Origin of the sequence: Auritidibacter sp. NML100628 (assembly GCF_003185985.1) — a bacterium.
GTDB lineage: Bacteria > Actinomycetota > Actinomycetes > Actinomycetales > Micrococcaceae > Auritidibacter > Auritidibacter ignavus.
Genome location: NZ_QHLP01000004.1, coordinates 114,147 through 155,236, shown reverse-complemented (window position 1 = coordinate 155,236; position 41,090 = coordinate 114,147). Strand labels below are relative to the sequence as shown.

The 41,090-nt window shown below is 59.2% G+C and carries 38 protein-coding genes and 1 tRNA gene (1 of these 39 only partly in view); 20 read left to right on the top strand and 19 right to left on the bottom strand.

The features are described 5' to 3' along the window. Nucleotides 1-119 precede the first annotated feature (119 nt). Both DCC24_RS05015 and DCC24_RS05010 read right to left on the bottom strand, forming a co-directional pair. Nucleotides 120-563, bottom strand: coding sequence for a hypothetical protein (locus DCC24_RS05015; RefSeq protein ID WP_110098819.1), 444 nt, complete (start codon nucleotides 561-563; stop codon nucleotides 120-122). Continuing rightward, nucleotides 536-1,543 carry a recombinase family protein gene (locus DCC24_RS05010; RefSeq protein ID WP_110098818.1) on the bottom strand — a complete coding sequence of 336 codons (1,008 nt, stop codon included), beginning with the start codon at nucleotides 1,541-1,543 and terminating at the stop codon, nucleotides 536-538. The genes DCC24_RS05015 and DCC24_RS05010 overlap by 28 nt, the downstream gene beginning before the upstream one ends. Nucleotides 1,544-1,631: 88 nt before the next feature. Here DCC24_RS05010 and DCC24_RS05005 point away from each other — a divergent pair, with 88 nt between their 5' ends. Continuing rightward, nucleotides 1,632-2,168: an ABC transporter C-terminal domain-containing protein gene (locus DCC24_RS05005; protein WP_158524599.1), complete on the top strand. Its 537-nt coding sequence runs from the start codon at nucleotides 1,632-1,634 to the stop codon at nucleotides 2,166-2,168. A gap of 7 nt (nucleotides 2,169-2,175) precedes the next feature. On the opposite strand, the gene DCC24_RS05000 is transcribed toward DCC24_RS05005, so the two are convergent. Both DCC24_RS05000 and DCC24_RS04995 read right to left on the bottom strand, forming a co-directional pair. After that, on the bottom strand, nucleotides 2,176-3,096 hold the full coding sequence (locus DCC24_RS05000; protein ID WP_233491984.1) for a LysR family transcriptional regulator: 921 nt from the start codon (nucleotides 3,094-3,096) through the stop codon (nucleotides 2,176-2,178). 69 nt (nucleotides 3,097-3,165) lie between these two features. Beyond that, entirely contained in the window at nucleotides 3,166-3,942 is a 777-nt protein-coding gene (locus DCC24_RS04995) for an alpha/beta fold hydrolase (protein ID WP_110098815.1), read from the bottom strand. Nucleotides 3,943-4,097: 155 nt separating this feature from the next. On the opposite strand from DCC24_RS04995, the gene DCC24_RS04990 reads away from it, so the two are divergent. Further along, nucleotides 4,098-4,757 (top strand): DNA-3-methyladenine glycosylase I, encoded by a 660-nt coding sequence (locus DCC24_RS04990; protein ID WP_110098814.1) that lies wholly within the window; start codon nucleotides 4,098-4,100, stop codon nucleotides 4,755-4,757. A gap of 18 nt (nucleotides 4,758-4,775) precedes the next feature. On the opposite strand, the gene purF is transcribed toward DCC24_RS04990, so the two are convergent. Then, nucleotides 4,776-6,236 (bottom strand): amidophosphoribosyltransferase, encoded by a 1,461-nt coding sequence (gene purF, locus DCC24_RS04985; protein WP_110098813.1) that lies wholly within the window; start codon nucleotides 6,234-6,236, stop codon nucleotides 4,776-4,778. A 34-nt stretch (nucleotides 6,237-6,270) separates the two neighbouring features. Between purF and DCC24_RS04980 the strand changes: the two genes are divergently transcribed. The 12 genes from DCC24_RS04980 to DCC24_RS04925 all read left to right on the top strand — a co-directional run bounded on the left by DCC24_RS04980 (nucleotide 6,271) and on the right by DCC24_RS04925 (nucleotide 17,758). Then, nucleotides 6,271-6,726, top strand: a complete 456-nt coding sequence (locus tag DCC24_RS04980; RefSeq protein WP_110101131.1) for a hypothetical protein — start codon at nucleotides 6,271-6,273, stop codon at nucleotides 6,724-6,726. 278 nt (nucleotides 6,727-7,004) lie between these two features. Continuing rightward, on the top strand, nucleotides 7,005-7,700 hold the full coding sequence (locus DCC24_RS04975; RefSeq protein ID WP_110098811.1) for a metal-dependent transcriptional regulator: 696 nt from the start codon (nucleotides 7,005-7,007) through the stop codon (nucleotides 7,698-7,700). 48 nt (nucleotides 7,701-7,748) lie between these two features. Next, nucleotides 7,749-7,820: transfer RNA gene (locus DCC24_RS04970), tRNA-Gln, on the top strand. Nucleotides 7,821-7,879: 59 nt separating this feature from the next. After that, nucleotides 7,880-9,370, top strand: coding sequence for a bifunctional UDP-N-acetylglucosamine diphosphorylase/glucosamine-1-phosphate N-acetyltransferase GlmU (gene glmU, locus DCC24_RS04965; protein ID WP_199446218.1), 1,491 nt, complete (start codon nucleotides 7,880-7,882; stop codon nucleotides 9,368-9,370). Nucleotides 9,371-9,525: 155 nt separating this feature from the next. Further along, nucleotides 9,526-10,506 (top strand): ribose-phosphate diphosphokinase, encoded by a 981-nt coding sequence (locus tag DCC24_RS04960; protein ID WP_110098809.1) that lies wholly within the window; start codon nucleotides 9,526-9,528, stop codon nucleotides 10,504-10,506. 68 nt (nucleotides 10,507-10,574) lie between these two features. Then, a complete protein-coding gene (locus DCC24_RS04955) occupies nucleotides 10,575-11,483 on the top strand; it encodes a MurR/RpiR family transcriptional regulator (RefSeq protein ID WP_158524598.1) in 909 nt (302 codons plus the stop codon). Nucleotides 11,484-11,666: 183 nt separating this feature from the next. Then, nucleotides 11,667-12,401 carry a tyrosine-protein phosphatase gene (locus DCC24_RS04950; RefSeq protein WP_110098807.1) on the top strand — a complete coding sequence of 245 codons (735 nt, stop codon included), beginning with the start codon at nucleotides 11,667-11,669 and terminating at the stop codon, nucleotides 12,399-12,401. A 1-nt stretch (nucleotide 12,402) separates the two neighbouring features. Beyond that, nucleotides 12,403-13,257, top strand: coding sequence for a metallophosphoesterase (locus tag DCC24_RS04945; RefSeq protein ID WP_158524597.1), 855 nt, complete (start codon nucleotides 12,403-12,405; stop codon nucleotides 13,255-13,257). A 52-nt stretch (nucleotides 13,258-13,309) separates the two neighbouring features. Then, nucleotides 13,310-14,335 (top strand): ABC transporter substrate-binding protein, encoded by a 1,026-nt coding sequence (locus DCC24_RS04940; RefSeq protein WP_110098805.1) that lies wholly within the window; start codon nucleotides 13,310-13,312, stop codon nucleotides 14,333-14,335. Between the two features lie 76 nt (nucleotides 14,336-14,411). Then, nucleotides 14,412-16,004 (top strand): iron ABC transporter permease, encoded by a 1,593-nt coding sequence (locus tag DCC24_RS04935; protein WP_110098833.1) that lies wholly within the window; start codon nucleotides 14,412-14,414, stop codon nucleotides 16,002-16,004. A 65-nt stretch (nucleotides 16,005-16,069) separates the two neighbouring features. Further along, nucleotides 16,070-17,185 carry an ABC transporter ATP-binding protein gene (locus DCC24_RS04930; protein ID WP_110098804.1) on the top strand — a complete coding sequence of 372 codons (1,116 nt, stop codon included), beginning with the start codon at nucleotides 16,070-16,072 and terminating at the stop codon, nucleotides 17,183-17,185. Between the two features lie 27 nt (nucleotides 17,186-17,212). After that, nucleotides 17,213-17,758, top strand: coding sequence for a histidine phosphatase family protein (locus tag DCC24_RS04925; protein ID WP_110098803.1), 546 nt, complete (start codon nucleotides 17,213-17,215; stop codon nucleotides 17,756-17,758). On the opposite strand, the gene DCC24_RS04920 is transcribed toward DCC24_RS04925, so the two are convergent. Both DCC24_RS04920 and DCC24_RS04915 read right to left on the bottom strand, forming a co-directional pair. Continuing rightward, nucleotides 17,730-18,959, bottom strand: coding sequence for a beta-ketoacyl synthase (locus DCC24_RS04920; RefSeq protein WP_110098802.1), 1,230 nt, complete (start codon nucleotides 18,957-18,959; stop codon nucleotides 17,730-17,732). The two genes, DCC24_RS04925 and DCC24_RS04920, sit on opposite strands and share 29 nt — an antisense overlap. Further along, the gene (locus tag DCC24_RS04915; protein ID WP_110098801.1) at nucleotides 18,956-20,470 is read right to left on the bottom strand and encodes a class I adenylate-forming enzyme family protein; all 1,515 of its coding nucleotides are present in this window, start codon (nucleotides 20,468-20,470) and stop codon (nucleotides 18,956-18,958) included. Before DCC24_RS04915 ends, DCC24_RS04920 begins: the two co-directional genes overlap by 4 nt. A 295-nt stretch (nucleotides 20,471-20,765) precedes the next feature. Between DCC24_RS04915 and DCC24_RS04910 the strand changes: the two genes are divergently transcribed. From DCC24_RS04910 to DCC24_RS04895, 4 genes are all read left to right on the top strand, one after another. Continuing rightward, nucleotides 20,766-21,389: a 50S ribosomal protein L25/general stress protein Ctc gene (locus tag DCC24_RS04910; protein WP_110098800.1), complete on the top strand. Its 624-nt coding sequence runs from the start codon at nucleotides 20,766-20,768 to the stop codon at nucleotides 21,387-21,389. A 29-nt stretch (nucleotides 21,390-21,418) separates the two neighbouring features. Next, nucleotides 21,419-22,018 (top strand): aminoacyl-tRNA hydrolase, encoded by a 600-nt coding sequence (gene pth, locus DCC24_RS04905; RefSeq protein WP_110098799.1) that lies wholly within the window; start codon nucleotides 21,419-21,421, stop codon nucleotides 22,016-22,018. A gap of 109 nt (nucleotides 22,019-22,127) precedes the next feature. Beyond that, complete coding sequence (locus tag DCC24_RS04900) at nucleotides 22,128-23,603, top strand: MFS transporter (RefSeq protein WP_110098798.1); 1,476 nt, start codon at nucleotides 22,128-22,130, stop codon at nucleotides 23,601-23,603. Then, the gene (locus DCC24_RS04895) at nucleotides 23,590-24,156 is read left to right on the top strand and encodes a TetR/AcrR family transcriptional regulator (protein WP_110098797.1); all 567 of its coding nucleotides are present in this window, start codon (nucleotides 23,590-23,592) and stop codon (nucleotides 24,154-24,156) included. Before DCC24_RS04900 ends, DCC24_RS04895 begins: the two co-directional genes overlap by 14 nt. Before the next feature lies 1 nt (nucleotide 24,157). Here the strand turns inward: DCC24_RS04895 and DCC24_RS04890 are convergent, their stop codons facing one another. Beyond that, nucleotides 24,158-24,670 carry a DUF2505 domain-containing protein gene (locus tag DCC24_RS04890; RefSeq protein ID WP_110098796.1) on the bottom strand — a complete coding sequence of 171 codons (513 nt, stop codon included), beginning with the start codon at nucleotides 24,668-24,670 and terminating at the stop codon, nucleotides 24,158-24,160. Between the two features lie 135 nt (nucleotides 24,671-24,805). On the opposite strand from DCC24_RS04890, the gene mfd reads away from it, so the two are divergent. Next, nucleotides 24,806-28,522, top strand: coding sequence for a transcription-repair coupling factor (gene mfd / locus DCC24_RS04885; protein WP_233491983.1), 3,717 nt, complete (start codon nucleotides 24,806-24,808; stop codon nucleotides 28,520-28,522). Here the strand turns inward: mfd and DCC24_RS04880 are convergent. From DCC24_RS04880 to DCC24_RS04855, 6 genes are all read right to left on the bottom strand, one after another. Next, nucleotides 28,519-29,631 (bottom strand): acyltransferase family protein, encoded by a 1,113-nt coding sequence (locus DCC24_RS04880; protein WP_110098795.1) that lies wholly within the window; start codon nucleotides 29,629-29,631, stop codon nucleotides 28,519-28,521. The two genes, mfd and DCC24_RS04880, sit on opposite strands and share 4 nt — an antisense overlap. A 79-nt stretch (nucleotides 29,632-29,710) precedes the next feature. Further along, on the bottom strand, nucleotides 29,711-30,790 hold the full coding sequence (locus DCC24_RS04875) for an acyltransferase family protein (RefSeq protein WP_146206281.1): 1,080 nt from the start codon (nucleotides 30,788-30,790) through the stop codon (nucleotides 29,711-29,713). 105 nt (nucleotides 30,791-30,895) lie between these two features. Further along, complete coding sequence (locus tag DCC24_RS04870) at nucleotides 30,896-31,186, bottom strand: hypothetical protein (protein WP_110098793.1); 291 nt, start codon at nucleotides 31,184-31,186, stop codon at nucleotides 30,896-30,898. A 67-nt stretch (nucleotides 31,187-31,253) separates the two neighbouring features. Next, a complete protein-coding gene (gene deoC / locus DCC24_RS04865) occupies nucleotides 31,254-31,994 on the bottom strand; it encodes a deoxyribose-phosphate aldolase (protein ID WP_110098792.1) in 741 nt (246 codons plus the stop codon). 11 nt (nucleotides 31,995-32,005) lie between these two features. Next, nucleotides 32,006-33,847 (bottom strand): phospho-sugar mutase, encoded by a 1,842-nt coding sequence (locus DCC24_RS04860; RefSeq protein ID WP_110098791.1) that lies wholly within the window; start codon nucleotides 33,845-33,847, stop codon nucleotides 32,006-32,008. After that, nucleotides 33,844-34,719, bottom strand: a complete 876-nt coding sequence (locus DCC24_RS04855; protein ID WP_110098790.1) for a purine-nucleoside phosphorylase — start codon at nucleotides 34,717-34,719, stop codon at nucleotides 33,844-33,846. Before DCC24_RS04855 ends, DCC24_RS04860 begins: the two co-directional genes overlap by 4 nt. A gap of 91 nt (nucleotides 34,720-34,810) precedes the next feature. On the opposite strand from DCC24_RS04855, the gene DCC24_RS04850 reads away from it, so the two are divergent. Beyond that, nucleotides 34,811-36,250, top strand: a complete 1,440-nt coding sequence (locus DCC24_RS04850) for an NAD(P)H-quinone dehydrogenase (RefSeq protein ID WP_122548877.1) — start codon at nucleotides 34,811-34,813, stop codon at nucleotides 36,248-36,250. A gap of 96 nt (nucleotides 36,251-36,346) precedes the next feature. On the opposite strand, the gene DCC24_RS04845 is transcribed toward DCC24_RS04850, so the two are convergent. The 5 genes from DCC24_RS04845 to DCC24_RS04825 form a co-directional block, all read right to left on the bottom strand. Further along, a complete protein-coding gene (locus DCC24_RS04845) occupies nucleotides 36,347-37,783 on the bottom strand; it encodes an MFS transporter (RefSeq protein ID WP_233491982.1) in 1,437 nt (478 codons plus the stop codon). Nucleotides 37,784-37,960: 177 nt separating this feature from the next. Then, a complete protein-coding gene (locus DCC24_RS04840) occupies nucleotides 37,961-39,796 on the bottom strand; it encodes a biotin carboxylase N-terminal domain-containing protein (RefSeq protein ID WP_110098787.1) in 1,836 nt (611 codons plus the stop codon). 204 nt (nucleotides 39,797-40,000) lie between these two features. Beyond that, nucleotides 40,001-40,648, bottom strand: coding sequence for a nucleoside triphosphate pyrophosphatase (locus DCC24_RS04835; protein WP_110098786.1), 648 nt, complete (start codon nucleotides 40,646-40,648; stop codon nucleotides 40,001-40,003). Then, on the bottom strand, nucleotides 40,648-40,881 hold the full coding sequence (locus tag DCC24_RS04830) for an acyl-CoA carboxylase epsilon subunit (protein ID WP_158278482.1): 234 nt from the start codon (nucleotides 40,879-40,881) through the stop codon (nucleotides 40,648-40,650). The genes DCC24_RS04835 and DCC24_RS04830 overlap by 1 nt, the downstream gene beginning before the upstream one ends. A 39-nt stretch (nucleotides 40,882-40,920) precedes the next feature. Further along, nucleotides 40,921-41,090, bottom strand: the 3' portion of a protein-coding gene (locus tag DCC24_RS04825) for an acyl-CoA carboxylase subunit beta (protein ID WP_233242904.1). The gene runs 1,444 nt beyond the window's last position; the window shows 170 of its 1,614 coding nt (coding positions 1,445-1,614); the start codon falls outside the window, past its right edge — the gene reads right to left on this strand; the stop codon is at nucleotides 40,921-40,923.

The window sequence follows — 41,090 nt, the reverse complement described above, 5'->3', positions numbered from 1 at the left end:
CCGGCGTCGATCCGAGCGAAAAGCTCGTCCAAGGCGCCACTGGCCTTCAACTGCGCAACAACATCAGCCCCACCAGGCTGATCAACACGATCATCTGTCATGGTCATCATCATGTCCTCTCATCGATAACTCTGTACACAAACAATCTGACACCCTCTGATTCGGGTCGAATCGAACTTCCCGCCCATCTGGGTCGCCTTGCCGACACGGACCTCAAGCAGCATCTTGATCAACCTTCGTTGCTCAATTAGGTCCAAGCGCTCCCAAGCCTCTTCCACATCCTCGGCCTGGATCAGGGCTAGCACGCCCTCGTCGGAGACCGGAGGCGTTGCGGCCCGGGCGAGCTCTTCAATCTGCAGGTTCACGCGCTGTTCTATCGACGCGAGCATCGCCACGGTGATATTGCCCGCCGAATACTCCTCTGCCGCCTCATCGAGCCGCTTCCGCAGAGCGGCCATCTGTTCCTCGACCTGACGCACGGTCGCCATCCAGTCATTGCCCGGCTCACCGATCACCGCGAGGCTTTCCGGCTTCGTCAGCCACCCCAGTAATGCGCCGACCACATAAGCATCGGTGGGATCGATGCTAACGCTGACCTTTCGGCATCCGGGATGGGCGCAGGTGTAATTGTTGCGGCGGCTGCCATCAGCCCTCGGAGCCCCTGAGGGGATGCGCACCATCGGTCGCAGGCAGAAGGCGCACTTAACGATGTGGGACAGCAGCCACTTCGGGTGGCTAGGGTTCCAGAGTCGAAATGCTGATGGCGACGAGAGCGGTCCTCCAAGGCGCGGTTCACGCGCTCCCACTTCTCTCGTGCAAGGATCGCAGGCCAGTCGGCCTCACCGATAACCTCGCCCCGGTACACGCGTAGCCCAGCGATGGTGGGATTTCGCAGCACTTGCCGAAGCGTCATGTTCATCCATCCCCGGGAGTGCTCAGAGTATGGCTTCATCGGCGTTGGAACACCGGCGTGGTTCAGACGCGTCGTGATGGCATGGATGGGCACTCCTTTAAGGATGTCCTCGGCCGCGGAGACGATCACGGCCGAGTGCTCAGGGTGCACCTCCTGACGGATGAGCACCCCGGTGAACTCGTCGTAGACACGTCGGTAGCCATAAGGTAGGCGATCATGCGGGCGTCCCTTCTTGGCGTTCAGGCGAACCGTGCGCAGCTGGCGGTCGCGGATGATCGCGGCGTCCTTCTCGGCGGTGAGGAACTCCAGGCCCATCATGAAGCTATCGTCGTGACGGGAGAAGTCGTAGACCCGGCCCTTCGTGAGGTACAGGACGCCGGCCTCTTGGCACGCTGCACGCAACTGCACATACGCCAGCAGTGCGCGCCCTGCACGAGAAGGTTCCCACGTGACGAAGGCGTCGTACTCCTTCGAAGCGATTAGGGTGAGCGCTTCCTCGAAGCCCTCGCGCTCGCGGGTGCGCCACTTCGATGCGGATCGGTTCGCGTCGGTGATGACTTTGCCAACCGTCCATTCCTGCTGGTCGTACCAGGTGCGGCAGTCGGTCTCTTGGTCGCCGGTGGACCTCATCAGGTTCTATCGGTCCATAGATGCTCGGGTGTAGATCAGTGCGTTGGTTCCCATGGCGGGCAGGTGCTCCTCCGGATAATCCATGGGAATGCTCGGTGAACCGAGCAACGACGTGGACCACGAAATGCTGACGGCTATGGAAGATGTGCTGGACTCCTGGCCTGGCACTTTGTTGGTCGTCTCCCACGACCGATACCTGCTTGAGCGCGTCGCCGATCAGCAATATGCCATCATCAACGGGACCTTTCGGCATTTGCCCGGTGGCGTCGACCAGTATCTCCAGCTGGCCGAACAGGCTGAGAGTCAAGCTAAGACGACACCGTCGAGGAACCAGAAACAGCAACAACACAATTCCTCCGGCGCTGACAACGTCGCCGGTAACGAGCAGTCACGTGGCTTGTCTGGGGCTGAGAAACACGCTGCGCGGAAGGAAGCGTCCTCGATTGAGCGCAAACTGCAGAAGCTCAACACTGAACTCACTGAGCTAGAAGAAAAAATGGCCGCTCACGACCAGACAGATTTCGAAGGGCTTGCGGATCTGACTGCCCAAGTCTCCGGGCTCCGCGAAGAGATTGATACCAAGGAATCCCGTTGGCTGGAGTTGCTCGAAGCGGTAGAGAGCTAACTAGCTTTTAAGTCCCGTTCGGCTGGGTTGGTGGGCTGGGAAAGATCCGTTGGGCCAAATCTACGACTGCATGCAGGGCGGGGTTGTTATCGTGACGTTGCCAGATCATTCGCACCTCCAGCGGAGGTTGGGAGATGTCCTGAATTCTGGCGAAGCTCACGTTTTGGTGGGGCACATTGGTAGCCACGGAATCCAGGGTGATACCACACCCCATCCCCACGGCCACGAGGACCATCAAGGTCCAGGAATCAGGTGCGGTCTGTGTGACGCGAGGAACGAATCCGGCGGTATTGGCCAGAGCATTGAAGCGGTTGGGTAGGGCGGCCCCAAACCCGGAGGGCAGAGAAATCCAATTCTCGTGAGCGAGTTCTCTGAGATTGACCGCGGGCCGACCAGCCAAGCGGTGGGACGCTGGTAAGGCGACAATGACTTCTTCAAGCCCCATCAGGTGAGAACTAATTTCTGCCGGGAGGAAATCCCATCGCCCGATGGCCAGATCGACGCTGTGGTCCATCACTGATTGCAACGCCTGGTGAGAGAACTGAGCTGAGTTGTACTCTAGGCGCAACCCAGCGCGTTCTGTTCGCAAGGCTTTGGCTAACCGTGCAACCTGGGTATTGACTGATGCGCCGGCAAATCCGATCCGCACGTACCCGGCCGCTCCACTTATGGTGTTCTTTACCGTTTGACGAGCTTGATTCGAGGCGGCAATGAGATGCTGAGCGGGCTGTAGTAAGGCTTCACCGGCTGGAGTCAGAGACACCGTCCGTGTGGTGCGCTCAAAAAGAGTTGCACCGAGTTCACGTTCTAGCTGCTGAATCGCCCGCGAGAGAGGCGGCTGGGCCATGCGGAGGGATTTCGCAGCACGACCAAAGTGCAGTTCCCGGGCGACCGCCAGGAATTCTTTGGCCTGCTGGACTTCCATCATGCTCCCCCGCGAGATATTAGTACGGTCTGCGTATCAATATTTCCTCACCTAATATACGGGGGGAACGAGCTACACAGCGGGAACGGTGTGCTCCGGACGAAGCCCACCGGAGAGTAAATCCATCGTCCAGGTAACATAGTGTGGTGCCTGGGCAGGCAGATGGTGTCCGGTTGGGGCAACGATGACTCGCACATTCGGCGGCAGCGATGCCTGTTGCAAATTGTTCAGGTACTCCGCACGGTCGGAAGCGCCGGTGATGACCGTGGTGGGGACGGTGATCTGTTCCAGGTGGTGAATCCCTTTGCCTCGAAAAATCACCCGCCGCAGTGCGCCTTCCCGCGCTCGAGTGCTGTGACGTCCCCAGACACGGAAACCCAGTAAATGAGCCGCGCCCCAGCCGACGGAGCGGAAGCGCGAGGTCATCAGGAATTTATACAGCTTGTTGGTCTGTTCGATGCTGGCCTTGGCCTCATGGGAGTCTCGGAAAAGTGGCGCATTGAACATGACGAGTTCGGAAACGAGGCTGGGGTACTTGCGAGCTAACTTGAGAGCAATCAGGCCACCAAGGGAGTGTCCCACCAGAACGACAGGCTGGCCACCACTGATCGACAGCAACGCATTTTTCACGTGCTCAACGTGCTCGTTGTAATCGTAGCTTGCAGCTGGAACACGAGCTGCGCGTCCAAAGCCCAACAGATCAACAGTCGCCACACGGTAGCCGGCAGCGGTTAGTCGTCTGCGCGCCGGATTCCAGTACTTCGCGGAGGTGAGTAAACCGTGCAAGAGCACCACGGGGTGAGACTCTCCGGGGTACTGATGAATGAACTCATCAACTGTGGCAGTCATGGCAACTCTTCTTCGTTCTCGAGGGTTGGGCTATGCAAGATCCTTACAAAATGGACAGTCGATTTTCGGACCGGTGTACATACTGTAACACCAAGGTTTGAAGAAATTTACCTCATGTTTGCTTTTGGGGTGGTGTTTTCAGGCACACTGAACGTATGGATGACAGCACCTCTCTAGGACAGGGCAGAGGCGTCATCGCCGATGCTCACGGCACCGCCCGAAGCCCGTGGGCGATGAGTAGTCAGCTGATGCAGGATTACTACGACACCGAATGGGGTGTCCCCATCACGGATGAAGCTGGGCTTTTTGAGCGGATCAGCTTAGAAGTCTTCCAAACCGGCCTATCTTGGCGCACCATTTTGACTAAACGCCCCGCCTTTCGCAAAGCCTTCTGCCAGTTCGACCCCGATGAGGTCGCGACCTTCGACGAGGATACGGTGGAGCGTTTGGTACGCCTTGATGGGATTATTCGACACCGGGGGAAAATTCGGGCAACCATTGCCAATGCTGTGGCGACGCGTGCGCTGCGCGATAAAGGCGGGCTGGTGCAGTTGGTGTGGTCGTTTCATCCAGAGACGACGCCCATGCCACGCACCAGCGATGAGGTGCCCACACAGTCAGCTGAATCGGTAGCGCTGGCTCGCGCGCTGAAGAAATCCGGTTTCCGGTTTGTGGGGCCCACCAATATGTTCGCGATGATGGAGGCTATTGGGATGGTCGATACCCATCTGCTGGGTTCGTTCCGGCGCGGGGTCTCCGGTCTTTTTGATTCCCAAGGGAACCGGATGAAAAGGCCATGGGACGAAACCGGGTGACCTGGGGCAGGGATAGTGCTAAGACTCTCGGGTGGCCTCAATCCAGCTGAGGTATTCCTCGGTGACATCGCCGGTGGTGTAGTGGCCCGTAAAGCACGACAGCTCCAAATTGGTGACGTGAGATCCAGTAGTGATGGCCTCCACCATGGCATCCACTTCTTGGTAGACCAGCCGGTCAGCCCCAATGACTTGGGCTACTTCGTCTTCGGTGCGGTTTGCCGCAACCAATTCGCCTCGGGTGGGCATATTGATACCGTACACGTTGGCGTAGCGGATCGCCGGCGCCGCCGACGCGAAGATCACTTTGCGTGCCCCGGCATCCCGGGCCATCTGGACAATCTGTTTGGAGGTGGTTCCGCGCACGATGGAGTCATCGACCAGCAGTACCGATTTGCCCTGAAATTCTTCGGGTAGCGCATTGAGTTTCTGACGCACTGACTTCTTTCGAACCTTCTGGCCAGGCATGATGAAGGTACGACCCACATAGCGGTTCTTATAGAAACCTTCGCGGTAAGGCAGGTTAAGGGAACGGGCCAGTTCCATGGCGGTGGGACGCCCGGAATCTGGGATAGGCATCACCACATCAATATCGCCCAGATCCAAAGTGGCGCGAACCTTGGCGGCTAGGGTCTCGCCCATGCGCAACCGTGCTTGATAGACCGAGATCCCGTCCAGGGTCGAGTCCGGACGTGCTAAGTACACGTACTCGAAGGCATCCGGAACCAGACGTGGGTTCTCTGCGCACTGCCGGGTGAAGAGCTTTCCACTATCGGAAATGAAAATGGCCTCACCTGGAGCGACGTCTCGGACCAACTCATATCCACCGGAGGCCAAAACCAGAGACTCGGAGGCCACCACCCATTCGGGGTCCCCGTTGTCATCAAACCGACGGCCCAAGACCAGTGGGCGAATGCCGAAGGGGTCACGGAATGCCAGCAAGCCATAACCGGCTATCAAGGCAATCGCTGCATAGGTGCCGTTGACACGCTGATGGACGGTGGAGACAGCTTGGAACAGGTCATCTTCAGTGGGCTCTTTACCAACCAGCGAGTTTTGCAGAGCGTTAGCCAGAACATTCAGCAAAATTTCGGTGTCCGAGGAGGAGTTCAGATGCCGGCGGTCAACGTGGAAGAGCTCTTTGGTTAGTTCGCGTGTGTTGGTGATATTACCGTTGTGCACCAGGGTAATGCCGTACGGGGCATTGACGTAAAAAGGTTGCACCTCATCTTCATTGCTGGCCGAACCACTGGTGGCGTAGCGGACATGCCCCAACCCCACATTGCCCAGCAAAGTACGCATATCCCGGGTCCGGAAGGATTCGCGCACATGCCCGCGGTGTTTGACGGTGTGGAAAGTGGAGTGTTCATCGTAGGTTGAGATACCGGTGGAGTCTTGACCGCGATGTTGCAACAGCAACAATGAGTCATAGATACTCTGGTTAACCGGGCTGGTCGAAACGAGACCGACAATTCCACACACGACGGTGAGCTCCCTCTACATGGGTATACGGCAGATGACCGAACCATTAAATCACTATTCGGTACCGACGGTGTACTTGAAGACAGCGGGACTACCAGCACCAGCCGATGCACAGACAGCACAGCAGACAGAACGTGTCGCCCCGATGATTCACAACCACCACAAGGACCACCCGGCAGACCTGGCGGTCCGAACTGCCCAGCACCCCGATGTTCTTCCGGCGTTGCGGATGCGGAACCTAGCCAATCGCAAGGTAAAGGTATATGCCGGGTTGGGCGACGAGCGGTTCTTCACCCGGCTGGAAGAACGACTAGACCAGGACGTGGCCTGGTCTCAGCGTGGCTTGGCTGCCGAGGCCGATCTGGTCATTGCAGAGACCGGGCCCAAAGATTTTTCCGAGACCTCTGGGATTATAGCAGTGGCGGGAGCTACTCCGGTGTTACCTGAGGATGCCGAGACCGGGGTGGGGATTCAGATGGGTATGCTTTAGGTTCACCCCGTCTGGGAACAGCGTGAACGGCCGGACCAAGACACCGACAGCCCCCGGTTCAGGGTGCGATCCACCTTATGAGAAACGGTCTTAGCCGGACGTCCAGCGTTGGTGTGGGTCCTCGCTGAAGATCAGGACACCCGAGATGTCTATGCCCGCCACGGTTTTACAGCCGATGGACAAAGCGAAAAACTCACCGGCGACTGGAAGGGGCTGACCGAGAGGCGGATGATCCGGAGCCAGTCGGTGACCGGGGGAGCTTTGATAACCTAAAGGTTATGTCGGTCACCGATCTTACGGCCTCTACACAGAACTACCTCAAAGCCATCTGGACGTTGCAGGAATACTCTGAAGATCCCGTGACGGCCAAAGTTCTCGCGGAAAAAATCGGGGTGCGGTTATCCTCCGCATCGGATGCGGTCCGGAAGTTGGCTGACCAACAACTCGTGATCCACCAGCCCTATGGTTCAGTGGAACTCACAGCCGAAGGAACGGGCTATGCCATCGACATGGTGCGTCGCCACCGGCTGATCGAGGCCTTTCTGGTCGAAACACTGGGATACCGATGGGATGAGGTTCACGAAGAAGCCGACGCGCTCGAGCACGCGGTCTCGGACATGATGATCGATCGCATTGACCAACACCTCGGATTCCCGACCCGTGATCCGCACGGTGATCCCATCCCGCGCAGGGATGGCAGTATTGACGCCCCCGAGCTCGACTGCTTGTCCGTGTTACACATAGGAGACCGGGCCCGTATTGAGCGCATCTCAGATGCGGATCCGGCGATGCTACAGTTTTTCGCCCGCCAGGGACTACACCCCGGAGTGGAACTCACGATTGTGCCGTCGGCGCCTTATTCGGGCTCGATGGCCGTCTCAGTCGGCGAGGCATCTACCGAGCCGGTCTGGCTGGGAGTTGACGCCACGAATAGCATTTGGGTGTACCGTTTGTCCTCGCCTGAAACGTCCTGATTCCGACTCACGGCCGGAAGTATGGCACAATGTTTGGGGTGTTCGTGATCCGCCATGGTGTAACGGCAGCACGCCAGCCTTTGAAGCTGCGCGGTCTAGGTTCGAATCCTAGTGGCGGAACTGGAGAGCGATTTTAGCCTTCATCTCACTCTGTGCCGATGACCAAAGGAAGTGACCAGGTGACTCAGCCTCCCGCTCCAGTAGCCGTGATCGTTCTGGCGGCCGGCCAGGGCACTCGAATGAAATCTTCTACTCCGAAAATCCTGCATCAAATCGGCGGGCGCTCGCTCGTTGGCCACGCGCTTCACGCAGCTCAGAGCCTCAACCCTGAACATCTCGTGGCGGTAGTGCGTCACGAACGCGATCGTGTGGTGGCACACCTGCAAGAACTCGTGCCCGAGGTTGTTATCGCCGACCAGGACGAGATTCCGGGCACCGGTCGGGCCGTGGAACAAGGGCTCCAGGCGCTACCGGCCGACACAACCGGAACCGTGGTAGTCACCTACGGTGACGTCCCGCTGCTGACCCCGCAAACCCTGAGCACGCTGGTGGCCTGTCACCATGACCAGGGTAACGCCGTGACCGTGCTGACCGCAGAGGTCTCCGACCCCACCGGATACGGTCGTATCGTCCGCGATGACCAGGGCCTTGTGGAGCGCATCGTCGAGCACAAGGACGCGCTACGTCATGCCGAGGAAACCGGCGATGACTCGCTGGTGAACATCCTCGAGATCAACTCTGGGATCTATGCTTTCGACGCTCAAGTGCTGGCTCGTACGCTGGCCGAGGTCTCCACCGATAACGCTCAGGGTGAGAAGTACTTGACGGATGTGCTTAGCCTGGCCCGCGCCGAGGGCGGCCGGGTCGCCAGTTGGGTCACCACCGATGTGTGGGAGGTTGAAGGCGCGAACGACCGTCGTCAGCTGGCAGCCTTGGGCGCCGAACTGAATCGTCGGATCACTGATTTTTGGATGCGTCAGGGCGTGACCATCGTTGACCCGGCCACCACCTGGATTGACATCGAGGTTGAGCTGGCCGCCGACGTCACCATTAAGCCGGGAACCCAGCTCCACGGCTCTACTCGGATTGCTCCCGGCGCCACCATTGGCCCAGACACCACGCTGACCGATGTCCATGTCGGTCAGCACGCGACCGTCAAGCGTACCGATGGGACCGAGGCAATGATTGCTGCGGGAGCTAAAGTGGGACCATTCACCTATCTGCGCCCCGGTACCGTCCTGGGAGAAAACGGCAAAATCGGTGCCTTTTATGAAACCAAGAATGTCACCGTAGGCGCTGGGTCTAAACTCTCCCACCTGGGGTATGCCGGCGACGCCGAGATTGGAGAGAACACCAATATTGGATGTGGCAATATCACCGCAAACTATGACGGGGTCAATAAGCATCGCACCGTGATCGGTTCCGAGGTGCGCACTGGATCTAATACCGTCTTTACTGCTCCGGTAGAAATCGGCGATGGCGCCTACACGGGTGCGGGCGCTGTGGTACGAGACAATGTGCCCGCTGGGGCCCTGGCCATCAACCAGGTTTCTCAGCGCACCATTGAGAATTGGACCATCACCAAGCGTCCCGGTACGGCTGCCGCTCGAGCCGCAGAAGCCGCTGGAGAAGCATCTGAACACACCGATGGCGACCGGTCCGCGAACTAGTCACTAGCATCTCGCTGTGATGACGAGCCACAACACAACTTCCACAACGGCGACGGGAAGACAAGAACCTCTCAGGCCTGCCGTTGAGGACAAAAACTACATAGTGTAGTTTGCAAGAACTATCGCACGCACATTTCTGTCGAGGGAGTCGATCGTTGAGCGAGATTAGTCATCACGAAAATAAGAAGCTGGTCCTGGCTTCGGGCCGGGCGCATCCCCAGTTGGCCGATGAAATTGCCGAGGCCTTGGGTACTGAGCTTCTCTCGCTGTCAGCCTACGACTTTGCCAACGGGGAGATTTACGTTCGCCCCGGCGAATCGGTGCGTGGTAAAGACTGTTTCGTCATCCAGGCGCACCCAGCACCGTTAAACAACTGGCTGATGGAGCAGCTCTTGCTCGTCGATGCGATGAAGCGTGCCTCAGCACGACGGATCACCGTGGTCTCGCCCTTCTACCCGTACGCGCGTCAGGACAAAAAGGGGCGTGGACGCGAACCTATTTCCGGACGCCTGGTCGCTGATCTCTATAAGGCCGCTGGTGCCGACCGCATTATGTCGGTGGACTTGCACACCGCTCAGATTCAGGGGTTCTTCGATGGACCGGTGGATCACCTGTTCGCAGTGCCCATCCTGGCCGATTACATTCGTGGCAAGGTTGGCGACTCCGAGGTTACGGTGGTCTCTCCGGATACGGGACGCGTGCGGGTGGCCGAGCAGTGGGCCGATCGGCTGGGCGGTGTCCCGCTGGCTTTCGTACACAAGACCCGTGACCTGACCACTCCGAACAAAGCTGAGTCGAAAACCGTGGTCGGGAAGATCGAGGGTCGCACCTGTGTGCTGATCGACGACATGATCGATACCGGTGGCACCATCGCCGGTGCGGTGCGAGTGCTGAAAGAAGCCGGGGCGAAAGATGTCATTATTGCCGCTACTCACCCGGTCTTCTCCGATCCTGCCGCCCAGCGGTTAGCCGAGTGCGGGGCCCGTGAAGTGGTGGTTACCAATACCTTACCGATTCCGGCGGCCAAAAAGTTCGAGAACCTCACCGTGCTTTCCATCGCTCCACTGATAGCCCGGGCCATCAAGGAAGTCTTCGAAGACGGTTCTGTCACCAGCCTGTTCGACGGCAACGCCTAAGAACTGGCGATTGGCCGATCACACTGGCCGGCCCTCGTTACTTTGTCGAGTCCATGATGGTCCCACACTTGCCTGCGCAGACACCCAGATCGCTGATAGAGCGTCTGAAAACTGACGCGACCTATCTGGGCCCGGCGGAACGTAAAGTCATCGTGGCAGTCATCGAGGCATTCGAACAGATACCTGATCTATCTGCCACCGATCTGGCTGCTCGCGCTCAAACATCGGCGGCTACCGTCGTGCGAGCCGCACAGAATTTGGGCTATTCAGGCTTTCAGAGGCTGAAGGATGAGATCTCTCGGTCTCTTCTCGCCCAAGCTGACCAGTCGCAGGTGGCCACTGCCCAGGGGCAGGTCAGCGGTGCCGTGCAGCTGTCCGCGTTGCAGTTGTTGAGTCGAGATGTTTTTGCTGCTGCCCAGAGCGAAATCGCCCTGACTGAGCGAATGCTTGCCAGCGAGGTCATGGAGCAGGCGGTCACTGCGGTGGCGTCGGCGAAGACCATTCTGTTAGTCGGCACCGGAGGTTCAGCAATTCCGGCCCAAGAGGCCGCGCTACGCTACACCATGTCAGGCTTAACCGCCGTGGCCCCCGTCGATGTCCTGGGGCAACAATTTACTGCTCGGATGCTCTCTGAGCGGGATGTCTGTATTGCGGTGAGCTACTCGGGAGCCAATAAACACACTCTCGACTCCGTGCGAGCCGCCCAAACTGCGGGGGCACTCATTATCGCTATTACGAGCTCTGGGATTTCTCCTCTGGCTCAACAAGCAGACCTGACGTTGACTGCTGGAAGCCGAAACGACGACCAGGAAGTGCTGGTGTCCAGAATTTCCCACACCTTGGTGCTCAACATCTTAGGTCTCGCCGCTCAGCGTCTCGTGTTTCACGATGCCGAACCTCACATGGGACCTTCAGAAAAACTGGGTCCGCTACTGTCCGACGCGCTCGAACCTGACATCTCTGAGGTCGAGGATTAATCGAAAAAATCTCACGTGGTAACAATCGTCACATCGGTTAGCTGAGATTGTTAAACCGTTGTCGCGACCCGTTCACGGTGTATTTATCTTCGCTCGTTCTACTGGGGTGTAACACCGTTTCATCGATAAAGTAACGATGAAATGTGTGGGCCTCGTTGAGAAATATACCGTGAGGAGGGCGAGATGGCACCGTGGGGCGATCCCAACAGTATTCATAACCTGCGCCCTCTTCCCGGAGTGACCAGCACAGCCAAGGGCCCCGCTAAGATTTACCGCTCGTCGGTTCCGGGGAAACTTCAACTCTCCGCTCCCGAATTGTGCGCCGTCGATGGGATTGGGACCGTGATCGACCTGCGTGAGCCAGAAGAGATCCTTCAGCGCCCGGACACACTGCCAGAGCACGTTGGCTATATCAATATTCCGCTCTATCGGGGACCAGTTCCCAGAGACGAGCCCATTTTGCAGGTCTATTCCAGACTCATCACCCAACGCGGTGCTCAACTCGTCTGCGTGTTAAAAGCTGTCACAATGGCGCTCGATGATGGCGTACTCATTCACTGCACTGCCGGAAAGGACCGCACGGGACTTGTGGCAGCGCTGGTTCTCTCGGTGGCAGGAATACACCGGGACATCATTGTTGCCGATTATGCCCGCAGTGCTGACGAGCTACCGGACAGTTACCACGCACAAGTCGCTACCGAGATGTCGAGTCAATGGGATACCTCGTCTGAAGAATTCTCTCAGGCCCTCAGATTGCATACCCTCAGCCCCGCCTCAGCGATGAGGCACTTACTGGAACACCTAGACCATCGTTACGGTTCAGTCGCGCGTTTTCTTGACTGCGTTGGTTTCAGCCTTCCTGAGCAACGCGTACTGGCTGAGCATCTGCATGCGAGGCGAGAGCCGAAGGGGGCCTGAGATGGCAGACTCATGGCACATAGCTCACTTAACCGACCCGCACCTGACCGAAAACCAGCAGACCCTGTATGGTGGCTCAATCGACCCCTGGGGGCAACTGCGTCAAACATTCGAGGCCCTCGCCCGCGGTGACGCTGGTTTACCGGATGCCGTGGTAATCAGTGGCGACCTATGCCAGCGTGGCCATGATGCCTACGCTGAAGTCGCTGGTTTTCTTACCGAGCAACGAAGGCGCTTGGGCTGTCCGATCCTTGTCGTTCCAGGTAACCACGATGAACCGGGGGCGATCGATGCTCGTTTTCACGATCCTGACACCAGCCATACTGATCCCCACGATGCAAGCAATAGCATCATCGCGGTACCCGGTCTGCGACTCATCGGGCTCAATACCCATGGTTATGGCCACCCACACGGTTGGCTTGAGACCACCTCATTGGATTGGCTAGAACACCACATCCGCCAAGACGGCACCGAGGACATTGTTTTAGTTCTGCACCATCCGCCGGTACCGGGGATGATCGCCGGCCTGCGTCACCGCGGTCTCCTGGATTCTGACTCTCGCCGGCGTCTCGCAGAGATTATGACCGGTTCGCGGGTTTGTCTGATCCTGAGCGGACATTACCACCTGAATCAATACGGCAGCTTTGCCGGAATCCCGGTCAGCGTTGCTCCCGGAATCTCCTATAGCAACGACCCCCTAGCCCCCGGAGAAACAATCCTGGCGCGGGCGGTCTTTGGATTCGTTCGCGTTGAACGAGAACCCCCAGGGCCCCCGGATATCGTGAGCAGCCTTCTTCCCTGTTCAGAACCATCCAGAGTGGTTTTCACTCTGGAGGCTTCTCCCTCGTCCCCCTAAACCCTGACCAACCCGAAACCACTGTTCACCGACAAACGTTGAGGAGGAAACCATGAAAAAAACCACCAAACTGCTCGCTCCGCTTGTTCTCATTCCTGCTCTTGCCTTGAGCTCCTGCGCTGATGAAGCGCAGCAACAGATGAACGAGTCTGACTCTGGGGATAACACCCTGACCGTTTACACCTCAGAACCGCAAGAGAAAATCGACGAGATCATTGATGCCTTTGCGGAGGTTAATCCCGACGCAGAAATTGACGTGTTCCGTGCTGGCACGGGTGAGCTGAAGACTCGTGTGGCCAGCGAAAAAGAAACCGGCGAGATTCAAGCCGATGTCATTTTGGCAGCGGATGTGCCCACTTTCGAAGATTACGCCGCAGAAGGTGATCTTGCCGAGCTGAATTTGGAGAACACCGATTCGCTTGATGACTCCTACGTCGATGAAGACAACTACTGGGTCGGGACCCGACTCATTCCGACCATTATTGCTGTCAATACAGACGTTATTTCCGAAGATGATGAACCGAGCTTATGGCAGGACCTCACCAATTCGGACTATGAAGGTCAAATAGCGATGCCCAACCCGGACGTATCTGGTGCCGCCGCATTCAACACGGCGGTTTGGCGTTCGAGTGATGAGCTAGGGGATCAATGGCTCGAGGACTTGGTCGCCAATGATCCCACCATCTTGGAATCCAATGGTCCCGTAGGACAGGCCGTGGGTGAAGGGACCACCGGCCTTGGCATCGTGGTGGATTACGTCATTCGCGACCTGGCTGATCAAGGTTCGCCGGTAAAAGTCGTATACCCGGAAGATGGCGCACCTTATGTGTCACAGCCGGCGGGTGTGTTTGCTGATAGTGACAACCAGGAACTGGCTAATCAGTTCGTGGATTTCTTGATTTCCGAAGACGGACAGCAGATGGCTGCTGAACAGTCCTACCTTCCGGTTCGTGATGACGTGGGGGTTCCTGAGGGGGCTCCGGAGCTGGCAGATCTTAATCTGATGGATCCTGATTTGGAAGAAATTGCGGCTGAACAGGATGAAGCCGTGTCCTATTTCAATGGATTGCTGAAGTAAGGTGAGTCAGCTGGCTAGCACCGCGGGTAACGTGGCTCCGAGAACTCGCACAGGACGTGCCGATGGCTTGTTCATCATGCGATGGGCAGTTGTTCTGGCCCTGGTACTCATTGTTGTTGTTCCGCTGGTTGCGCTGATCAAGGTGGGAATTGATCCCACAGCTTTGACGGTTTTTTCCGACCCCGCGGTGCTAGAAGCGCTCACGAATTCGGTGGTCTCAGCTACCATCTCCGCGATGATCGCGACCACGCTGGGGGTGATCTTCGCCATAGTCTTAGACCGGTTGATCATCCCCGGCGCCCAACTCATTCGTTGGTTGTTGCTTATTCCCTTTTTGATTCCGCCCTTCATCGGCGCGATGGCATGGATGGCGCTCTTAGGGGTCAACGGTCCTGTCAACCGGATCTTGGAACAGATGGGTCTCGAGGCGAATCTCAGCATCTTTGGTGGACCCGGCGTGATCCTCCTACTCACCATTCACTCCTATCCCACGGCTTTTCTCGTGGTCTCGACGGCGTTGCGTCGGGTCCCCGGCAACCTTGAGGAAGCCGCAAGAATCTCAGGTGCCTCGACGTTCAAAGTCATGACCACTGTGACTCTGCCACTGATGCGACCTGGGATCGTTGCCGCCTTGATCCTCACCTTGGTGGCGAATCTTTCAGACTTTGGTATCCCCGCTTTGATTGGTCTGCCGGAGGGTTATACCACGCTCACCACGCTGGTATACCGCTACCTCGCCTCGGCAACCATTTCGAATCCTCTTCCAGCAGCCTCGGCGATCGGAATGGTGCTTCTAGTGGTCGCGCTCGTAACCATCCTCGCGCAACGTCGCATGCCGACAGCCTCACAGCTATCCGATACAGCCGTAGCGCAGAAAGCCCATCCAGGCCGGGGCATGCAATACCTGCTCAGCGCGACACTGTGGGCATGGATCGTGCTTATCTGTATCGTCCCTATGGTTGCGCTGAGCGTGCAAGCTCTACTGCCGGCCCCGGGAGTCCCCTTGACCTGGGAGAACCTGACGTTTGACAATTTTGGTTCCGCTCTCACCTCCCGCGGGGCCGTCCAGGGCCTCCAGAATTCGCTGATGTTGGCCGGTTCCGCGGCCCTGATTTGTGGGGTGCTGGGATTGTTGGTTGGGATCGTGCTGACCAGATCTCGATCCCGACTCAACCCTGCGATCGACGTGCTCGCAACGTTGCCTCAGGCCTTGCCCGGACTGGTGATCGCGGTGGGATGGTTGCTCATTGCCCCGATGCTCAAGATTTTCAACACCCCGTGGGTGATTCTCGGCGCGTATGTCATGGCTTTCATAGCCCTCGTTGTCCAGCAGGTCCGCGCACCGTTGGCAACCATTTCGTCCTCTTTGGAAGAATCAGCTCAGATTTCGGGAGCTACTCATGCCCGAGCGGTGCTGGACATCACTGCCAGAATGGTGACTCCCGCGGTGATCACCGGCATCATCGTTGTATTCTTCACCGCAGTTCGAGAACTCACCATTTCCATTCTGCTGGTCGCACCGGGATCGCAAACGCTGGGTGTCACCATATTCAACCTGCAACAAGCCGGTAACTACAACGCGGCCTCGGCGCTGGCGGTGGTGGTTGCTCTGGTCGGCATGATCGGGCTGTCCTTTGCCGGGTGGTTGGGCTCCCGTCGTGCCAGCTGATGTCTCTCGTTCTTTGTTCTTGCTGGTCTTGCTTCGCCCTTACGTTCGAAAGATGATTGCTTCTTATGTCTGATATCAGCATTTCGCAACTCAACCACAGCTATAACAGTGCCACCCCGGAATCACAGCTAGCTCTTCAAGATATTTCGCTCAACATCGCCGATGGAGAATTTATCGCCCTGGTCGGGCCCTCCGGATCCGGTAAAACCACCTTGTTGCGCACACTGGCAGGGTTTATCCGTCCGCTGAGTGGGCGGATAACGTTGGGTGGACGGACCCTGTTTGCTTCCGATATCTGGGTACCACCACATCGACGTCAACTGGGTATGGTATTCCAAGACCACGCGGTATGGCCTCATATGAGCGTCAGCGAGAATGTGGCGTATCCTCTCAAACGTGCCGGACTGCGCTCAGCAGAAATTTCGGCGCGGGTCGAGAAAATACTCGAACACGTGGGACTGGTGGAGTTCGCTCAGCGCAAGCCCACACAGTTGTCCGGAGGACAGCGACAACGAGTTGCATTGGCCCGCGCAATCGTCGCAGAGCCGTCAGCGCTTTTGCTTGATGAAGCGTTGTCGGCCTTAGACGAGCCGCTTCGCGCTCGCCTACGCCTGGAACTTCGCAGGCTCACCACCGAGCAGGGTCTCACCGCGGTGCACGTGACCCACGACCGCTCTGAAGCACTAGCGATTGCCGACCGTGTGGTGGTGATGGATCAGGGCCGAATTGTCCAAGTTGGTACCGCAAGCCAAATGATAGCCAGTCCCGCGTCAAGTTTTGTGGCTGGCTTTCTTAATGATGCGACGCTTTTTCCAGGAAGTATCTCATCGGGTCGGTTCTATCCGGATCACCCGGGGGTGAACTTGTACACTGCTGGCACGGATCATGCTCCCGCGAAGGTCAGTTTCGTTGATGACGTGCAGACTGGTGCCGGCAGGCAACGAGCCATCGCTAGCGTCGACCCCTACCATATTCGCCTGGAGTCGGTGCCTCAGCCCGACGGAGACGATGTGCGGGTGGCGCGAGTCACCTCGATCTTGCAGGGTCGCGATCGGACCGAAACCGCGCTCGAATGGGGAGACACGGAGGTGCGTGTTTTTGGCGACCCGAATCAACCGGTTCGGCAACCGGGCGAACTGGTCCAGCCCGTGATTCAATCCGCCCACGTATACTTGAGCTAAATCAATCCAGCGAACAGGATCTCTTGCGTGCACGACCAAGACCGCCCTCAGCCAGGTGCTACCTGGTATCTCGTCCGCCACGGTCAAACTGATTGGAATAAGGCCGGCCGGATGCAGGGACGCACCGACATTCCGCTCAATGACACCGGTCGCGCCCAAGCGGTTTTGGCAGCTGAGGAACTGGCAAATCTGCGTCCCACGGCGGTGATTAGCTCGCCACTGTCTCGGGCACAAGAAACCGCACAGATTATCGCCACCCGGATCGGGGGAGTCGAGGTCCACATCGAACCTGGGCTGATTGAACGATCCTACGGCAGTGCGGAAGGCCGGGATGTACGGGGATTGTCCGATGAGCAACGTCAGGCTCTGATGGACGGTGGCGAACCACGTGCGGAGGCGGGGCGACGTGGGGTGCGGGCACTGCGAGAGCTTAAAACCCGCTACGGTGATGCCCCGGTGGTCATCATTAGTCACGGGGCACTGATTCGAGTCATGCTCGAGCAACTCACTGGGGAGCCACACCCCCGGATCGCTAACGCCGAAATTAGGGCGATTGACTCTCGACTGGTGTGATCACCACCGCAGCATTGTGGCCACCAAAACCGAAGCTGGGGGCCAACACCGCCGAGGGTTGCCAATGTTGTGTGGATGTCACCACCTGGATCTGATCATAAAAATCTGGGTGCTGAAGATTCCGGGTGCCCGGAATGAGCCCGGCACGAATAGACTCAACCGCCATGGCCACCTGCAAAGCACCGGATCCGCCCATCAGGTGACCGGTCACCGACTTGAGTGCGGTGACCGGCACACCGGGAAGGCGCGCGCCAAAAATCCGTGATAAAGCAGCCACCTCGGCAGCATCCCCACGGGGAGTGGAGGTAGCATGAGCGCTGATCTGACCGATCTGGTACGGTTCGAGACCGGCATCCGCTAGAGCATCAGCGATCGTCTGGCCGGCCCACCGACCGGTGGGGTCTGCCGCGGTGGGATGAAAACTATCCTGGCCCATCCCGCCTCCGGCCAACAGCGCCAGGGGACGGGCCGGGTCGGCTTCCAGGAGTAATGCCACCGCGCCCGAAGCCATCACGAACCCATCGCGTGCGGCATCGAAAGGTCGGCAGATCTGATCCGGATCTGCATTCTTGCTCAGCGCCCCAACCAATGCATTACCGGTCAGATTCACCGGATTCACCGCGTCTTCATAGCCGATTACCAGCACGCGGCGGGCATAACCGTGGCGTATCCGGCGCAAAGCGGTCACTAGCGCGATCGTGGAGGACGCGCACGTGGCACTAACCGCTTCGGTCCCGCCATGACTGCCATAGCGTTGGGCGGCCAGTGTGGCCACCGTATCGGGGGAGGCCGTTAGGACCGCTGGGATCGCGGGCGCTCGCGATACGCCGGAGATGATGGCTTCGACCGCTCGATGAATGGTTGTCACCGGTCCGTTGGCGCTGGCGGCAATAATGTCCCCGCCAAAAAAGGGTTCATCGGATGTGGGGGTGCCGGAATACCCCAGGGCCTGATCGGCCGCACAGATTGCCATCACCACAGCTTGATCCACCCGGTTCGATAACGGTGGGTCAAAGATGTCGGTGGCATCGATCGGCTCAGCTGTGGCAGCTACGCGGACACCGGTTTGCTGTACGACAGCCTCCGGCAGGGGGCTGAACAGATGGTGCCCGTCAGTTACCGAATGCCAGAGCCTAGCGGTCCCGTGCCCAGCTGCGCTCACCGCGCCCATCCCGGTGATGCCAACCTGGTGGATACTCATAACCGGTGGGCCTTTCCCTCATCAATGAGTTGGGTGAGGCGCCGGCGTTGAATTTTCTCTGAGCTGGTCCGTGGGAAACGGGCGATGGAGTACCAGCGCCGTGGTCGGAAGGGCTCCGGGATGTTGTCGCGGGCGAGGGCCACCAATTCGGATTTTGTGGGCGCCTGTGGAGTTTCGATCACCCCGGCGATGATCACACCCAGACGTGGATCGGGCAAACCGACGGTGGCTGTTGCACCCGTGACCAGGGGGCCGAGAGCTTGAGCCAGCCTGTCATCGGCCTCGACGAGGCTGATGGTGTTGGCCCCGGTGGTGACGATCTCGTCGCCACGGCCAGCTAGCTGAATCCACCGATCCTGCACCATCCCCCAGTCACCCACGGTGCGCCAACCGGATTCGTCGCTGAGTTGGGCAGGGGAATTGAGATACCGTGCTGACGCCGACGGGGCGCGAAACCACAGCTGCCCCAGACAGTTCTCGGCCAAGACCCGGTTGGTGGTGTCTCGGACCTGGGCAGTGACGTGGTCATAGAGACGTAACCGGTCGGAATAGCTGATCCCGTAGGGATCCGGTGTGGAATCGGCAATGAATCCGATTTCTCCGGTGCCAAAGTAGTTGATCAGTTTTGCGCGCGGCACTTTCTCCGCGACCCGGTCGCGTAATGCTTGAGGGACTGCCGAGCCTCCGGTGACCAGTACCTGAAGATTCCCTAGCCGTTCGGTCTGATTCCCGGCGGCCTCCAGAATGCCCAGCAAGACGGCCGGTGCCGCCACGACGCGGGTGATCGGCCAGTGGGTGAAGGCTGCGATCATGTGCCGAAAATGCGCCCGGCCGGTCACCACACAGGTTTCACCAGCGCCCAGTGCCTCGACCACCGCGTAGAGGATGAGGCTATACGACAACGTTCCGGGGGCCAGTGTTGTGTGACCTGCTACCTGGAGTCGTTGGTGCGAGGTCCGGTAATTGGCCCGGTACTCGCCCCGGGTTTTGATAAATGCTTTGGGCTGGCCCGTCGTCCCCGAGGAAAACAACACGAGATAGGGATCTGCATCCTGCAGAACCGTGGTGTCTCCGGGATCCACATCTGGTGCCAGCAGCAGTTGCGGGCCGAGCACCGTTCCAGGAAAGCCGTGGGTACGAAGATACTGGGAGAAAGTCTGGTCATCGGTGACTACCACAGTGATACCGGCAGATGAGATATTGTCCCACAGCTGGTCGTGCCAGTCCCTTGGATTCAGCACGCTGAGCACCACTGGGCCCATACTGAGCTCGGCAAAGAGACGTACGGTGGTCAACGCATCGTGCAGACACAACGCCACGACCGGGTAACCGGCAAGATCCTGGTGAGGGCTGTCCGGGGTTTCCCGCGCCACTTGCTGGAGTCGTGACGCTGTGGTGCGGGATGAGCTCAGGAGCTCACCGTAGGTAATGTATTGACCCTGGTCATCGGCGAGGGCGATGCGCGCGGGGGTCTCGATTGCGCGGGCCAGAACTGATTGTACAAAGGGCATAGTCGACACCCCCTTACCACTTCACCACGGATTGGATAGGCCGTGCCGGAGACTGTCCCGGCGTTCCTTGCTATCTAAACACATCGCTCAGGCGAGGTTGAAGTGGTCGAAGCCAGTGCGCTCATGCTAGAATGCAACAGTTGCCCAGGCGAGGGAGCAGACTTGCTCCGTTATCGACGAGGCTGATGAGATCACCGTTGCCAGCTGTCTTCATGCTCGGCGTATCACAGATTCTCTTTGTTCCTGCCTGGTCGTGATGAGCACTAGCTCGTGAGTATTAACAGGAGGACTCATTATGGCGATTGATACCGTCAACATCAATGTCGAATTTCGCACCGATACTGGCAAGGGTGCATCCCGCCAGGCGCGCCGCGAAGGCAAAATCCCGGCCGTCATTTACGGTCACGGTTCAGAGCCGCGCCACATTCTGATGCCTGAGTACGACACCTTCATGGCTTTGCGGACTCCCAACCAGTTGCTGAAACTCATCGCTGACGGTGAAGAGATCATGGCACTGGCCAAGGATATTCAGCGCAACCCGCTGAAAGAAAAGATCGAGCACGTTGACCTGCTGATCGTGCGTCGCGGTGAAAAGGTGGTTGTTGACGTGCCCGTTGAGGTCGAAGGCGAAGTGGCACCTGGCTTCACCTACTTCTTGGAAGAAGCCTCCCTGCCGATCGAAGCCGACGCGCTGGACTTGCCGGATTCTGTCACCGTCTCGGTAGAAGGACGCGAAGGTGGCAACCACGTGCTGGCTTCCGACGTGCAGCTGCCGGCTGGCACCTCGCTGCAACTGGAAGATGACGCTGTGATCGCTACCGTCGACGAGATCGTCGAGCAGGACCTGGGTGAAGAGCCCGAAGCAGGTACTGAGGGCGACGAGGCCAACAGCCAGGGCTCTGAAAACAGCGACGACTAAGTGTCTCGTCACGGAGATATAGGGTGCCGATGCGTTTAGGCAGAAGCTCAGCGTCCACCACCAGCCCCTGGCTGGTGGTGGGACTGGGCAACCCCGGTGACAAATACCACAGCACTCGGCACAATATTGGTCACATGGTGGCCGATGAGCTCGTCGACCGCTACGGCGGAAGCTTCCGGGCTCATAAAACACAGAACGCGTTGGCCACCCTGCGGCTGGGAGAAACTCGAGAGAAAGTCCTGGTGGCCAAACCAGCTACCTACATGAATCTCTCTGGTGGTCCCGTCAAAGCGTTGACCACTTTCTTTAAAGTGCGACTGGACCAGCTCATTGTGGTCCACGACGAGCTCGATATCGATTTCGATCGCCTGCGCATCAAACGCGGTGGGGGAGATGGCGGTCATAACGGACTGAAATCCATCACGCAGTGTATAGGCGATAAAAACTATTACCGCGTTCGGGCCGGAATCGGACGGCCCCCCGGAGCCATGGACGTATCCAGCTACGTGCTCAAGCCTTTCAATTCCACTCAACGCCAGGTGCTACCGTTGCATGTATCCACAGCAGCTGATGCCGTCGAAAGTCTCATTACTGACGGCTTGACTCCCACACAAAACCGTTTCCACTAGCCCTGGGCTCACCTGTCTGCTAGGACCGAGAACTGTTTGATATCTCACCATCTGTGACGGATCTCTGAGATAGTAACTGTACCGAACGGTTGGTATAGTTTTGGGGGTGATGACTCGTCTTCAAGCTGAAACTTCAACGCCCGGTCAGCGTTGGGCCTTTTTGGCCATCATCTCCGCCGCACTGTTTTTGGTGGGTGCTGATAACTCGATCCTCTATACCGCATTACCGGTACTGCGCGATGAGCTCGGCACCAGTGAACTGCAAGGTCTCTGGATCATCAATGCCTACCCCCTGGTACTATCAGGGCTGTTACTGGGCACCGGCACACTCGGAGATAAAATCGGTCATCGGCTCATGTTCTTACTGGGCGTCAGTATCTTCGGTGCCGGTTCCTTGCTGGCGGCCTTCTCGCCCAACGCCTGGACGCTGATTGTCGCCCGGGCAATCCTCGGCGTGGGAGCTGCCACCATGATGCCAGCGAGTCTCGCACTCGTGCGGCTAACATTCCGTGACGTTAAAGAACGCAACGTCGCAGTGGCCATCTGGGGGTCGGTGGCGGTCGTGGGTGCCGCATCCGGTCCGGTGCTGGGTGGTTTACTCCTGGAGTTCTTCTGGTGGGGCTCGGTGTTTTTGCTCAACGTCCCCATCGTCATCATCACGGTGATTGCCACCATCGCGGTTGCCCCACCGAACGTGGCACACCCAGAACGGCATTGGGATCTGATGTCATCGCTGTTGATGATGTTTGCTATGGCGGGGTTCGTGATGAGCATTAAAGAACTAGCCAATCCTCAGCGGAATGCCTGGGTGCTATCGGTCGCTCTTGTCATTGCCGTGATTGGTTTTGTGTTGTTTTGGCTTCGCCAGCGCTTGCTCACCCACCCGCTGTTGGAATTGTCGATTTTCCGTGACCCAGTCTTCACCGGCGGCACGCTGACCGCGGTGTTGATCATGGTGGCGCTTTCCGGCGTGGAACTTATGACCACCCAGCGGTTCCAGACCGCTGGCGGTCTCACCCCCTTGCAAGCCGGCGCAATGGTCGCTGCCGTGGCTCTGCCGGCGATTCCTACCGCGTTATTAGGTGGCTCGGTTCTCCACAGGGTCGGTTTCCGTCCGCTGATTACCGGCGGGTTCCTGCTTATTGTGGTGGGACTGGGAGTGAGTATGTGGACGTTCACCCTCGATGTGGTGCCCTTGTTCCTGGGCAGTATGATCCTGGTGGGTCTAGGTGGTGGCCTGGCAACCTCGGTTTCGTCGACTGCCATCCTTGGATCGGCGCCCCCGTCCAAGGCGGGGATGGCTTCGTCTGTGGAAGCGGTTTCCTACGAGTTCGGGACCTTGGTTGCGGTGGCCGTTTTTGGCTCGGTGATGCCCCTGCTCTACAGCATGAACGCCCCAGCACCGGTAGCCGCAGACGTGGACCACGGGGTCGATCACCCAATGTATGGCGAGCAAGCCGTTGCCGCCTACGATCAGGCCTATCTCAGCATTTTGGGAATAGTAGCGACCGTGGGCCTCATCGGTGCCCTGGTGACCGCCTGGTGTTTCCGAGGCAACCCGAAGGAAGCTGATGCGACCGAGTAAGAAAACCAAAATCATCCGCACCGCTATTGACCTCATTGAGGCCGGAAGCCTGGATTCGGTGTCTTATGATGCGTTGGCCCAATCCTCCGGGCTGTCGAAATCCGGGATCATCTACCATTTTCCCTCCCGCGAGGAAATGATGCGCGCGGTGCATCAGTATATGGCGGATCAGTGGGAAGCCGAACTCGAAGCAGCCGGGGGTGGCCCCGCCGAGCAACTCACGGGGTCCCAGCGCCTGCGCGCCGTCGTGGTGTCCCTGCGACGCAGTGCCACCAAAACCGAACTCCTGTTGGAAATTGATGCCCGGTCGAACCCGGAACTGGCCGCTATCTGGCAAGCGGTGGATCAACGTTGGGTCCCCTCCCCGGCGGAGATCGACAGCGCCGGGACTTTGGGGCTCGAGCGTTTCCTCGTGTTGTTAATGGCCGACGGGTTGTGGCTCCACGACTACGTCCACGAGGATCGGCTCAGCGAATCCCAGCGGGAAGCGTTGGTGGACCACGTCCTGGCCAAGATCGATCAAACCGCCACGGACGAACGACCAGACCGCTGAGCTAGTGCTCGGCCAACCACGCATCGATGGCGTGTGCTTGTGTGGCAATGACCTTTGACACCTGGGGCTCGAGCGTGGAAACCAGTGCGGACCCGATGAACGGGATATGGCACTGTAGATTTCCTTCAACCGCATAATCCGTGTCGCTGGTACTGGTTGCTGACAGGGTCTGGGTGACGGTGCTTTCAGCACGGGCGATGGGGATGAGGATCCTCAGCAATGCTGTCCGCGAGTCGTTTTCAGCTGGTCTAGACCAGACCACTTCCTGCCGAATTTCCACACCGTCTGTGACCAAGCTTCGCAGCGCATGCGGGACCTTATGCTGGATGGCCTCGCCGGAGAGATGAGAAATCATCGTCACCTTCACCCGCCCGTCATCGCCGTCAGCCACCTGAAACTCGGTGAGGGTCGCCCCGACCTGCTCGGTGGCGTGTCGATGAAAATCTTGTGAGGTCAGCGCCTGAAAGACGTGTACTACGGGGTGATGCACGGTGATGTTTTCCCCAAAAGCCATGATCGGTGCTGGTCCTCTCCGCAGGAGACTTTTGGTTCACTCACGGCGTGAGGAAAGGTGAACCGGGTAGTCTAAATCTGGGCGCCACAATGATGGCGCTGAACCCATTTAACCACGCTGAAGGAAGACCATCCCGTGTCCGAGCATTCACCCTTAGCACCGCTGTTGCCCACGCTGTCTGAAGATCGCGGATTAGCCACAGCGTTATCGAGCTTGGCCGCCCACGACGAGCCCACCCCAGACCTGGGACTCCACCTGCCTGACGGGGCCCGACCTGCGGCCACCGCGTTGATTTCAGGCGCCGTGAGTGACCTGGCGACTCAACGCAACGGCGACACCCCAGTGCACCCGGTGGTGCTGGTGATGACCGCTACCCACCGTGAGGCCGAGGAACTACGCTCAGCCGTGACCTCGTGGATGGATGCTGACACTGTCGGGCTGTTTCCCTCCTGGGAGACCTTGCCTCATGAGCGACTCTCGCCACGTTCGGATACGGTCGGTGAACGGCTGGCGATCTTGCGCCGCCTGGCTCACCCACAGGATGCCGGGCAGGCCCCGCTGAAAGTGCTCTTCGCCCCGATCCGTTCGATCCTGCAACCGGTGGTCAAAGGACTCGGCGACTTAACGCCGGTGGTGATCAACACCGGTGAATTCTACGAGTTTGAGTCCGTGGTCGCTGCGTTGGCTCATGCCGCCTACTCTCGGGTGGATATGGTTACCAAGCGCGGTGAATTTGCGGTACGTGGTGGGATCATTGACGTCTTCCCGCCCACCGAAGACCACCCACAACGCATCGAGTTCTTCGGCGATGAAGTCGAGGAAATCCGCTGGTTCTCGGTGGCAGACCAGCGCTCCTTGGAAGACACCAGTAATGACGGCTCGGCCACCCCCACCAGTGTGTATGCGCCACCGTGCCGAGAACTGTTGCTCACCGACGCCGTGCGCGAAAAAGCCCGTGCGCTACAAGCCTCCATGCCGCAAGCCGTCGATATGCTGGAACGCATCTCGCAAGGCCAGGCCACCGAGGGCATGGAATCGCTGGCGCCGTTGGTGACCGAGATGGTTGACTTCCTAGACCTGTTGCCGGCTGGATCGTTGAGCCTGCTGATTGAACCGGAGAAAATTCGAGCCCGGGCCGAGGACCTGTTGGCCACCAACGAAGAATTCCTGCAGGCGGCCTGGGCGGCTGCTGCCGACGGGGTGGCAGCACCGCTGGATACCTCTCAAACCGAACAGTCTCAGTTTGGGGGATTCGCCACGCTAGCGGAGACCCGGGCCAAGGCGCTGGAGAATCATCAGGGCTGGTGGCAATTCGCTGTGTTGGGTGCTGACCCCGATTTAATCGCTGATGAGCAGAGCTACCGGACCGGATTCCGGCCCTCTGCAGAATTCTCCGGAGACGTGGAGGCCATGCTAGAGCATATGCGCACCCGGATTTCTCAGGACTTCACTGTCGCGGTGGCCACCGACAGCTCCGGTTCGGCTCGGCGCGTGGCCGAGTTGCTTGTCCAAGCCGGTATGAGCGCCTCGGTGGTCGAGGAAGTGGCCGCAGAATTGCCCGGCCAAGTTCAGATCACGCCAGCAGCTATTAACGCCGGCTTCGTGGCGGAAGCAGAAAAAATCGCGGTGGTATCTGAACGTGACTTATTTGGACGTCGTGCGATTGCCGGATCCGAACGCGGCAAACGTCGTTCCCTCGCCCGGAAAAAGCGCAACGCGGTCGATCCTCTCGAACTGCGCGAAGGCGACTACGTTGTTCACGCTCAGCACGGCATCGCCAAATTCATTGAACTACAACGTCGCAAAGTCTCCACAGCACCATCTGGAGTTGCCGCCCAAGATGGTTATCGGGAATACCTGGTGTTGGAATACGCTCCCTCCAAACGCGGTGCTCCCGGAGATCGGCTGTTTGTGCCCACCGACCAGCTGGACCAAGTCTCGCAGTACGTGGGAGGAGAGACTCCCAGCTTGTCGAAAATGGGCGGCTCTGACTGGGCTCAGACGAAGTCCAAAGCCCGGCGGGCGACCCGCGAAATCGCCAATGAGCTGATCCGGCTCTACTCGGCACGCATGACCTCTCGAGGGTACTCGTTCTCGGCCGATACGCCGTGGCAGAGAGAACTCGAAGAATCCTTCCCCTTTATCGAAACGCCCGACCAGCTGACTGCCATCGACGAAGTCAAGCACGATATGCAGTCGCAGGTTCCGATGGACCGGCTGATTTCCGGGGATGTAGGCTTCGGCAAAACCGAGGTCGCCGTTCGCGCAGCGTTCAAGGCGGTTCAAGACGGCAAACAGGTGGCGGTGCTGGTGCCCACCACGCTGTTGGCTCGCCAACACCATGAAACCTTTACCGAGCGTTTCGCCGGCTTTCCCATCACCGTCCGGCCTCTTTCACGTTTTCAAACCGGCAAACAGGCTAGAGACACCATCAACGGTGTCGCCGACGGGAGCGTCGATGTGGTGATCGGTACTCACCGGCTGTTGGCCGACCAGGTGCAGTTCAAAGATCTCGGCCTGGTGATTGTCGATGAGGAACAGCGCTTCGGCGTGGAACACAAGGAACAGCTGAAGAAACTTCGCACCAATATCGATGTGTTGGCCATGTCGGCGACCCCGATCCCGCGCACCCTGGAGATGTCGATGACCGGGATTCGGGAAACTTCGACGCTGGCCACCGCCCCGGAGGAACGCCACCCGGTGCTGACCACGGTCGGTCCCTATACCGACCAACAGGTGATTGCCGCGATACGGCGGGAGATGATGCGCGAAGGGCAGGTTTTCTATGTCCACAACCGGGTCACCTCGATCAATAAGGTAGCCGCCCACATTCAGCAGCTGGTGCCCGAAGCCCGTGTCGCGGTGGCTCACGGCAAAATGGCTGAGTCCACCTTGGAAGAGATCATGGTTAAATTCTGGGAGAAAGAGTTCGACGTGCTGGTCTCGACCACCATCATTGAAACCGGGCTCGACATTGCCAACGCCAACACGTTGATCATTGAAGATGCCCACCGCTACGGGCTCTCCCAGCTGCACCAGTTGCGCGGACGCGTGGGACGTGGTCGAGAGCGGGCCTACGCTTATTTCCTCTACGATCCACATAAACCACTGACCGAGACTGCTCTGGAACGACTGCGGGCGGTGGCCACCCATAACGAGTTGGGATCGGGTCTGAAACTGGCCCAGAAAGACCTGGAAATTCGTGGGGCCGGCAATCTGTTGGGTGGGGAACAGTCCGGCCACATCGCCGGGGTGGGCTTTGACCTCTATATCCGCATGGTCGGGGAAGCTGTGGCCGATTTCAAGGGCGAAGACGATCCTTCGCCGGTGGAGGTCAAGGTCGAGCTACCGGTCAACGCGCACCTGCCGCATGATTATGTCCCCGGCGAACGGCTACGTTTGGAGGCGTATCGAAACCTGGCCCAGGCCCACGATGACCAGGCTATCGAGGCGGTGATCGACGAACTCAAGGACCGCTACGGGGACCTACCAGAACCGGCTGAGAACTTGGTCGCGGTGGCTCGATTGCGCAATGTGGCGCGTGGACACGGGATCTCCGAGATCATGTCGATGGGCAGGAACATTAAGTTCGGGCCTGTGGAAGAGCTCCCCGAGTCACGTGTGATGCGACTGAACCGGATGTATCCAGGTTCGAGTCTCAAACCGGCTCTGAAGGCCGTGATGGTGCCCCGGCCCAAGGACGCTCAGACGGTGGTCGGTAAGGACCTCACCGACCAACCACTGTTGCAGTGGGCCAGTGAGCTGGTGCGCAATATCTTCCCTCAGGTGGCCAAGAACTTACCGGAAGAAGGTGGATCATCGCAGGAGTCCGGTGTGGCTGAGGGTAGTTAGTGTTGGTACTCGCCAGGCTGGAGGATGCGACGCCAGAAAGCTTTCATCGGAACCCCAGCTAAGGGGCGGGACAATGGTGAATAGATGATCAGCAAGCCGAGTGCCCAGCTGGTCAGTACGGTGAGGATAAAGCGCTGATGCAGGTTATCGACACCCAGCCGGGCGAACTCCATGATCAGCCAGCCATGGGCCAGCACCACCACGGTCCCGGTTCGGACTAGTTGCTGTATCACCGGGCGGGCGGGTCGGACCAGAGCGTTGACCCAGATGCCGAAGATCATCACCATGCCACAGACCATCAGCACCCCGACCACCGGGGTCACCAGGAACAGACCGAATCCAGCGAATTTGATGTTGTGCGGTGGCACACCCATCAGCACCGCGGCCATGCCGATCAACACGAGGCCAAGACCGAGGAAACCCAGCGTGGTGGAGTCGAAGGGCGTGGTCGTTGATTTGGCTTTGATCCCCGGAAAATCGCTGAGTCGCGGCAGGATGTGATAGCGGAAGGCTTCACCGCACAGGATGTAGAACATACACGGTATAGCGAGTCCGATGCCCAAGGGCAAGATCACGCCCAACTGGTAGTCCTCGGGCAAGACCGCAGCGGCGACAAAACCCAGGATGGCCACCGTCCAGGCCACCCAGGTGGGGAATCGTTCGAGGAACCGACGGATAAGTACGGCAAAAAAGAGCACCGAGATAAACCAGAAGGCCCACCACGGCGGGTCTTGCTGCGACCCGCCGTACCAGCCGTAGAAGAGTGCTTCGAGGAATTCTTCCCAGGTGTCGTTGAACAGCCATGCCACGATCGACATCAGCACCGCCCAGATCAAATAGGGCACGCCCAGAGTGAGCCACCGGTTTTTCAGTTCGGTGGTGAAGGGCCGGCCGGGGGTGAAGAAGAAACCGGACAGGAAGAAGAACAGCGGCATCCGCCAGATTTCCAGATAACTTTTGAAGGTGAAAGCATCCCCGTAGATGTGTCCGACGACCACCGCGACGATCGAGACGATTCTTAACAGGTCGATCCCCACATTGCGACCGATGGGCCCGGTGAGATGGCGCCGAGAGGCGACGTCACCGACGGGGTAGGTGGGAGTGGCCATGGTGCGCTGAAGGGGCTTCTCTTCTCGGTCGTGGAACAGCTGTTGGCTGATCGGCTGGCTGGTGTCCGTCCCAGTCTAGCTAACCGAAGACCTCGGTGACGAGGTCTTCGGTGTGCGCATTCCGGTCAACAGACGGGCCCACCGGTAGCGGGGTGCCAGGCGGCACAGCAGAGTTCCGACAGCGAAACAGATCACCACAGTCAGCAGGAAACGCAGGTGGAGGTTGCCCAGGTCCCAGCGGTCTAGTTGCAACAGCACGATCCCGTGCAGGAGCACGACAACGGTTCCGGCGCGGGCGAGCTGATATACCCAGTGGCGCATGGGCGGTATAGCTCGGATGAGACGGTCCCCCCCAGGTGGCGCTGAGCAAGATGAAACCGGCAGAGATGGTGATCCCGGTAAGCGGGGTGACCAGAAACAAACCGAAGTCTGAGGACTGGATGGAATGGGTGGGGACCCCCAGGGCGGTGGCGATGAAGCCGGCGACGACCAGGCCCGACCCGATCAGCGCATAGGGCGTACTTGGGCGCTCAGTGCCGATGGTTGCTTGCAAGCGGGTGTGCACCAGCATGTGCAAGGCACGTCCGCAGAGGATGTAGAACAAGACCGGCAAACACAATCCCACCGAGAATGGGGTACGCGCTAGGAGCTCGTCGTCGAGAATGTCAGACAGCACGAGTCCGCTCAGTGCCACGGCCCAGGGAACCCAGGCTGGGAGATGTTGCAGGCACCGGTAGAGCATCACGGTGGCGGTCAACACCGACAGAAACCAGAATGCCATCCAGATAATGGTCTGGTCGACTCCGCCATACCAGCCCATGATGAGTAGCTCCGTGAGATGTTTGGGGTCGTGATACCACCAGATCACGGTCACCACCGAGCAGATGACTGACCACCAAAAATAGGGGACGAGAAGAGTGGTGAATCGTGTATTTGTTTCCGCGCGCAGTGATTTTCCCGGGGTCAAGAAATATCCGGAGAGCACGAAGAACAGCGGCATGCGCCACATCGACAAAAACTCGCGGTGCTCTATGGTAGCACCATAGGTGTGGCCGAAGATTACCGCGATCAGGCACAGCACTCTCAGAGCATCGACGCCGACGATCCGCGGTCGCTTCACAGTCGCGGTGCTGGTGTTCGGGGGTGCTGTTGTCATCATGGTGGGGGTCAGACGGCGGTGGGTAAACAATAGCCCGGGCCGTTATGGGCCCGGGCATGCAGTCATTGAAAACGAAGGTCGCCACCGTCGGAACGGTGCGCGGGGTTAGTACTGCTCGGGGTCGTGACGAAGGTTCTTGGGATCGTGAATGTGATCGTGATCAACCGTATCGGAGCGACCGACAATGGCCTTGGGAATCAGGAAGGTGATCACCATCAGTACCAGCGCGGTGATGCCCGGGATCCACACAGCGTTGACGTAGTCGGTGCTGTGCTCCCAGAAACTCAGGGCGAACATGGTTCCCAGCAGGAGCAAGAACACCACGGCGAACAGGATAATATTGCCGGTGCCGAATCCGCGACCAGAGTGGTCGGTTGGTTTGCCGTTACGAATCACGGGTCTACCTCATCTTTCACAGCTACAGAAGCCTCTGTAGCCAAGCGCGGGTGCGAGTCGAAAATGCCTAGTTACGTTCTAGGATAGCAAGAGTTGCGGAACAGCCCAGCCGGTTGGCCCCTGCATGAAGCATCTGCAGGGCGGATTGCCGGGTTTTAATGCCACCGGAGGCCTTCACCCCCAGCCGGTCGGAGACTGCCTGCCGCATCACGGTGACAGCTTGGCGGGTGGCGGGACCGTAGCCGAATCCGGTGGAGGTTTTGACAAAATCGGCGTGGGCTTCCTCGGCGGCCTGGCAGGCCCGGGTGAGCAGGTTGGTGGAGAGGTTGCCTTCGGGGCCGGTCAGCGCCCCGATTTCGACAATGACTTTCACCAGCGCAGAATCGTTGATGGACTTGGTGGCCTCGACCACCTGGGCAATATCGGCGATGACGGTGTGATCGTCCCCGGCATGCAACGCGCCCAGATTGATGACCATATCGATCTCTGTGGCCCCGGCAGCGACAGCTTGTTGAGCTTCGGTGGCTTTCGCCCAGGTCGTGGTGGCGCCCAAGGGAAACCCGACCACGCTACACACCGCGACCGGTGAGTCCTCGAGCTGGGCCACCGCGGTCGGGACCCAGAATGGATTCACACACACCGAGGCGGTGCGGTGGGCGGTAGCCTGGTCACACAGGGTGGCAATGTGTTCGGCGGTGGCGGTGGCCGTCAACAACGTATGATCGATCAACCCCGCCAACTCGGCGGTGGAGAGGGTGTCAATCTGTTCGGTGGTCAGGGCGGCGGTGGGGGATTCAACAACAGTCATCGTTTGGGTGCTTACCGTTCGGGGTTCACGGGTTGGGTCAAAAACGTTTCGGCATCTGCTTCAAGCCGTGCTAACAGGTCCGCAAGCCGTGAGGCGGCAGCGGTCTTGTCGGGGGTCTCGGTGGCCCGTTGTGGTGGCAGGTGAACTTCCAGATAGCACTTCAGCTTCGGTTCGGTCCCGGAGGGACGGACCTGGACCGACAGGTGTGCAGCCGGAACCTCGGGGTGGGCCGGGTCGGCTTCGGCGCTGAGGGACACCAACTCGGTGGGGTGTAATCCTTGGGCGGAGGCGGTGGCCGGGTCGGCGTAGTCAACCAGCGTGGTGGGGCCGATACCGGCTAAGGAGGCTGGTGGGTGCTGGCGCAGGTGCGCCATGATCTGAGGGATCACGCTGAGATCATCCAGCCGCAACGACAGCTGGCTACTGAGCCCGGACCCCACGAGGGCCTGCAACTGCTCACGATACTCCCACAGGCTCGATCCTTGGGATTTCAGTGCCGCGGCTAGTTCGCAGATTAACAGCCCGGCGCTGAGTCCGTCTTTATCGCGGACCACCTCGGGGGCAACACAGTAGCCCAGGGCTTCTTCGAAACCGAAGCTCAGATCGGGCACGCGCGAGATCCATTTGAAACCGGTCAGTGTTGGAATGCATTCAGCGCCCGGGTAGTGGTCGGCCAACCCGGCTAACGCGGGGCTGGAGACCACCGAGCGGGCCAGCACCGGCGGGTTGGTGGTTGTCGCGTGGGATCCTGAGCGAGCTAAGAACAACGACCCGAGGATTAGACCGAGGTCATTGCCGGAGAGTTGTTGCCACGTGCCGTTCGGGGAACTGAGGCTCGGGATGGCAACGGCCAGTCGGTCCGCGTCGGGATCGTGGGCGATGATCAGATCGGTCTCGGGTTCTCGATTGGCGGTGCTCAGCGCCAGATCCAGGGCACCGTGTTCTTCCGGATTGGGGAAGACCACCGTGGGGAAGTCGGGGTCGGGATCGATCTGTTCGGCTACCGGCCGGAGCGGCCCGTACCCGAAACGGCGCATCATCTCCGGGAACACCACCCCGCCCACTCCGTGCATCGGCGTATACACCACCCGCAGTGACGCCCGAGCCCCGATGGCTTGGTCTGCGGTGAATTCCGTGAGTGGAGACCGCGGTTGTAACGAGTCGGCGAGCGCGAGCCGGTAGCGTTCGGCCACCTCGTCGACGTCCAGAGACTCCACGCCAGCGGCTTGCATGACCGGGATCTGGTCGGCAGTGTGCCAGCGGTTGATGCGCTCGGCGATCTCGGTATCGATTGGGGCAATGATCTGGGCTCCGGTGCCCCATTGGTCACTGAGCCGTCCGCCGAGGTAGACCTTATAGCCGTTATCGGTGGCCGGGTTGTGGCTGGCGGTGACCATAATGCCCACATCGGCGGCGAGCTCCCGGACGGCGAAGGCGAGCAGCGGGGTGGGACACCACGTTCTGAAAAGGTAGGTTTGGCACCCAGCGGCTTGGAACACGGTTGCAGAATCTTCGGCAAAGCTCAACGACCCGTAGCGGGCGTCGAAACCGATCACCACCCGCGGCGGGCGAGAGTCCTCGGTCAGCCAGGATTGTGCCCAATCGCTGATGCCGGCTGCGCTACGCCGGACGACGACACGGTTCATACGGTTCAGACCCGGACCTTCGGCAGCCCGCAGACCAGCGGTGCCGAAACGAAGGGGCCCGGCAAAACGGTCGGCCAGGGTGGCATAGTCGTGGCGGTTGAGTTCTTCGTGCAGGATCTCGTGGTGTCGCGGGTCGGGGTCGATCTGGCACCAATCCTCGACCAGGCGAACGAGTTGGTCGGGGTCAACGGGATTATGTGTGGTCATAGCTTGTCGATGATCGAGGCGAGTAAGTGGGAAATGCGTGTCTGGGCGGCACGGCCGGCCTCGATCACTTCGTGATGGGAGAGCGGGTGCTGGCTGATGCCGGCAGCCTGGTTGGTTACCAATGACATCCCGAAGACTTCAAGCCCGGCATGCCGGGCTGCAATGGCGTCTAATGCAGTCGACATACCGACCAGGTCTCCACCGAGGAGCTTGGCCATGCGTACCTCGGCGGGAGTTTCGTATTGCGGGCCGGGGAACTGGACATAAACTCCCTGTGCCAAGGAGGGATCCACGCTGCGGGCGATCTCACGGATGCGAGGTGAGTACAGGTCGGTGAGATCAATGAACTCCGGGCCCAGGAGGGGAGTAGCGCCGGTGAGGTTTAGATGGTCGCTGATCAGCACCGGTTCCCCGGGCGGCAACGCCTCGTTGACGCTGCCAGATCCGTTGGTGAGCACCACCAGCTCAGCTCCGGTAGCGGCAGCGGTGCGCACCGTGTGTGCTACCGCGTTCACATCGCGGTGTTCGTAGTAATGGGTGCGAGATCCGAACACCAGCACGTGGTCAGTGACCGTACCCTCGGCGGAGCGCCGGGCAATGGAAGACACGGTGGAGCCGTGTCCGGCCACAGACGCAGAAGTGAAACCCGGAATATCACCGGTGGGCAACTCGGTCTGACGGTCACCGAGCAGATCGGTCGCCCCGGACCAGCCAGAGCCCAGTACGACCGCGATGCGGTGTTGTGCTACCCCGGTCGTCTCGGCGATATAACGCCCGGCTTGGCGGGCTAAATCGAACCCGGGATGGTCCCCGGACAGCCCCATGGACTCCGCAGTAGGCTCAGAAATGTCATTGTCAGTCACGTCTGTCATCCTAGCGAGAACGGCCCCAGCCAGCCTAGCTGTGAGGTTCAGCTGTCATCTGCACTACATCTGTGAGCCTTGGCAGGGTTTGTACGACAGAATAGGACTCGTGTCTTCTTCAGCATTGATTCCTCACCCCTCATTGACCATTATCGGTGCCGGACCCGGAGGCTACGAAGCAGCGCTGGTGGCTGCTAACCAAGGATCCGAGGTCACCATTGTCGAACGTGACGGTATCGGCGGGTCAGCGGTGCTGACCGACGTGGTGCCGTCGAAGACGCTGATCGCGGCAGCCGACGGCCGTCGGCGCGTGATGAAATCGACCAGTCTGGGTATTGAGCTGGATTCGAACGCAGTGTTCTCCAACCTCAACGAGGTGGACCAGCGTATTATCCAGCTGGCCTCGGAACAGTCCGAGGATATCCGCCATAAGTTACAGAAGGCCGGCGTCAGGATTGTCATCGGTCAGGCTCGCTTCCGGGAGCCTCGCGTGCTGGAAGTGGAAACCATCTCGGGCAAAACCGAAACTATCACTTCCGATGCGGTGCTCATCGCCACCGGGGCTTCACCTCGAGAACTCCCAACCGCCCAGCCCGACGGGGAGCGCATTTTCAACTGGAAGCAACTCTACCGACTCCGTGAACTGCCCGAACACATGATTGTGGTCGGCTCGGGTGTCACCGGTGCGGAATTCGCCTCGGCTTATAACCTGCTGGGCGCGAAGGTATCGCTGGTATCCTCACGTGACCAGGTGTTGCCCAATGAAGACCCTGATGCGGCGCGAGTGCTGGAAAACGTCTTTATAGAAAACGGTGTCAACGTCGTATCCCGAACCCGCGCCAATGCCGTGACCCGCACCGAGCACGGGGTTGCGGTCGAGTTGTCCACCGGCGAGGTGCTGGAGGGCTCCCACTGTCTGTTGGCGGTTGGCGGGATCCCCAACACCCAGCACCTGGGACTGGACGAGGTCGGGGTGGCCACCACTGAATCTGGACACATTCGGGTTGATGCGGTCTCGCGCACCTCCGTGGAAGGCATCTACGCTGCCGGGGACTGCACCGGTCGGCTGGCGTTGGCCTCCGTGGCGGCGATGCAGGGCCGGATCGCGGTCAACCACCTTATCGGTGATGAGGTTAAGCCCTTCAACCCGTTCCGGGTCTCGTCTAATATTTTCACCTCTCCGGAGATTGCCACCGTCGGTGTGGCTGCCCAGCAGGCCGATCGTACCAAGTATCAGTATGACGAGGTGATCCTGGATCTGACCACGAACCCGCGGGCTAAGATGATGAACGTCGAGCACGGTTTCGTCAAACTCTTTGCGCGCAAAGGCTCCAATAGTGTGGTCGGTGGTATCGTGGTGGCTCCCCGTGCCTCGGAGCTGATCTACCCGATCTCGTTGGCGGTAGCCAAACGACTGCAGGTCGATGATCTGGCCAATACCTTTACCGTCTACCCCTCACTGTCGGGCTCCCTGGCCGAGGCTGCCCGACTGTTGCACGTGCGTAGCAGTGATTTGAACCCGGTCCCCGAAGACGTCTAAATACACCAGAATGCTCGCCCAAGGCCTTTAAAGAGATTCAGGGCTGTCAGGATCGCGATGAGTCCTGACAGCCCTGAACCGTATGTCGGGTTAGCCTCAGGTGCGCTGGACTTCGTCGACAGTGAAGTCATACAGCGAGCGGTACTTGGTTTCCGGGGCCACAACGAGGGCCACCAGTGAGATCGCTGAAGCGATCGAGAGATAATAACCAACCCAGGCCACTGACATGTTTTGCACCAGAGCGGTGGCAATAAAAGGGGTCAGGGCGGCGCCGAGGATCGAGGAGACGTTATAGGCAACGCCCGAACCGGTGTAGCGGGTTTCGGTGGGGAACAGTTCCGGAAGTACCGCCGACATGGGCCCAAAGGTCAAGCCCATCAGCATCATGCCGACGATTAAGAAGGCAGCCATCTGCCAGATCTTCAGCGATCCATCGTCGTGGAGCACTGAATGCGGTGACAGCCAGGGGCCAAAGGTCATCCCGAATAGCACCATCAGCACCGTGATGACGATCAGGGTGGGTTTGCGACCGAATCTATCGGCGAGGTATCCGGCGACCGGAATGAACAGCGCGAAAAAGACAATGCCGATCAGTTGCAAGACCAAAAACTCGGAGTAGTTTTCGCCCAGACCCTGCCCCTGCTTGGGGCTCCCAATGGCATAAGAGAGGATCCAGGTGGTCATCAAATAGAACATCACGTAGGTGGCGTACATGATAAACGTTCCCAGAAGTAACTCCCACCAGTTGCGCTTGAAGACCTGACCCAGGGGAGCCTTGGCCCGTTTGTCCTGGGCAATGACGCGCTGGAAAACCGGGGTTTCTTCCAGGCTGACGCGGATCCACAAGCCGATGATGACCATCACGGCCGAGAGCAGAAAGGGAAGCCGCCAGACCCAGTCGATGAACACGTGATCGACACCGTGTTCCACCGAGTTGTAGCCGACCGCAACAGTCAGGACCAAGAAAAAGCCATTGGCCAGCAAGAACCCAATTGGAGCACCCAGTTGTGGCCACATGGCCGCCCCAGCACGCTTGCCCTTTTGGGCGGTTTCGGTCGCGAGCAAGGCGGCCCCGGACCATTCACCGCCCAGGCCGAGTCCCTGGCAGAAGCGCAGAATGGTCAGCATCGCCGGCGCCCAGATCCCAATCTGGTGGTATGTAGGCAACAGACCAATCAAGAACGTGGCAATGCCCATGGTGAGCAAGGCGCCGATCAACGTGGCTTTGCGTCCGATGCGGTCGCCCATGTGGCCGAAAATGATCGAACCGATCGGCCGGGCCACGAAAGCAGCACCAAAGGTCGCCATCGAGGCCAGTAGTGCGGCCGACTCGTCGCCTTCGGCGAAGAAGATGAGCGGGAACACCGACACCGCGGCGGTGGCATAGATATAGAAGTCGTAGAACTCAATGGAGGTACCCACCAGGGAGGCGATAATAATCCGCCAGCGCGGGACACCGAGTTCTGTAGCGGTGTGGTCATAAGAATCTGACGCGATGTCGTCAGTGACACCAGGCATAGGCTGTCCTGCCATGATGCTCCTCAACAGGTAGTCAGTGAATAAGCGAATGTGGAACTTTTTCAGGCTACTACCGCGCTGAGGTCAACGCTGCAGAAACAGCAAAAACCGGGGTGATCGTCTCACATTTTGAGATTCTGTGAGAGGGTCACCCCGGTTGAGGCTATAAAAGACGAGATGGTGGCGGGATTTTTAGGAATCGGAGATGGTGGCCAGAATGCCACCGGCGGCGATGGTTTCCCCCTGGGCTACTGTCAAGGAGGTCACGGTGCCGGACTTGTGGGCGGTGATGGGCTGTTCCATCTTCATCGCTTCCAGTACCACGATCAGATCTCCTTCAGAGACGTGCTCGCCTTCGGCGACGGCGATTTTGACCAGCGTACCCTGCATCGGGGAGGTTAAGTCATCGCCAGAGGCTTTCTTCGGTCCGGTCGCTCCGGCGGCTTTACGCAAACTGCGACGAGGCTTGCCGGTCGCTCGACCGCCCGATTGTTGCACCGAGGGCAACCCCGGCATGGTTTCCGGTAGCGTGACTTCGACACGCTTGGTGTTGACCTCGATGGTGACGCTACGACGTTCGGTCGCCTCGGTCTCGAGAGCGGTGGGGCCATCGTAAGGGGTGATGGTGTTATTGAACTCGGTTTCGATCCAACGGGTGTGGACATCGAAGGACCGAGCGTCAGGCTCGTTGAGCTCCGGGGCGAAGGCCGGATCGCGGACGACGAGACGATGGAAGGGGAGTACCGTTGGCATTCCCACGATCTGCATCTCAGTCAGGGCGCGGTAGGAGCGTTCCAGGGCTTCACGACGCGTTGCGCCGGTGACGATGAGTTTGGCCACCATAGAATCGAACGCGCCCGAGATGGTCTCGCCTTCTTCCACCCCGGTGTCGATGCGCACTCCGGGGCCACCCGGCAGACGCAACCGGGTCAGGGTACCCGGTGCTGGCATAAAGTTTCGACCGGCGTCCTCGCCATTGATTCGGAACTCGAAGGAGTGGCCACGATTGGTCGGGTGCTGGTAACCAAGTTGCTCACCGCGGGCCACGCGGAATTGTTCGCGGACCAAATCCAGGCCCGTGACTTCTTCGGAGACACAGTGTTCGACCTGCAGTCGGGTATTGACCTCCAAAAACGAGATCGTGCCGTCTTGACCGACCAAAAACTCACAGGTACCAGCGCCGACGTAGTTGGCTTCCTGCAATAGTGCGACCGAGGCATCGTAGAGACGCTGGTTCTGCTCATCGGTCAAAAACGGTGCGGGTGCTTCTTCCACCAGCTTCTGGTTCCGCCGTTGCAACGAGCAGTCGCGGGTTGAGACCACGGCAACATGGCCGAAGGAATCTGCGATGCACTGGGTCTCAACGTGGCGGGGTGCCTCCAAGAAGCGCTCCACAAAACACTCACCACGACCAAACGCGGCGGTGGCTTCCCGCACGGCCGATTCAAACAGATCGGGAATATCTGCGCGCTCGCGGGCGACCTTAATGCCCCGACCACCTCCCCCGTAGGCGGCCTTGATGGCCAAGGGCAGGCCGTGCTCATCGGCGAAGGCGAGAACCTCGTCGGCGGATTCCACCGGATCTTGAGTTCCTGGGGCGAGTGGAGCTCCGACCTTCTGAGCGATCTGTCGTGCTGCGACCTTGTCTCCCAGGGAGTCAATGGCTGAGGGAGAGGGGCCAATCCAGACAAGGCCGGCCTCTAAGACGGCGCGGGCAAAGTCAGCGTTTTCAGCCAAAAAGCCGTACCCGGGATGAACGGCATCGGCTCCGGACTCTTGGGCTACACGAATGATTTTGTCGATGCGCAGGTACGTCTCGGCAGCTGTGTCGCCCTCCAAAGAGTAGGCTTCATCGGCCATACGCACATGCATCGCGTCTCGATCCGGGCCTGCATAAACCGCGACCGCGTCGAGGCCTTCGTCGTGGGCTGCGCGGATCACGCGAACAGCGATTTCACCGCGATTGGCAATTAGGACCTTAGAAAACGGCTTGAGCAGCAGCTCGGTGCTAGCGCGTTGAGCGGTCATACAGGCACAGGCTCCTCAAAAATGACGAAAACTTGGCGAGGGACGTCGGCAAACGGCCAGGAAAATATTCCACCACAGTCCCTTGAAGAATCCTAGGACCCCACGGTGGGAATTCTACAATTTGACGTGAAATTCTTGGCAGATTGGCAGAATCCCTTGGAGGAAGTCTACAAAAATGCTTCGAGTTCCTTCAGCGGTGTGATGTCAGTCCCACCAATCGGAGAGCCGGTATCCCCACGTTTGAAGTGACTCGCGCACCACACGCAGGCTGAGCCCCAAGACGGTATTGGGATCACCTTGCACGGACTGGATCAGCGATGCGCCCCGGGCTTCGAGGGTAAATCCACCGGCACACCCTAGCGGTTCGCCGGTGGCCACGTAGTCGAGGATCGTTTGCTCGTCCACCGCTGCGAACTCCACCTCAGCGGAGTCGGTGACCACTTGTTGCTTGAGCGCACCGGGTTTTTCAGGGTGGAGGAGCCCCAGCCAGTGTCCGGTGTGCAGGGTACCGGACTGTCCTTGTTGGGCCCGCCAGCGCTCGATGGCGATCTCGGGTTCATGGGGTTTGCCGTAAACGCTGGAGTTGAATTCAAAGACTGAATCGGCCGCCAAAATCAGTGTTGGGGAGGTTATCTCCTGAGCTACCTCGGTAGCGACTGCCCTGCCCTTGGCCTGGGCAAGCAACTCGGGAATCTCAACCGGGGTGAGTTCGCGGTTTTGAGAGGCCACCAATGCCGGTTCATCGATGTCGGACACACGTTGGGTGAAGGGAAGAGCGGCCCGAGCGAGTACTTGGGCTCGGGCTGAGGAGCCGGAGGCCAGAATAATCTCAGGGTGCTGAGATCGCGCCATTAGTCTTCCCCAGCGGAGATACGCCAGTGTGCCGTGACGTCACGGTTCCAGGTCGAGACCCGGCGACGGTGCGAAAAACGACGGGCACGGGCCTTTTCTCGGTCTTCGGCCGTTTCAGGCTGCGCCATGGCTACGATACCCACTACGGCCGTGGCTGCAGCGATGTCTTCGGCGGTGAGATTGCCACCACGCACGATCATCCCGGTGGGATCGTGGTGTTCCTCAACGCTCATCCAGGTTCCTCCCATATCTCGGCCGGTGTGGTCTTGGGTTTACAGTGGAATATTGCCGTGCTTGCGGTACGGGCGCGACTCACGCTTATTGACCGTGGCGCGAATGGCCTTGACAATTTCGGCGCGCGTTTCTGAAGGCGCGATCACGGCGTCAACGTAACCGGACTCTGCTGCCTGATAGGGGTTGAGCAACTCGGCCTCGTAGTCCT

Excerpts from the sequence above, each read along its gene's own strand:
- DCC24_RS05010 (WP_110098818.1), bottom strand. The coding sequence starts at position 1,543 with ATGAGGTCCACCGGCGACCAAGAGACCGACTGCCGCACCTGGTACGAC.
- DCC24_RS05005 (WP_158524599.1), top strand. The coding sequence starts at position 1,632 with ATGCTCGGTGAACCGAGCAACGACGTGGACCACGAAATGCTGACGGCT.
- DCC24_RS05000 (WP_233491984.1), bottom strand. The coding sequence starts at position 3,096 with ATGATGGAAGTCCAGCAGGCCAAAGAATTCCTGGCGGTCGCCCGGGAA.
- DCC24_RS04995 (WP_110098815.1), bottom strand. The coding sequence starts at position 3,942 with ATGACTGCCACAGTTGATGAGTTCATTCATCAGTACCCCGGAGAGTCT.
- DCC24_RS04990 (WP_110098814.1), top strand. The coding sequence starts at position 4,098 with ATGGATGACAGCACCTCTCTAGGACAGGGCAGAGGCGTCATCGCCGAT.
- DCC24_RS04980 (WP_110101131.1), top strand. The coding sequence starts at position 6,271 with ATGACCGAACCATTAAATCACTATTCGGTACCGACGGTGTACTTGAAG.
- DCC24_RS04975 (WP_110098811.1), top strand. The coding sequence starts at position 7,005 with ATGTCGGTCACCGATCTTACGGCCTCTACACAGAACTACCTCAAAGCC.
- DCC24_RS04950 (WP_110098807.1), top strand. The coding sequence starts at position 11,667 with ATGGCACCGTGGGGCGATCCCAACAGTATTCATAACCTGCGCCCTCTT.
- DCC24_RS04945 (WP_158524597.1), top strand. The coding sequence starts at position 12,403 with ATGGCAGACTCATGGCACATAGCTCACTTAACCGACCCGCACCTGACC.
- DCC24_RS04940 (WP_110098805.1), top strand. The coding sequence starts at position 13,310 with ATGAAAAAAACCACCAAACTGCTCGCTCCGCTTGTTCTCATTCCTGCT.
- DCC24_RS04935 (WP_110098833.1), top strand. The coding sequence starts at position 14,412 with ATGCGATGGGCAGTTGTTCTGGCCCTGGTACTCATTGTTGTTGTTCCG.
- DCC24_RS04930 (WP_110098804.1), top strand. The coding sequence starts at position 16,070 with ATGTCTGATATCAGCATTTCGCAACTCAACCACAGCTATAACAGTGCC.
- DCC24_RS04920 (WP_110098802.1), bottom strand. The coding sequence starts at position 18,959 with ATGAGTATCCACCAGGTTGGCATCACCGGGATGGGCGCGGTGAGCGCA.
- DCC24_RS04915 (WP_110098801.1), bottom strand. The coding sequence starts at position 20,470 with ATGCCCTTTGTACAATCAGTTCTGGCCCGCGCAATCGAGACCCCCGCG.
- DCC24_RS04910 (WP_110098800.1), top strand. The coding sequence starts at position 20,766 with ATGGCGATTGATACCGTCAACATCAATGTCGAATTTCGCACCGATACT.
- pth (WP_110098799.1), top strand. The coding sequence starts at position 21,419 with ATGCGTTTAGGCAGAAGCTCAGCGTCCACCACCAGCCCCTGGCTGGTG.
- DCC24_RS04900 (WP_110098798.1), top strand. The coding sequence starts at position 22,128 with ATGACTCGTCTTCAAGCTGAAACTTCAACGCCCGGTCAGCGTTGGGCC.
- DCC24_RS04895 (WP_110098797.1), top strand. The coding sequence starts at position 23,590 with ATGCGACCGAGTAAGAAAACCAAAATCATCCGCACCGCTATTGACCTC.
- DCC24_RS04890 (WP_110098796.1), bottom strand. The coding sequence starts at position 24,670 with ATGGCTTTTGGGGAAAACATCACCGTGCATCACCCCGTAGTACACGTC.
- DCC24_RS04880 (WP_110098795.1), bottom strand. The coding sequence starts at position 29,631 with ATGGCCACTCCCACCTACCCCGTCGGTGACGTCGCCTCTCGGCGCCAT.
- DCC24_RS04875 (WP_146206281.1), bottom strand. The coding sequence starts at position 30,790 with ATGATGACAACAGCACCCCCGAACACCAGCACCGCGACTGTGAAGCGA.
- deoC (WP_110098792.1), bottom strand. The coding sequence starts at position 31,994 with ATGACTGTTGTTGAATCCCCCACCGCCGCCCTGACCACCGAACAGATT.
- DCC24_RS04860 (WP_110098791.1), bottom strand. The coding sequence starts at position 33,847 with ATGACCACACATAATCCCGTTGACCCCGACCAACTCGTTCGCCTGGTC.
- DCC24_RS04855 (WP_110098790.1), bottom strand. The coding sequence starts at position 34,719 with ATGACAGACGTGACTGACAATGACATTTCTGAGCCTACTGCGGAGTCC.
- DCC24_RS04845 (WP_233491982.1), bottom strand. The coding sequence starts at position 37,783 with ATGGCAGGACAGCCTATGCCTGGTGTCACTGACGACATCGCGTCAGAT.
- DCC24_RS04840 (WP_110098787.1), bottom strand. The coding sequence starts at position 39,796 with ATGACCGCTCAACGCGCTAGCACCGAGCTGCTGCTCAAGCCGTTTTCT.
- DCC24_RS04835 (WP_110098786.1), bottom strand. The coding sequence starts at position 40,648 with ATGGCGCGATCTCAGCACCCTGAGATTATTCTGGCCTCCGGCTCCTCA.
- DCC24_RS04830 (WP_158278482.1), bottom strand. The coding sequence starts at position 40,881 with ATGAGCGTTGAGGAACACCACGATCCCACCGGGATGATCGTGCGTGGT.